Below are 57671 nucleotides of genomic sequence, written 5' to 3'. Positions count from 1 at the left end.
TGAAACACTTCAATTATAGTATTGGCTTCGGCTTCAGCCTCTTCCTGGGCTACTGCATGGTGCAGGTTCATATCAAAGGGCTGATTTAATGCTTCAATTTCTTCAACCCCGTTTCGCTTTAACAGCTCCTTGAGCTGCTTTAATACCAGCTCAATTCCCTGAAAAAGACCAGTCTCCTGCTCCTCTGAAGCAGCCTCAAGGGCCCTTTCCAGGTTATCCATTGTTCCTAGCAATTCTTCAGCCAATTTTTCATTAGCGTACAAATAGATTTCACTTTTTTCCTTTTCTATTCGCTTTTTGTAATTGGCGAAATCTGCTTGCAGACGCTGCATCTGATTTATGTAGTCCTGCAACGCTGCTTCCTTTTCTTCTATTTGCTTCTTTAATTTCGCTATTTCGTCTACCTCCTCGGTGGCCTCTGCCGCTTCTTCTGTCTCTTCCTGTACTGCTTCCAGATTACTGTCAGCTGTTTCCTCCAACTGTTCATCCAAAATTTCCTCTTGATTTTGCTTTTCCAATCATGACACCGCCTTTTCTCGTAATCTTTAAAAAGAGAGAGTGCAAAACACCCCTGGTGTTTCGCACTATAGACCTTAATATCTATTTTTAAGCAGTTGATTAATGTAGGCACTGATTTGATCCATTACACTAATCACATGGGAATAATCCATTCGAGTTGGTCCAATTACGCTAAGCCACCCCATGGTATTTCCATCTAATTTGATGGTAGCCGTTACAAGACTGCAGTCCTTTGCTTCCTGAAGGGAATTTTCACTTCCGATGGAAATGGTCAGGCCCTCCTTTTCAGAGGTACTGATCAGATTTGTAATTAGATCCCGCTCCTCCAGCATGGATAAAAAGGATTTAGCCCTTAAAATATCACTGAATTCAGGAAAGTTGAAGATGTTGGTTGTACCGTTCAAAAATAGCCCAAAATCATCAATTTCCTCCAGGGTTTTAAAGAGCTCAGGGACGATTATATCAATGATGCTGCTGAAATGATTAGCCTCCTGCTTCATCTCTCTTTCTAATTTCTGCTCAATATCCCGAAAGCTCAAGCCTACCAGCTTTTCATTCAGGATGACAGAAACCTTCTGCATAATTTCATAATCCATTCCGCCATGAATCTTGATCAAGGGCTTTTTAATAACCCCTGTATCGGTGACAATCACACTAATCATGTTCTCATCGTCAATAGGAACCAATTGTATGTGCTTTAGCTTGCTTCCCTTTATTTGAGGTGCCATGGCAATGGTGGTATAGTTAGTTAATTGAGACAATATTCTTGAGCTGTATTGGAGCAGATCCTCAAGTTCACCAAAGCTCTTTAACAGATTGCTTTTAATATAGTCCCGTTGAAAGGCCGCAATTTTCTTCATTTCCAGCAGATAGTCCACATAGAAACGATAGGCCTTATCTGAAGGAATTCTGCCGGCAGAAGTATGGGGCTGGGTTAAATAGCCTAAATCTTCCAAATCAGCCATTTCATTTCTAATGGTCGCAGGGCTTACTCCCAGATTATATCGTTTGGTTAAGGTTCTGGAACCAACGGGCTCTGCCGTTTGAATATAATCCTGAACTATGGCCTGTAAAATTTTTAGCTTTCTTTCATTCAATCTCATATGACCACCTCGATTATTAGCACTCTTTATCATTGAGTGCTAACGCTATCTGCTTTTAAAATATCATTTCAATTTATTTTTGTCAAGACCCCCTTTCACATTTTTTAAATTTGGTCTAATCCAACAGCAGCTTTTGAAATACTTGATTTGAAAGGTCTATTCCCTTGGCAGTTAAATAAAGCCGCTTGGAATTAATTTCAATTAGCCCCTGATCTTTCAAGGCCTTCAGGGTATCTCCATAGAGTGTAATTGGTGAAATGCCAAACCGCCTTTGAAAGGCCTCAATCGAAATCCCCTCCATCATCCTCAGGCCTAAAAACATGGTTTCGCTGATTTCATCTTTAAAGGAAATATCAATGCTTTCAATAACCGGGCGCCTTCCTTCCTTTATATATTTCAAATAACCCTCTATTTCTAGCGCATTACTAAACCTTTTTCCATTTAAATAAGAATGGGACCCTGCTCCTAGTCCAAGGTAAGGTTGGTTGCGCCAATAGATTTGATTGTGGAGACAACGATGACTTGGCCTGGCAAAGTTTGAAATTTCATAGTGTTCATAGCCTGCTTCCTTTAAATATTGAATCGCCCCATGATACATGTCTAGCTCCAGCTCCTCGTCAAGGGGGGCTAGCCTTCCTGAATGCTGCCAATCTGCAAAGGGGGTGCCCTCTTCCCAAATTAAGCTATAGGCCGAAATATGGGGTATTTCCAGCTTAACCATGGCTTCAAGGCTTTCCCGCCACTCCTGTGATTGCTGATTGGGCAAGGCAAACATCAGGTCAACATTAATATTGCTGAAGCCTATTTCCCTGGCCAGGGTCAGGTTTTTTAAAAAGTCTTTGTAATTATGAATTCGCCCCAAGGCCCTTAACAGATGATCCTGACAGGCCTGCAAACCAAAGCTCAGGCGGTTTACGCCACATTCATGGTAAATCTTCAGTTTCGAGGCAGTAAGGGTGCCTGGGTTCACCTCGATGGTGATTTCTGCTTCCCCAGCCACTGTTAATTTGTTTTTAGTAGTTTCCAAAAACAGCGCAATCAAATCACCTGATACCAGGGAAGGGGTTCCACCGCCAATAAAAACAGATTGAACCTCATAGTCCCTTAAGGATCCGACATATAGACCCAGTTCCTGGGTCAATGCCGACATGTAGGCTTCGATCAATTGTTCCTTACCGCTGAAGGAATTAAAATCACAGTAATAGCATTTTCTCTGGCAGAAGGGGATATGTATATATAAGCCCAATGGCTTCATAGGAACAACCTCCATTAAAAATAAGACCAGCAACTCGGTCGAAGGACAGAATTGCCAGTCTTATATACTTATTAATCATCCAGCTTTAGAACAGACATAAAGGCTTTTTGAGGCACTTCGACGTTTCCGACCTGTCTCATTCGTTTCTTTCCTTCTTTTTGCTTTTCAAGCAGCTTTTTCTTTCGGGTAATATCGCCGCCGTAACACTTTGCCAGTACATCCTTTCTCAGGGCCTTGATGGTCTCACGGGCTATGATTTTTTGACCAATGGCGGCCTGTAATGGAATAGGGAACTGGTGTCGAGGAATTTCATCCTTCAGCTTTTCGCACATGGCCTTGCCTCGGCTGTAGGCCTTTGTTTCGTGAACAATAAAGGACAAGGCATCAATTTGCTCTCCATTGATTAGTATATCCAGCTTGACCAGCTTAGACGGGCGATAACCGATGAATTCATAATCCAGGGAGCCGTATCCCTTGGTTTTAGATTTAAGGGCATCAAAAAAGTCGTAGATCACCTCATTAAGGGGCAGCTCATAATGGAGTGTAACCCTGGTTTTGTCAATATATTCCATATTCTTCATTTCGCCACGACGATCCTGGCACAGCTCCATAACGGTGCCCACATACTCGGTGGGAACCATAATATTAGACTTTACAATGGGCTCCTCCATGATATGAATCTCCTGGGCCTTGGGTAGATTGGCAGGGTTTTGAATCATTTCAACTTCACCATTGGTTTTCGTTACCTGATAAATAACACTGGGGGCGGTGGTGACCAAATCCAAGTCAAATTCCCGCTCCAATCGCTCTTGAATGATCTCCATGTGCAAAAGGCCCAGAAAGCCGCATCGAAAGCCAAAGCCCAAGGCTACCGAGGTTTCCGGCTCGAAAACTAGGGCAGCATCATTTACCTGGAGCTTTTCCAAGGCATCCCTTACATCTTCATATTTTTCTCCCTCGGCAGGATAAATACCGCAGTAAACCATGGGGGTTACCTTTCGATAACCAGGCAGGGGGGCTGGTGTGGGCCGATCGGCCTCCGTAATGGTGTCTCCCACTCTACAATGGCGAACATCCTTAATACTGGCCACCACATAACCAACATCCCCAGCCTTTAATTCTTCCATTGGAATGGCCCCGGGGGAATAAACCCCTACTTCAGTAACCTCAAATTGCTTTTCCGTTGCCATCATCTTTATTTTAGTGCCTCTTCTGACGGCTCCTTCCACAATACGTACATAGGCTATAACACCCTTGTAATTATCATAGTAGGAGTCAAATATTAGCGCCTTTAGGGGAGCCTCCTCGTCACCACTGGGGGCAGGCACCTTTTGAACAATGGCCTCCAGCACATCATTGATATTGATCCCCTCCTTGGCGGAAATCAAGGGGGCGTCACTGGCATCCAGGCCAATAATATCTTCTATCTCTGTTTTAATTTCATCGGGCCTTGCACTGGGCAAGTCGATTTTATTGATAACAGGTACAATCTCTAAATCCTGTTCCAGGGCCAAATATACATTGGCCAGGGTCTGGGCTTCAATTCCCTGGGCAGCATCAACAACTAAAATGGCTCCTTCACAGGCAGCCAGGCTTCTTGATACCTCGTAGGTAAAATCCACGTGACCAGGAGTATCAATTAAGTTCAGATAATAGGTTTCTCCATCCCGGGCCTTATAGGCCAGCTTAATGGTCTGAAGCTTGATGGTAATACCCCTTTCCCGCTCCAAATCCATATTATCCAATAACTGCTCTTGCATTTCTCGATGACTTACCAATCCTGTATACTCGATGAGTCTATCAGCCAAGGTAGATTTTCCATGATCTATGTGGGCAATGATAGAAAAATTTCGTATCTTTTTTTGTCTATCACTTGGCATAAGGCGTATCCTCCTTTAATCTAGCGTAACTTCATCAATTATAACATAAACTTGAAAAAGGTGGTAGATATTTTCTGCGCCTTTTCCCAGTATCTGTTCCCTTGACTGATTCTAGTATTAGTCGTTGTGCTGATGGTATTTTAAACTATGCCATTCAAAACGTTTTTATTAATATGGCGGTCAATGGTAGTAGTATAGACATTTTCAAGTAAAAACAATCCTTAACCTACTGATTTATTTAGGTCTTAAATAAAACCAGTATCAAAATTCCTTGTAAGATAGTAAGCTAAGCATAGCATTAAAAAAAAGACCTCGAAACTTCGAATTGTTGAAATACTAATTTAGGGCTACAAAAGGTCAGCCGTTTAGGATTTGATAATTAGAAAATCCATAAACATGCCGACCTTTCACAGAACAAACAATAGTTTTTAAGAATCAGCTTGATAAAAAATTGCTTCTAATTAATATCAATTTTTCTTCTTCTGGTTTCGCCCTTGGTTAATTTAGGCAGGGTTATGGTTAAGATACCATCTTGAAAATTTGCATTAATTTTGTCCTCATCAACATTATCGACATAAAAGCTGCGCTTGAATTCGCCGTAGTGCCGTTCCCTTCTAACGTAGTTTTCCTTTTGATCCTCTTTTGCTTCTTCTCTTTTGGCACTGATGGTTAGGTAATTGTTATTAAAATCGATATCAATTGCATCTCTGTTGATTCCTGGCAGCTCAGCCTCTATTAAATAGTGGTCCTCTGTTTCCTTTAAATCTACCTTGAAATTTCCATGGAACTGGTTCATTGCGGTAATCAAGTCATCATCAAAAAAGCTCTTGAAGGGTGAGAAAAAATCATCCCTTCTATTTAATTGATTTCTTCTAAAGGGCATCATATCAAACATTTATTCTACCTCCTATGAAATGAATTGTATATGAAGTATTTTTTGAAATATAAATGTAATTTATACTAGCTAATCAGCGGATACAGAAAGATGTTTTTTAGCTAACATCTATCTAATATTATTATATTATTACTGCTTTTAAAGCGTTCTGGCAGGTAAAATGCCTAATACTGGAGAAACCTCGTTTAAACCAATGATATAGATTCTACAAGCTACACCATATAAAAAATCCTCATCTTCTAATTTACATAAAATTCACGAGAAGATGAGGATCTGTTTTTTACAACTGATTTACAATTTAAAATCCATCACAGCGGCCAACAGCTTTTTAGCATATGGATTGTTGGTGCCGGCCAATTCTGTAATCAAACACTTTTCTTCTATTGAACCTTTATACAAAAATAATACTTCATCACATATACTTGCCACTGCCTCAAGGTCATGGGCGATAAATAAATAGCTTAGCTTTAAATCATCCCTCAATTCCTTTAATAAAGCCAGTATTTGGGCCTGCACCGAAACATCCAGAGAGCTGATGGCCTCATCTAATATAATAAATCTTGGGGTAGTTGAAATAGCCCTGGCAATACATGCCCGCTGCAGCTGTCCACCGCTTACCTCATGGGGATATCGATTCAAAAGCCTTGCTGGTAGCCCCACTCTGTCTAACAGATGAACTGCCTTACTTTTGACATTATTCCGGTGATCCTTTAGCATCAAAGGCTCGGTAACGATCTCCTCCAGGGTGAATCTGGGATTCACCGACGAGACATAGTCTTGAAAGACAACGCTTAGCTGACCTGGATTTTTCTTTTTCCACGTTTTAATGGGCTGCCCCTCCAGGGTGATATTCCCCTGATCTGGTTTTTCCAGCCCCATAATCAGTCGGGCCAAGGTACTCTTGCCGCTTCCGCTTTCTCCAATTAAGCCAACACAGGCCCCTTCCTTGATCTCGAAGGTGACATTGGTAAGGATGGGCCGCCGGTTCCTTCCCAAGGGATTACCTTGTCTGGGATAGCTTTTAGACACTTCCTTTACTTTTAGCATTGTTTCCCTTGGCCTCCCCCCTGATTAATCTTTGAAATGGTTCAGAAAGGGCCAATCGGTTTTTAACAAGATACTGCGTGTATTGATCTACGGCTTCTCTAAAAATCTGACTTGTCTCTCCATAGGCTACGACGGTCCCTTCCTTCATAACCAGTACCCGTTGAGCGATTCGCTGCACAACCCCCAGATCATGGGAAACGAATATAATAGCCGTACCCGCTGCATGCTGTAATTTTTCCAGCTGATCTACTACATCCCGTTGATTAATGGCATCCAGGGCAGTGGTGGGCTCATCAGCTATGATCACATCGGGCTTCATTGCCAAGGATATGGCAATCATACACCTTTGAAGCATACCGCCGGAAAGCTGGTGAGGATATTTTTCATAGACATTTGGAGCATCGTCAATACCCATTTTTACCATGGCATCAAGCCCCATTTCCATGGCATCCCTTTTAGATACCCTTAACTTTTCCATCAGGGTTTCCCGAATTTGAAAGCCGATGGTGTATATGGGATCAAAGGCTGTCATTGGGTCTTGTAAAACCATGGAGATATTCTTTCCCCGGACTTTTTCCATCGTGTTGGCACCATTAATATCCTCCCCATGGAGTAAAATTCTTCCCTTAACCTGAAGCCAGGGATGGGTTAAATTCAATATGGCCCTACAGGTCATGGATTTACCACTGCCGCTTTCCCCCACAATTCCAAGACAGGAATTAGGCTCCAAGGAAAAGTTGACATTTTGAATGATTTTTTCACTATTACGGACATCAACTACAGACAGGTTTTCTATCTTTAACAGGCTCATTCTTATCCCCCTTCCCGTCCATATGCTTAGGGTCCATTATGTCCCGAATTCTATCACCGACAAAGTTAAAGGCAGCCACCACAACTAAGATGGCAATACCCGGGGGAAGCATTTTAACAGGATGAGTTGTCATGATGTTCTTGGCCTCGCTCAGCATCATTCCCCACTCTGGTGTAGGCGGCTGTACCCCCAACCCCAGGAAGGACAGTGCAGAAATACTTAATATTACCGTACCAGTATCCAGAGAGGCTAACACCACAATTTCGCTGAAGGCACCAGGAAGAAGATGCCTTTTCATAATATGAATAGGGCTTAAGTCAACTACTTTGGCAAAATGAACGTAGCTCTTATCCATAAATTGTATGACTATAGAACGGATCATTCGAGTATACCAGGCCCATTTAGCAATAATATTGGCCATAACGATATTTCCAAGACCAGGCCCCAACATTCCCACAATGGCTAATATCATCACTTCGCTGGGAAAGGACAGCAGCACATCACATAGCCGCATGATGATTTCATCGACCCAGCCCCTGCAATAGCCTGCTACAAACCCTACGATGGTTCCTATGGAAATGGTAGCCAGCATTGTCCAGATGGCCACCCATACGGTTGTCCGTATACCATAGATTAAACGGGATAAAACACACCTTCCCAGCTGGTCAGTACCCAAGGGGTATTGAAGGCTCATACCTGACAGTTTTTCTTGAATATTGGTTTTTAAAGGGTCATTAGGTGCAATGATGGGGGCTAACAATCCCAGAATAATAATTGCCATAAGAAGGATTCCGCAGACGATTGTCACCCCATCGGATCTGAATTTTTTCCAAGCAAGCATACTATGTTGTCCTCCTTATTCTTGGGTCCATCAGGCTATTGATAATATCCACCAAGAGATTACATACTACAAACAATATGGCCGTCATCAAAATGTATGCTTGTATAATAGGGTAATCCCGGTTAAATATGGCCGTTACACATAATCGGCCAATACCTGGCCATGCAAAAATATTTTCCACCACTACGGTTCCTGCAATCAGCTTGGGAATAGACATTCCCAGGGCAGTTATGGCAGATTGAATAGAATTTTTAAAAATATGCCTGTAGGCGGTTGATTTTTTTAGCCCCCTTGCATGAATATACAGTACATAATTTTCATTTTTGTTTTGTACCATGTTATTTCGAATCAACCGGGTGTAGGTAGAAATATAGCTGAGGGAAAGGGTGACTGCTGGTAATATCACCGATCTAAGGCCATCCAGGCCGCTGGTTGGGAACATGTCCAGCTTTACAGCAAAGAACCACATCAGTAATAATCCTACCCAAAAATTAGGCATCGCCGCCCCAATAAAAATCAATCCCCTTATGATTTTATCTGCTATAGAATTCTCATAGATGGCACATAGTACCCCTGTAACAATACTAACGATTAGAATCATCAACAGGGCCATCCCTGCCAAAGACAGGGTAGCCGGCAATGCCCTCAGGATTTCTTCACTTACCGGCTTATTGTTAATATAGCTATTTCCAAAATCCAGTCGAAGGATATTTCTCAGCCATATGATATATCGTTGACCAAAGGGCTTATTTAGTCCCAGTTCCTCCCGCATGGAGGCCACCGCTTCATCGGTGGGTACAATTTCATTGACCCTGAGGGCCACCTCTGCCGGGTCACTGGTATTTAGATTTATCAATATGAATGAAATAAAGGTGATTCCAATTAGTATTGGAATGATCAGTAATATGCGTCTAATTATATCGTTCTTCATGCTCTACTCCTCAAAATACATCCTTTCAAAGGGTATTTCATATTGAGATACATTAAAGCCCACACCTTTTAACGAGGATACATGAACAGCCTTTGTTCTTGAATAGGTTAATGGTATATAAACACAGGCATCATGAATATAGCCAATGATTTCTGCATACATTACCTGGCGTATATTTTCGTCAGGCTCTACCATCACCTGCCCAATCATCTCATCCAGCCATTCCTTTCTTTCAAGTCCTACCTGGGCCTGATAATCACCATGGGCCGGTATTCTCCAGGAGGATAGATAAGATTGAGGGTCGTAGGGTACCCCCCAGGATAGTGAATATTGAAGATCGAAGTCTCCTGATTTTTGACGATCCAGGAAGGCTTGCTTTTCCTCTCCTACAATTTTTAAGCTGACACCGATATCCTTCATGTTATCCTGTATCAATTCACTGATGGTACGTTCCTGGCTGTTGTCTGAATTATAATAGATAGAGAGCTCCATTTTACGGCCATCCTTATACCGATAGCCGTCGTCCTCCAGCTTCCAGCCCGCCTCCTCCAAAAGCTTCGATGCCTGCTCAATATCATAGATCCGTTTTTTTAAATTTAAGTTACTATAGGGTACAGTGGGGGACAACAGGGTATCTGCCACCGTTTCTGATCCATTGAGTATACCATCGGCAATGGCTGCCTTATCCACCCCATACTGTAGGGCCTCTCTCACCTTAATGTCCCCTGTGATCTCTCTATTGGAATTTAACAAAATTGCCCTTGAGGCGATGGGGCTGCTCATTAGTGTTTCATACTGCTCCTGTCCTTCCAGGGCCTTAAAGGAATCTAAATCAATCATGTCTCCATCGGCCCCAAACAACAGATCAACTTCTCCCTTTTGAAGGGCCAGGAGTATGGTCTGATGATCCGGCATTACCTGCCATTTTATTGAGTCAAGCCGGGCCTGTTCTCCCCAATAGGATTCATTAGCCGTAAATACTGCATATTGATTTTCTTTATGCTCCTTCAATATCCAGGGTCCTGTTCCAATATAGCCTTGCACCCCTGATTTTGTATTGCCATCTATAAAGCAGCTGGGGGATATAAATCGAAAGGGTCTTGTTAAGCCCAACTCACTTAAAGCTGGATAATAGGCATTTTTAAGTACCAGGTTAATCGTATAGTCATCTACAATTTCAACATAGTCTATTTGATTTACCAATTCCAGCCACGCATGCCTTTCATCGTTAGCCATAACAGCATCAATATTCATTTTAACTGCCAGGGCATTAAAATCCTCTCCATCGGTAAACTTTACGTCTTCTCTTAATTTAAATGTATAGACCCTTCCATCCTCTGATATTTCCCAATCCTTAGCCAGCCAGGGCTTAATTCCCTCCTCCGTATTAATAACCAAAGATTCAAAGACCATGTTTTGGGCTGCCATCTCTCCTGAGTAAAGATGGGGATTAATGTCCCTAATATCCTTCGTACTGGCATAGACCAGTTGAGTTTTTTCCTGATTACCGGCGTCCCCCTTTGCTTCTATTTTTGACTGTCTACAGGCAATCTGTGAAAATCCCAAAAGTAAAATCAATAAAGCCACCACAAGCCTTTTATGCCTCATCTGTTTTTTCTCCCCTCAATTTAGTTTCAGTAAACAAAAACAAAAAAATCTCCTCATCTTAAGAAAGGAGATCATTAGCAAAAAATAGCCATTTTAAACATACCCCCTATACTCCGTAGAGTTATGATATTTAGCAGCAGGCAGGTCTTCTGACTCTAGGATCATCACAGTGTAAAGCCTTCCCGTGTCAACAGTGGCATCCTTTTACACTACTTCTCTATTACAGCGGCGGGACCGTACAGGAATTTCACCTGTTTCCCTTTTAATTGAAGGTTCAGCCTTAAGCTGTCCTTCAAACCTACTACTATATTATTTAGATTTAGGACAATCTAATTATATATTGCCAATGATTTCCTGTCAATATTGATTATAGCTTACTTTTCTGCCCCAATCATAAACATAGGGGTTGACCCATAGTTGACCCTTTCCTCTTCATCCCAAACCCTTTCCCCAATTTGAGTATCTATCCATATTTTTTTAAAGCCTATTTTTAGCATCTCCCTTGTATCCCATTGAGGCCTGTATTCCCGGCTTAAGGGAAGGCTTTTTGCTATGGCCTCCATGGCCTTTGTATCGGTATGGATATAATGATCCTTGAAGCCCTTCTCCCTTGCCTTCTTTCTATCCTCCTCATAGGCCCTTCTCTTCTCATGATCGTGCACATGTAAATACCAGTTGGCATCGAAGTTTAATAATCGGCCGCAACAGGCCAGCACCCGGTGCCACTCCCTGTAGGCCTCATGGGGTCTTTCTAAATTCCAGGTCAAATTCCGAGAGATAATAAGATCAAAGGTATTATCCTCAAACTCCAAATTATGGGCATCCATCCGTTTAAAATCGATATGCTGATGATATCTACCTGCATTATTAACGGCTCTTTGAAGCATTCCTTCTGTATAATCAACTGCTGTCACCTCATGACCGCAATCGGCCATAATGATTGCTAAAAACCCTGGCCCTGTTCCTATATCCAATACCTTTAACTTTTTTCCTGGCTTCTTTGGTGCATATTCATTAATTAAATCAATCCAGGCCTGACGCTTGAAGCTGTTCAGCTCCTCAAGATTGGTCTGACAATACCCGTCAGCCCTTACATTCCAATATTGTTCTACCGCTTCTAAAAGCACTCCCATGCCATGTCATTCCTCCAATTATGAATAATTGATTTAGCAAAAAATAAAAAAACACGAAAAGCTAATCAATACCTTCTGTATTGAATAAAACCTTCGTGGTTCCATTTAAAAAATATTAAACTAATATAATATACATCAATTATAATATACATCAATTAAAAATCAGCATCTTTCAGAGTGAACAAACATAAATCGACATTTTAGATTTTATCATTTTATTTTAAATCTGTCAACATAATGCCAGTTTAACTGGTATGTAGCAAATAATTCAAGCGGTGTATCGTATAAGCCTTCAACTATCCTTCAAGCATCTTTCTAATAACACCTAAGGATCTTTTCTTCTGATTTCATATTATAGACGTCCAGTTTTCTTGGATGTCGCTTGACAATTCCAATATAGATTTAAATTAACTACAGCCTACAGCAATCACCGCAATGATGTAAATGATAAAGTCCCCCACATTTTACTGTGGGGGCACTTTATCATTTACAGGTAAGGGCAACTTGCTGCTGAATGAGAATAAGAATGACTATATTCTCTATAACTTGTTCCACAATTATTACAAATGTAGCGATCATATACATCTACATAGCAAGTGTTCCCACGCCTTGTATGATTTTCCTGTATATAATCTCTCCAAATAGGATTACTACAGCATGTGACCACTTGTGGTTCTACTATTGCATTTTCATTTTTAACGTAATTCTCAATAATCGTATCTTTTGCAATTTCTGACACTAGCTCTTCTGTAAATTCAGCAGTATCATAGTGTAATTTAAATAAGACTTCACCCTCGGAATAAATTACCATGGCACTGTCCTTTTCAGTGTGCAAATCTCTTTCATCTTCACTGCTAAACATTACCCAATTATCGCCGAAATTCATTGGAGCTTCTGCAAAAACTTGTATCCCAGATAAAGTCAAAATCACAGTCAACATTAGAATAAAATAAAATACATCTTTTAATTTCATTAAATAACCTCCTATTTTTGAATTGTTTTTTCTGAAAAATATTATGTTAGTTACTTAAGGCTTTTAATATCTCTAGTTTTAAACTTAGTGACTTGAAATAGGTTTACTATATGAAAGCCTTATAACACTAGGTAACGTGATATTTGCATAGCCTGTCCACTTTATTTCTTTAATTAATTGAGATAAATTAGCAAACAGCTCATAGTTTAAAAAAATACAGGCCAAGCATAAGATCGCTAACCTTATCTCATCGTGGAGTTATCGACATTCTACTCACATTACCTTGAAATGAAAAAAGCGGCATTTATTATACGGACTAAAATGCTTTATTTGAAATAGCATTTGAATCAATAAAAATGCCGCCTATCTTTTAACTTTCATTGGAACCACATCCTTTCTACATTTAGTAAGGTTAATAAATTAACTGCCTTCACTTAACAAAATGTTTAAAAAGAGATTTTCCTACACGAATCTTATAAAAGTTATATTTTATTTTGTATTAATTCGTTGCACAATAATTGTGATATATTTAGTAATTTCCTCAATAGGCATCTTAACTATATTGCAAACTATTTTCTGTGAAGAAATAACAACTTACAATTATACCTTATAATACCATGGGATATTTATCCAGTCAACCCTTATATTCACTTTTTTAATATTATCAAATTTTACTTGTGCTCTAGTAGACGAATCCCGCTAATCTAGTAATGGATGTTCACAGAAATATCATTTTGATTATTTATAGCATTTACCAATGACTAATACTAAAAAAGCTACTAAGCAGCATCGCTTAGTAGCTTTTCATATCGAAAAGTGTGGTATCAAAAAATTTTTAATTATTATATCATAGTACGGTAATTCTTTGTCCTATCCTATTTGCCGTTAACCGTTGGTAGAAATTTTGTCCTTAAGTCTTTCAACCATAGTCATGATCCTTTCCTTCCATTTGACAGTAAAGGTCTCGACTGTTTCCATCACCATTTCCTGATCGATGTAATATTCCTGACCAATCAACTGAAAAACATGATAAGGCCCTTCCCGGTAATATCCTAAAACCCCCACCGCATCATATCGGGCCATCATTTCCCGATGGGCCTCATCAACAGCCACCAGCCCCACTATTAATATCAACATAATCAGTGTAATGGTTAAATATACTCTTTGTCTTCTCTTTTTAATTTGTTTTTTTGCCTCTACTCGACCCATTTACATCACCATTGGTATTGTAAACATTTTAGGCCGGTTTTAGTCAAAACTGATACATTTTTTATTCAATGATATATTGCAGCGCCTCACCAATGACCTTAGCTAAATAATAGGCTGTTTTTCGTGCTTCTTCTATGGTATTGGCATTACTGCCAACCTCCAGCAAAGCATAATGATCCACCAGGAATTGATTGAACCTGCCATAGGGCTTCACCAGGATTTCTTTACTGAAGCCGGGGTATCGTTGATCGCTGACGGTTTTCAATAGCCTTGCAAAGGCTTCTACTTCATTGCGATTAGGGGTTTCAGAGCCAATGACTGGCTGAAATTTTGTGGTTGTTTCGTTGTTAATGAATGCCTGATTATTACGAATTAAATTGTCTCGATTGGGAGTGGTTTCCACCTGGTCATAGCCATCCCGGTGAACATCAAATATCACCTTAATTGAAGGATGTTTCTTCAAAATTTCCTGAGCAGTGCTTAGTGATCGGCTGTAGGACCCATTGTAGGAGGGATAATCATGATAGGTAGTATCATGAATTACCCGATAGCCCTGGCTTTCCAGCTCCTTTGCCAGGATTTCACCTATGGCAATGACGGAATATTCCTTTCTAAGGGTGTGAAAGTTTCCCTCAGAGGCAGGCTGATAGGATTCGGTACCATGGGTATGATAAATCAATATTTGAGGCTGGTCCTTTTCTAAGGTAACTTTAGCTGGAAGGGCATTATCATCCAGTACCAGGGTTCCATTCTGACTTAAGCTATCGATAATATCATTCTCATCGGGAATATAAATTCCTTCTCCTGCCTCTCCCAGATCATCGGGATCTGCATCGGGCAGCTCCTCTTCAGTGTGGTCTTTGCTGATATTGTCCTGGGTGAGATCAATTATAGGAGCCTCCGGCCCTTCTTCCTCTAGGGAAATCCCTGCGCTGGCAAGGACCGTTCCCTTATCATAAAGGGCCAGGGCTGGAAACTGGGACTTAATAAAGGTGTAGGGATTCCTTAAATCAACAAAGAAAACCTCTTTGACAAAGGATTGATAATAATTTTTTATACTGCCCACCAGACCTTCTAAAGGGCCTTCAGCCCCTGGGGCTGGAAGCACCTGATGAACTACCCTTTTCAAAAACTGTTGATAGACCTCAGGTTGTCCAAGGATAAGCTGTCTTGTTTCTATTGTTGTCGTTTCTCGATTACTTGAGGCCAATATATTATGGTTAAATATCATTTTTCCCAGCATTAAAAAGATGGCTAATATTAAAATCATAATGATGACATTTCGATAATCATTAAAAACCCTGCGTTTTTTAGTGAACAAATTAAGCACCCGCCTTCATAAGTTTCTATAGATACATATGAAGGGGGTGCCATTTTTATGACAACCGTTTCTTGATTCTTTAATGAATATAACGATTAACATCCTTTAAATCGATGCCGGGATGCAGGGCGATATTCAAAGCATTGGCAATAATCTGAGACAGGTTTGTAATCACCTCGTCAATATCCTTGGGAGTTACCATGACATTGGCATTATAGGGCTCTAAAATTTCCCTGATTAGAGAATACTTTTCTTCTCCCTTCAGACCCTTCAACATTTGATAAAAATCGCTTCCCTTGCTGGCCTGACGAGTAAAGGCCTCTATGACCATATCAATTGTATCACTGGTCAGGGTGGCCGCATCAACTACAGTGGGTACCCCAATGGCAATCACCGGTACACCCAGGGTTTCTTGATCAAGGGCCTTTCGCTTGCTGCCAATTCCTGAACCTGGACTAATGCCAGTATTGGAAATCTGAATCGTGGTATTGACCCGTTCCATCTTTCTAGAAGCCAGGGCATCCACCGCCACCACCAGATCAGGCTTAATTTTTTCCACAATCCCCTGAATGGTTTCACTGGTTTCCACCCCGGTTGTCCCCATTACACCGGGAGAAATGGCACTGACTTCTGCCAAATCCTGATCACTCTTCTTATTATACATTTGAAAAAGATGCCTGGTCACATAAACCTTAGAAACCACCTTTGGGCCGAGGGCATCGGGGGTTACATTCCAGTTTCCTAGGCCCACAATCAAGGCCCGAAGCTGTTTACGATTTCCTGCCAGGGCTTTAATTTCCCTGGCCAACACCTGGCTGACCTCGTCCTTTAAATCAGCATCAGATCTCCTTAAGCCCATACACTCCAATGTCACATAGCTCCCCTTTGGCTTTCCCATTACTTGGGCAGCTTCATCATTTAATACTTCAACCCTGGTAATTTTAATGTCCTTTAGCTCCTCCTGCTGTACCGATACACCTGAAATTTCCTGCTGCTTATTCTCTTGATATAGCTCTCTGGCCTCCATGGCCAGGTCTGTTCTAACTTGAAACATACCTTTCACCCTCTTTAATATGTATTTACTTTATTATGGGACAATTGACCCAAAAATATTTAGCTTGATTGGGGGTTATATTTATTTTTTTCTATTTTGGTATACTGAAAGTAAATAATGGTTATAACAGAAACTAAGAATGAAAATAAGCTTGACATTTTAATATTGTACAAAAAGAATATTTTTTATTGCAATTTAGTGCTATTTCTGATAAAATTACTGTGTTAGTGACCACGTAAGGGGGTGAACAGATTGGCAAATATCAAATCAGCTAAAAAGAGAATTAAAGTCATCGCTAAGAAAACGGCAAGAAACAGAATGGTGAAGTCTCAACTTAAGACTGCAATCAAAAGGTTTGAAGAAGCGATTTCAGGCGGTAATTTTGATGAAGCAAAGGCTAAATTAAGATTTGTTGAGAAGAAGTTACACCAAGCTGCTGCTAAGGGTGTAGTTCATAAGGCTAAGGCATCTAGAAAAGTATCTAGATTAGCTAAAAGACTTAACAAAGCAATCTAATTTTCCTACTTAAAACCGTGTCTTAGTGAATCAAATAAAATGAAACAAGCGTACAAACAGTACGCTTTTTTGCTTTTTTGATATGCCTTTAGCGGCACATCTCAGTTAAAAGTAATTCCATTGCTACTCGGTCATTGATTTTTCCTGATTTTATACGATAGTCCATTTCCAGAAACAGATTTAACAGCTCCCTAAGCCTTTTAATCGTATAATTTTTGCTCTGGGCTGCGCACTTGGAGGCAGTATAGGGGTGTATTCCAATTTTAGCAGCAACCATCTTGGGGGAGTATCCCTCGTCTAAAAGCAGTTTAGTGGCTAAAATATGTTTAATCTGATTACTTAAGGTACTCATCAGCCGAATTAACACTTCGCCCTCGGCCAATAGATCATCGAGTCTGGTCATAGCCTCTGAAAGATTTTTTTTACCCAGGGAATCCAGCAGCTTAAAGATATCGTTTTGAAACTTAAATATTGAAATTTGGTCAATATGAGCTGCCTCAATTTTATCTGCCGTACCCATGAAGGCAATAATCTTTTTGATTTCATTGGTAATATCCATTAAGGTTTGACTGGCATTCTTACCAAAGTAGTCTAATTGACTGATAAAGTAGCTTAGCTCCCGGGGTTCAATTTTCTTTCCTTGAAGCTTTACAAAATCCAAAATCCACTTATTTAATTCTGCCTCCTTTAATCGGTCGAGCTTAATAAGGTAACCTGCCTTTCCCAGGGCCTTTACCAGCTTTTTTCGATTGTCGATAGCTGAATGGCCATAAAAAACCAGGCAGGTTGAATCAGGTATTTTTGAAAAATAGGCAGCCAATTGTTCCTCCTCGGTCTCTGACAATACCCGTTTCTTTCCTTGAAAGGCATCAAAATCTTTAATGATGATTAATTTTCTCTCGGCCATAAAGGGCAGGGTTTCACAAGCATCAATTAATTTCTCCAGGGTTAAGTCCTTTCCGTCCAGTTGAAAGAAATTTAAGCTTTCAAACTCTCTGGCGATCAAGGCATTTTTAATCTTCTCCACAATTTCTTCTATTAAATACTGTTCTTCTCCGTACAACAGATAAAGTTTGTCAATTTGTTTGGCTTCTATGGCCTGTAATAGCTGTTGATAGCTCATTGTTTTGCAACTCCTCTTTCCATCCGTATCCTCTGGATTGGGGTAAGATAATATAGATAACTGCTAAAATCAAATAATATAATACCAGGTAAACAATAGAAATCTCCTCAATAGTAATACTGCTAAACCTTAAACTTCCCAACCATTGAACCATACCATTGATGTAGGTCAAAAGCAGGTGAATTAACCGGTTCACCCACAATCCCAGGGGCTTAACCAAAATACCTAGGGTAACAGAGCCCAGGGCTAGGGTCAAGATCAGCCCTAAAAGCGGTACAATCAGTAAATTGGCCAAAGGAGATATGATCGATATTTGTTGAAAATGATACAATATAATTGGTACAGTACCCAGCTGGGCAGCCAGGGTAACCGCCATTAAGCCCCCGATGGCCTTGGGCAGCCCCTTTAAGGCCTTTGCCATAATGGGATAAAACAATAGAATACTCAGGGTCGCTCCAAAGGAAAGCTGGAAGGAAACCGTACCGAGGGCATAGGGGTTTGAAACAACTGAAATAAAACCGATCAGCATAAGGCTATTGACGGAATCATATCTTCTATGCAAAAAATAGGCCATGACATAGAGCATATACATCATTCCTGCCCTTACAATGGAAATGGGTAGACCAACCATAAATCCATAAAATGTAATCAATATCAGGGTAATCAAAAGCCTTGGATTTCTACCTATCGAAAGAAAGGTCAACAGCCTCTCTAATATCATCACCAATATGCCTATATGCAGCCCCGAAACTGCTATAATATGGGCCGTTCCACTTTTGGAAAAATTCGACAACATTGCTTCGTCTAAGTATCCTTGGTTTCCAAGCAAAATACTTTTCAATAAATTACCCTGGGCCTCCCCCAGGCTAATGGTGATGTAATCTTCAATACTAGAACGTATTCTACCGCTGAACAATTTCAAAGAAGACCTTGAAGGCAGCTCTGCTTTTAATTGATCAGGTGATGAAATTCTAATAATATGGAATATCCCCCTACTTCGTAAATAAGCATCATAGCCGGTAAAGGGCCCCTCGGTCAATGTCGAAACCAGCCTCACGCCTCGGCCTTCCAATAAGTATCCAGGTTTAAGGTCTTGAATGGGTACAGATTTAGGTATTTGCAGCTTAGAGCGCTGGTTAACCCCGTATTCTCGACCATCCTTTTGGACCTTTAAAATCTTTACATCGGCTTCCCAATACCAGTTTCTTTCCCTGGGGGATGAAAGAACCCTCATCGTCATCCTGGAATAGGGTTGATCGGAAGGGGGCAGCCTGCTGGGGATTTGATCAACATATTGCTGTACGGCGATACCTAATATCAGAGTAATGAAGGCAATTCCAATCCACTTACCTTCTTGAATAAGAAGGGTCAATAGGCTAAGGATTCCATATAAAATCAATAGCTTAAAGGGGCTGATGGAAAGATCAAGAAATCTTTGAAGGATCATCCCTAAAACAAGAAAAATAAACAATATTACAAAGGGTCTTTTCATGACAAATCCCCTCCTTTTTGTTTATTTTTCGATACGATCTATTAAACTCCTTTATTTTCCACCTTCTTTTTTCCTTCATTAAGAAGGCTGCTGGAAATAGCTGTAATCGGTATGGTTAGGATTAACCCAATGGTCCCGGCAAAAGCTCTAATAATTTCTGAAGCAATAATATCTAGATTGATTATTTTTAGTAAACTGGTTTCATAGGCCATAAACACCAATAGCAGCGGTATGGTACTGCCGGTATAGGCCAGAATCAAGGTGTTTGACATGGTTCCCATCATATCTCGTCCCACGTTCATTCCCGAAAGGAATAAGTCCTTGGTTTTAATCAATGGGTTAGCCCGCTTTACCTCTTCCATAGCGGAGGCAATGGAAATACCCACATCCATAACAGCCCCCAGGGAGCCCAGCATAATTCCTGAAAACAGTAGCCCCCTAAAGTCAAAATCGATTCCCTGGGGAATAAACATCAGCATTCCCACTTCCTCACCCGAAAGCCCCGTCAGTTTAACCTTGGAGCCCACATAGAAGGTAATAAATCCCGCTGCCAAAATACCTCCCAGAATTCCCAGTATTGCAGCAATGCTTTTATTATTAATTCCTGAAATCAATAAAATGGTTATAACTGTTGTCAAAAGGGCTACAATAATGGTTAATAGTATGGGACTATACCCTTTTAGCATACCAGGCAGTAATACCTTCACGATTAACACAATGGTTAAGGTTAAGGAGATCAAGGTTTTAAGGCCTGCCTTTCTGCCTATCAATAGCAATAAAGCGACAAATATTGCCACTACAACATATACGTAAGTATCACGGACATATTCCGTTATATGTATTTCATAGGTTGTTTCTCCTGCTTCAATGTACTCATCTATTATTAGCAAAACCTTGTCTCCGGCCTTTACTGGTATGTCATAGGCATAGCTGTCTGTCAAGGTATGTTCAATGGTTACAACCTCTCCCTTAAATTCACCTGAAAGGATTTTTAAGGTAACTTGATAGGTTTCTAAAAAGCTCTGATCTTCCTGGGGTGTGGCCTCTACCTTCAAGACTTTCCCACGCTCCACATAGCTTTCCATATCTTCCGATGCATTGACAGCACCAATGTTCAGCAACACTGACAAAGTAAGAATTAATACAATCAGTTTTTTCATTGGGATCCCCCCTTCTACTGTTGCTATTATAACCGAAGGAATTGTTTACGTCAATGGTGAGAAAAGGAGCCTAAATATGGCTCCTTCTTTACAGTTACTTTTTAATGAAGATGATGGGGCGTTGGCCGAGGATCAGTATGATCATTTCCCTCATAGGTTAACAGTGTACTGATGCTAATCATGTGATTTTGCTTATCATGGTTAATTTCAATATTCTGAGGTCTTCCATCATCCTGATAGTAGTTTAAAAATACGTCTACAATATGGCTTGCGGCATCCTCATTCACATCTTCGTAAATTTGCAAATATTCCTTTTCTGGAATTTCCAAGGTTACATGATAGCCTGCTTCCTTTTTTATTCGCCTTTCCTGTATACCATTTATCAAGCTAAACCCACCTTTCTCAGCATGCCAGCTTCTTAGTTAGTATTGCCAGAAGCAGCCTAAATTATCTGCCGAGCATCATTAAACAAAATAGGTTTTTTCCTCAGCCACCTCAATCATATAGGGAAAGGTTTCTCTGGCCTCGTTATAGAGCTGCAGTGTATTGGTGCCAGGATACAAATGGGATAGAAGTAATCTTTTTACCTGTGCATCATGGGCAACCTTTCCCGCTTGTCTGGCCGAAAGATGAGGTGCGGCTTCGGTCCAGTCTCGATCAGTTAATCCTGCATCGCACAAAAATAAATCACTGCCCCTTGCAAAGTCCAGCAGGCCATCGAAATATTTGGTATCACCAGAATAAACCAATTTTTTACCACCCTTTTCAAAGGACATTCCATAACATTCAATAGGATGATCAGTTTTGATAAATCGAATTTTAATCCCTTTAATGTCAAGTAATAAATCACTTTGTATTGTCTGTATATGATAGGCTTGATTATACTGAATCCTTTCAAATTCATCCTGGGGGCTGGCAGGTATATAAAGGGGCACAGCCTGACCTAATTTTCCCTTGCTCTGATCAAAAAATATCTTATACCTTAATACCAGTAAATCAGCCATATGATCTGGGTGTAAATGGCTGATAATAATGGCATCCAGGCGATTTAAATCGCTTAAATGGGTAAATAGCTTCGACAACACACCATTGCCGCAGTCAATCAAGATTTTAGTATCTACATCCTCTAGCAGATAGCCTGAGCAAGCTCCCCTGGCCCGGGGATAGGGGCCATAACAGCCCAAAATTGTCAGTTTCATACTGTAACGCTCCTTAATCTTACAATATTATCGCTTTTTTTCTTTAAATACATCATGAATCTTGATAATTTTATTCACCTGCTTTAAATAATGAATGGCTTCCAACACCGGCTCATAATAGGGCATGATCTTTTTAGCTCGATACAAGTGCCATTTGGCCTTTTCAAAGTTTTCAAGCTTCATGTAAATTAATCCGATTTGATAATGGCCATACCCGTTTTCTGGTGCCCCCTCCAGCAACAGCTTTCCATATTGCAGGGCTTCATTTACGTTTTCCAGCTTATAAAAATAAATTTGGCTCAAGCTCAACAAAACATAAGAATCGTTAGGTACGTGTTCCAACACTTTTTTGTAATAGCTAACGGATTCTTCATAATGTTCAAGCTCATAGGAGGCGGCGGCTATACCGTTATACAAATCCGCCATAAATTCCCAATCCTGGTTCTTTAAAAGTCTAAGGGATCTTTTATAGCAATCCACCGCTTCTTCATTTCGCTCAATCTCATATAATAGGTCACCCAACAGTTTCCAATAATAAGGACTATCAGGCTGCTTTCTCATTATTTTTCTCATATATTCCACAGCATATTCATAATTCCCCAGATTACTCAGGGCCAATACTAAATTACTGATTAAATACTTATTGTTTGGGTTTTTTTTCAAGGCCTCCTTACATACTGAGATGGCCTCTTCTTCCATTTCGTTCATAATGAAAAAACTGCTCATATTTAAATAAGGCTCAACGGAATCAGGCTGCAGCATCAAATGAACCTTTAAGCACTTGATGGCCTTTCCAATATTACCTGTCTCTTCATAATAGTAGGCCAACTCCTCAAATTGGTAAAAGCGCCTATATTTTTTCAAGAAGAAGGGGTTGTACTTAAGCATAACTAAAAGTCCATAGTATGCTGTGTCGTATCGCTTTGCCCCCATATGAACCCTGACTTCCTTGTAAAAAATACTCCAGGCCTCCTCTTGATAAGGTTCATCTAGTAATCGGTATTTTTTAAGCCAGCCCTCCTCCAGCTCCCTAACCTTAAGGGGTTCCTTAGGAAAAAAGACTATTTCTTCCAATTGGTCTTCCTCAATAAAATGATAGATGTCATTTTTTAATTGCTTTCCTGTTGAACTATTTTGTAAAGTAAGATTTACCCAGAAGCCGGGAATTCCTTTATGGCTGGATTTTAGCCTTAAAGAAGCTAAACCGGGGGCTGGATTTTCAAGTTTTTTAAGATTACCACGCATTGCATCTATGTTTAACCGCTTTGTAATAAAATCTATCTGTTCAGCTTTATTGGAGAAAAAAATATTCATATTCATTTTCCTCCTCCTCTCTTTTCAAAACTACAGCTTCTTCTTATTCTACTATATCTCAGGGGTTTTGTTAACATAAAAAATAGGTTTTCATTCCATAATTTAATTATACAAAAAAATAATGCCGTTATCAAAAACTTAACGGCAAAATTGTATTTTATGCAAAGGGAATAATGCTATAGGCGATACCTTCAGGGTCCCTCAGCTTGACAGCTAGTCGATTGAGTCCCTTTAAATGTTGAATATACAAGATCTCATGATTGTTTTTAAATATACAAATGCTTTTATCGTCGACCATTTGATAAATACAATTGTCCTTAACATAGATGAGCTTCTCGTCCAACAGGGCAAAGCTAACCGGCTTTATTTCGTTAAAGTCCTTCAATTGAAAGACCATGACATCGTCAAAGGTCTGTATTTTATCACCGTTTAATGATTTAATCGTAAAATGAAGCTGCTCTTCATCACCACAAGCTGAATAGGCAATATACTGCCCATTCATTGCCACCCCTTGTAAATTCCCTTCATCCTGCAAATGGGTAATGGTCTTCTGATTTACGTTCAATACTCGAATATCAGTGGGGCCCTCAACACCGGTAAGGTAAGTTAAATAATGGCTATCCGTTGACCAGGTAGGTGTGCCCATCATATAACCTGTATTTTGCATTTCATCCCAAATGGTTATTTTACCAGACCTCCGATTAAAAATACCAATTTTGTCTGACAAAATCATTGACTGGCCTCCCCATTGTAAACGATCTACGGGTTTTTCATTCTCTCGGTAGAGAAAGGCAATATTAGCTTCATCATGGCTCCATTGGGGATAGATGCCGTAGATCAGCTCATGAATCAGTCTGCCGCTGTCGGCTCCATAGCTGACAAATCCCCGTGGTATTCCCTCTGACCCCATCGTAAAGGTGATATAACCGCCCTGGGGTGAAAATTTAACTGAATCCTTGAGGGGCTGCATTAACTCTTCTGTTTGAAGGTTGCCGATAACCGTCAGCCTTTCTTTATCAACGAAATACAGCCTAACTTCTTTATTTTTAAAATCCACAAAGGCCAGCCTTGATCCATCTTCCTTTAATACAAAATTATCGATATCTTCAGCCGCTATTCCCCCACAGACCTTCTTTTTTTCTCCTTCTGCCTGGTAATAAAGGGTATAATACTGACCCTCCTTCACCCATATAAAGCTCCCCTTTACTGCAGGGATTATCAGGTCTGAATCAACCAGTTCCTTGATTGGTGACCATGTCATATCTTCTAAATTCAATTGATAGAGCTTTTCATCTCCTATGATTTTCAGCATACTTTGATTTTCAAATAGTTTTGATGTCTCCAGAATTTCAGTTCCCCTGATAGAATATTCTTCACCTGTTAGCTCAATTTCTACAGGGCTATTTCCCACTAAATTCATGGCATAGGTCCCTTGACGATCCAGCAATTGATCCTCTAAATTTAATTTGTCTTTATTGCTCTGACAGCCACCCAAGAGCAATATACCAAATATCAAAAGCGCTAATCCTTTTCTTAAGGTCATAATTTCCCTCCGTTTGCTTTTGTGATATATGTCTTATCTTTTCCAATAATGACCAGTTTTTATTCAATCCATATCATTATACTATTTTAACTGCTCGATTAAAACGTTTTTCTCTAGCCCCTTTTCTTTTTGGTTCCAGTGGATTATGATAAATAAAGCAGAATAAACATAAAAGGAGACATACCATGAAACGTTATCAAGTTAGCCGACTGATGATTCTACTATTTACTTTGCTACTGCTTTTATCAGGCTGCCAAGGGGAACAGCAGGGGAATCCCCCCCTTTCTATTCACCTATTAGATGTTGGACAGGGAGACAGTACCTTAATCGTCACCCCTGACCATAAGACGATTTTAATTGATGGCGGCGAAGCAGAGGCCGCTCCCTATATCAGTAATTATCTAAATAAGTTAAAAATCGAAAGAATAGACTATTTAATTGCCACTCACCCCCATTCAGACCATATCGGGGGCCTGGCGGAAATTATCAATTCCTTTGAAATTGGCGAATTAATTATGCCTCAGGTATTACATACTACCAAAACCTTCGAAAAAATGTTATTGGCTGCTGAGGAAAAAAATCTTACTATTACAGCGGCCAAAGGCGATCAATCGTATCAGCTAAATGATGAAATCAGTCTTCAGATTCTTGGCCCCCTAAAGGATTACGGAGATAACCTAAATAATTGGAGCGTTGTTGCCAGAGTTCAATATAATCAAAAAGCCTTTTTATTTATGGGGGATGCCGAAACGCCCGTAGAAGATGACCTAGTAAATTATTATGAGCCTTCAGCATTGGCCAGCCACTTTTTAAGGGTGGGTCATCATGGAAGTGACACCTCTAGCAGTAAAGCCTTTCTTGAGGTGGTACAACCAGAAATTTCTGCCATTTCTGTGGGCAAAGAAAATCCCTATGGGCACCCCCATAGGGAAATTATCGAAAGGCTTAGTAATACAGCCATGTATCGTACTGATCAACAGGGAACCATTGTCCTTTATTGTGATGGTACAAAAATCTGGTCCCACCAAAAACCAATTGAAAAGGGTCTAGAGTAAAGCTTAACTCTTAAAGAAAAAATAAGTAATTTTCAAAAACATTTTTAGTCCAGGGCTCCCCCATATATCGCTTGGTAGATATGTAACCGTAGTCTTCGTGATAAAACCTGGCAGAAAACTTCTTGATCCACTGAAGCTGTTGATCTATTTCAGCAGTATCAGTGGATTTTTCCTGCTTAATAAGGCCCCCATACCAGATTGAAAGGAGTTTGGCAATGGCTTCATAGGCCTTATCAATATCGGTGGTCCTGATTAAACCATTGAACTGATTATGATAAACATCATCCCCTAAAAATCCCTGGGGCTTAAAGGCTTTAATTAATAGCTGACTATGGTGCTGATCCTCCTCAAGGAGCTGGTGGATTCCTTCCAGCTTCTCGAAATATTCTGGCCGATTAAAGGGATAATGTACCAGGGCCAGCACCCGTTTGGGTGCAATAATTACCTGATATAAAAACAATGGGTAACAGTATTCAGCCGAGGGATACCCAATGCCAAAATCGTAATGATATAAATGCAGCCCCTTAATTGCCATGGCCGAAAGCTGCTGAATTTTCGGCCCCCTGTACAGGCTTAAGGTTCCTTTGGAAAAAAGTCTTTTTTTACTGTTAATTTCCTTCGGTAAGGCCTCAACAGCCAGTGAAGGATTATACTCCTCTAAATAGTGGGTAAAGGGGTGTAAAGGCAATGGAATCATCATATTATTTTTTCCTCCCTTTCATAAAGGAATTGATTTGGTTCCGTTCCTCTTCGGTAAGCTGGTACATATCATAAACCAGGCTGTCAATTTTATTTCGCTGTTCTTCATAATGGCTTCCAGCAGCGACTTGATGTTCAATGTCCTTTGCCAGCTCCTCAAGGGCCCCAAGGAATCCAGGCTTAAAGACACTGGGAATGGGAATGGCCTTCAAGGGCGTGCTATAAAGCTCAAGGGATTCCCCCTTACGCTTTCCGCAGAAAAATAACCAGTAGTAGATTAAGGCTGAATTCAACAGTGCCGTCATGGCGTAATAAGAAATTTCTGTCGTTTTTTGCGTTAAATAATATACATCAGCACTGGCATACCAGGGCTTTGACACATAGGCGAAGCTGTTTTCATAAGCACGCTGGGGAACTACAATTTTATCCTGCTCAAAAAGTACTTGATTTCGAGGCCATTGCAGGGCGTACCATTTTCTTCGCCCCAGCCTGACCTCCCGCCTTTTTTCCAGCAGTCCCTTGAATTGCTTCAAATGCTGGTAGATTACAGCATGACTGGAATCATTCAGCTCCTGTTGATCATCTATATACAAAATAAATTGGCTCTTTTTATTGAGGGTATGGTACTGCTTAATATCGCTATTCTTATAAAAGGGCTTTAACAGGCTGGAGTCTGTTATACCGAGGTATTCAGCCTCTTCCTCAGATAAAACAAAAATGCCTCGGCCCTCCTGTCCCCTCATTCTCAGTTCTTCTGCGTTCTTAACCGAAAGTCGGTCTGCACCGCTGACAATTCCTTGATTAACCCGAAAAAGCACCTCTAGCCGGCGGGGATTATACTTTAGTATTTTATACAGGATTTTCGACGAATCCGTACCTGCTTGAATCATGATCTGACCCCGGTCATCAAAAATTGATTCCTGCCGGATGTTATTTACTTCTACCTCTGGTAGAGGGCTGTGGTTTATCAAGACATGACTAATGATTTTTTCATCGATGTTGCCGGTACGCTTAAAGGTAATCAAGGTAAGGGGCTTCGGAAGCCCAGCGACGTTCCCTCTTTTATGGCCTATCAAAATCAAATTATGCTGACCCTGGGCCCCTTTAAATAGCTTTAACTCATTAAAATTCACCATTAAATAAAGATTTAGCTCATTTTTTATAAAATTTCTAAGCTGTTGGGCTCCATCGGCAGTCACAAAGTAATTGGTGGTAATAAACCCCAAAGCTCCCCCCGGCCTTAATAGTTCCCACCCTCGATAAAGGAAAAAATAGAAATAATCCATTTTAGCCTCATAATATTTTTGCCCAAAGGGGGTTTTCTTTATGGCCTCAAAAATAGCTTTATTTCCCCTTTCACCAATATAGGGCGGGTTTCCGATTACCATATCGAATCGTCCCTCCAGATGCCTTAAATCATCGCCTACCAGGGAATCGCCATGAAAAATATGTAGGGTAAGCTTCGATCTTAGGGGCCTATTTAAGAGTATATCTAATTTCATGAGCAAGAGAAGTCTGCAAAGCATGACAGTATCTAGCTGGATATCAACACCATATAAATTTTTATTGATTATTTCCCTTAACAGGGTTTCTTCTTTGATATTTTCCTTCAGCTGATTCTTCAGTTCCTTGCTTAAAGCAAAAAGAATATCAAGGCCTTCCCTCAAAAAAACCCCAGCGCCGCAGGCAATATCAGCAATACGAATATTGCTGACTAAGCTGTCAAGCTGTATTAATTTTTCTTTTTCTTCAGGCTGCCCCTTTTTCTGAAACAGCTTCTCTATCTTCATATCTTCTATGCCAGCCTGCTGAATCAAACAATTCAAGCTATTAATGATAATGGCTCTGACAATTATACGGGACGTATAATAGGTTCCGGTACGATTCCGATGGCTTTTATGAAGCAATTCTTCATAATAGGCCTCCATCTCCTTTAAATCCAACTGGATTTTTCCCTCCTGGGGAAGAAAACTAAAGTTTTTTAAAACGGCTTCCGCAAGCCTAACATAGTGACGAAAGGAAATTTTTTCGTAGGTTGTGTACTTTTCCTGAAACCCAGGATTAATTTGAAGCAGAATTAAAAACCGTTCTCTGCCGTAGCCAGGATTATTTTCATGATGATAAAAGTATAGATTAAAATAAACCCACAGAAGAACATCTGCCTCTTTAAGCTTTGCTTCAAGGCTTATTTCCTTAATCAATCCTTCTGCATAGTCTTTAAATTGCCTGATCATATAGTTTTTTCCTATCCTTTTTCCATTTATTATATCAAATTCTACACAGGTATAAAACTCGAAAAAAAAGGAAGACAACTGTCTTCACCTAGTATCAATCACATTTTTGGGCATTTATATGATTGAATTCAATATAATTATGTGTGTTGGTTAATTAAAGTATTCTACAAAATTGTACAAATTCCTTTTTATTTTTCATAAATTCATTCTTAATATATCGCATTTAGTAAAAATGTTTTTTCTTTTTTAGATATAATTTATAGAACAGGGTATAAATGTAAAACAGGGGGTGTTTTGATGAAGCCAATCAATTCAGTAAAAAAAGATCGGGTCAATCGAATGTATGTTGAACGAAAAACCGTAGTAAACCGTATTGCTACCGTTGACCCCGTAGACCCAATTAAACCCGTCCATAATGAATCTTCCCACATCAATGAAAACTTTTTACTCTTGGCCGGGGCCTTCTATGACAGCTTTTCACAGCTAAGGGGACAATTTAAAAAATTCTATCTACGTCAGCAGGAGCTTGAAAAACTTTTGAGGAGGCTTCCCGACGAAGGGGATGAATCGGAAAGCATCCTTCGTTTAATGGAAGAACTGGTTGAAAGGTACAATTGTGCCCTTCAATCCCTTAAGCAGCTGGAGCATATGCTAACAAATGAAACCCAAAGCCAGGAACTCTACCAGGTGCTGTCAGATTATCAGCTTCAGCTTGAAGGAATAGGGATTACCCTTTTACCAGATCAATCTCTAAGCTTTAATGCCTCAATATTTAAAAATAACCACAGCATTACCCCTGATTCCCTGTCATTTTTATTTGATTATCAACAGGGGCTGGTAAAAAAGCTCTATCATCTTTTTAAGCATATTAAGGCCACAACCCTAAAGTTGCTTCCCACCTATGGTGAAGATTCTGTTCAGCCAATGGCCGGAATGCTCTTAGATCAAAAATACTAAGGATATTTAAATAATGTCATCGATTGTCAGCTCTTCATCCTTAACATGATGTAGAAATTTACCCAGCTTTTCTGTCAGCCGTTCCTTTGCCAGCTCTAAATCCTCGGGACTCGTACACTCCACCTCCAGCCGATTATTTTCATAGACCAGGGTAGCCAGGGTATATTGACCCTCCTTTAATAGATAGACATGGTCTTCTTCAGGCTGAAGGTAAGCCATTGAGGTTATTGCCTCATTAAATTGCTTTGGATTTAAAACAATATAGGTACCTTGATAGAGGGTACAGTCCCCCTCTTGATTTTCATAGGATAACAATCTGTTAATTATATCCAAAAGCTCCAGCGGATATTTTTTAAAATATTCCTGATAGCTTAAGTAAGGGTGCCGAGCCTTGGCCCGATCATAAGCTTCAATAATTTGTCCTACCAGCATGGTTTTAAACTGATAGGGTAATAAAATAATGCTGCTGCTAAAGACCTCATCGGTTCCCATTTCCCCCACCCTAATCAGCATCAGTTCATTTCCCTCGGGGGATTCTACTAAGTTTTCCTTGGGAATGCTATGGCGATCCTCTGTGAATAAATTTTTAATGTGTACTTCTTGATCACTCATTTTTGTTACCTCATACAGACCTAAATAACTATTGTCGGCCCTTTGAAGGCCATTGATCTCGTCTCTATTTAATTGGTCCGACTGTTCTTCTAAAAATAGCTTAACAAAGCTCTTTGACTTTTCCGGCCGATAGTCAAAGACCAGCCAATCCTGAAACTGATGCTGTAGTTGGCTGTTTTTTTCTAAAAAATTCCTTTCTAGCTCTTTCAGCAGCTTCCCGTCGTATCGTTGATAAATAAAGGGAATGAGCCTTTCTATCATCAATTGATTCATTTTCATATTTACAAATCCTCCTAACAAATTCATAATGGTACCTATTGTTGAATGAAATTTAATCTAATTACTTAAAATAAACAGTAAAATATAATATAGTGCCCACAATCAAGGTTAATGCTCCATTTTGAAAATTGTCTGTGTTGTAAAAAGACCAGCAACAAGGTATGATAGAACGTAATGAAAACCAGACACAACATTGAGGAGGATTATCTTGGCAAAGGTTATTTCATTAAATCAGTATATCCAACAACGACAACAAAAAAATTCTTTCCAGCCTTCACCAAGGCCCATATGGTTCTCAGACATTAGCCAGGCGATTTCTACCATAGCCTTTAAGGATCAGGAGCTTATTTACCGTAACATACGCTATCATTATTATAATTTATTTTTAGCCCATGTTAATCAAGGGGGCATTCAAGATAACAGCTACTGCTTCCAGCATTACTTAAAGGAACATCTAAACTTAAATGAACCCTTTCAAATCACCCATGGTGTCGATTTTTCCGGCGCCAGAATCAACCGTCTTTCCCAGAATGATTGGGAAAATATTGCCGATATGATCGTTCGCATCAGTCTGAGCCATTATCTCAATGACCTGACCATTAATAGTGATATTGAAAAATTAGCCCATCAATACAGCTGGGACCAGGTAATGGTAGATACTCAATAATCATTAAGAGACCTTAAGTAAAAATCGCTTAAGGTTTTTTATTTATCAAAACTAGATTTTTAATAGCAATTTCAGGTTCCTTTAAGACCCCTTCAAGTTTTTCCTTCAATATCAACACCTCTTGGGGCATATTTCTACGGTTAAACCTTTCCTTTTTCATAAAGTCATGGATTAAATTCATTAAAAAAGCCACATCGCTATTTTGGTACGTATCGCTTTCTAAAATAATTGGCATAAATTTTCGAAGCTCTGCCTTGGTGGGTATATCCTTGAATCGACCAAATTTGCTAATTTCTTCATTGATGTTAATGGTAAACTGGATCATCATTCCCTCATCATTGATTTTATTCAAATAGGCCACCAGATTTCCAAAAAGAAATTTAAAACAATGATATTGCTTGGTATCCATAGGTACCGTATATATTAAATTTACATGATAGGCTAAACCATTGTGGGCAATAACCGGCTTCATATTGTCAATTCTCCCTTCTATCTTTTTTCTCTTCATGGGAATTTTCAATATATATATCATCCCATTAAAATCTTTATCTTTCAAGAGGTTTTATTTAAGTTTATTTAGATTCCTCGATACATATAATTTTAGTGGGGTGATACAATGAAAGATCAAATGCGTTCAATACTTATTTTTTTGGTGATTCTTCTTGTTTTCTCAATGGTTACTATCTTTTTTTCTACGGAGGCCACAGTAAAAACCTTTCAGCGATATGCATCTCCCAATTTGAAAATATCTCTAAATTTATTAAATCAATATCTATCGGCTGATGAAGGCGAAAAACAAAGGGCAGAATTAGAAATCATTCAGACAACATTAAAGAACTTAAATTATGATTCCTGGCAAAGCTATTTGGAATACATTGAATTAAAGCATTATATAGAAATTATCAAACCCAATTCTGCCCCTCAATTGATTGTGATATTAAACCTATCAAAGGATGCCTCTGTCTTGGCCCTTTATCAACTGGTGGGCGACAGCTACGTTTTCGATGATAAAATTGAGGGATTAATCTATGTCAAAGATTTGAATTTTATTTCCCTTGATGAGGAAGCCCACCATGCCATGGTGATCGAACAAACCCTCGACGAGCGACTGGGCGGATTCTTTATTGAAAGATTTATTGAAATCTACTATTTTATTGAGGACAGCTTTAAAAAGGTTTGGTCTAAAACCCTTTATTATGAAGAAATCTATCAGGATAGCTGGATAAATGCCCAGGGAGAAGAGGGACTGTGGTTTCGTGTGGTGGAGGAAACGACATTGGATTATGTGAATCAAACCCCCTTTAAAATCAACAGTATTTCTACCCAGTCAAGGTATCAGGCCCAATCTAAAAGGTTCCCTGAACCTGAACAATTTACCCTGACCCAGTCAAACTCATACCAGCAGTCCTATCAGTGGAGCAGCCTATACGAAACCTTTATAATTGGAGAGGTAAACCAAACGGTCTTTTTAACCCGGGCAGCCCTGCTTGAAGATTTAGAATGGTCTGTTGAAAAGCTCTACGGTGTAGATAACTTAAACTACCGGTTGATGACACCCAAAGGAGAAATATTTTATCTATCGAAAAATAAATTTAAAGGAATATTACAAATTTTACTGGAAGAGTGATATAATCGAAGCAAAAGACATGATGAGGTGAAAAGATGACAACCAAGAAGCTTTATTTAAACAATTCTTACTTACGGGAATTTACCAGTTCCATTTTATCCGTTTCACCCCATACCAAAGACCCGAACTATTACCTGGTTCAACTAGATCAAACTGCCTTTTACCCCGAGGGGGGTGGCCAGCCTTCCGACACCGGCTATATTGGCAATAGTCAGGTAAGCTATGTCTTTGAAGAAAATGATATCCTATATCATGTTGTTGATCAGCCTCCTTCTGCCCATGAAAATGTTCCCTGTCGTATAGACTGGCAAAGACGCCATGATCATATGCAGCAGCATCTGGGCCAGCACCTGCTTTCAGCAGTCTTCGAAGATGAGCTTAAAGCTGCCACCGTTGGCTTTCACTTAGGGCAAGAGCTGGTTACAATTGATTTAGATTTAGCAGACCTGTCCCTGGATCAAGCTAAACGCATTGAAAATACGGCCAATAAACTCATAACCCAAAATCTTGCCGTCAGGCTTCACTATCCAGATTTTCAGGAAGTAAAGAAATTACCCCTTAGAAAAGTCCCTTCGGTAACTGAAAACATTAGAATTGTGGAAATTGATTCCTACGATTTCTCCCCCTGCGGCGGTACCCATCCCCAAAGCACTGGTGAAGTCGGCCTGATTAAAATCAGACGCTGGGAAAGGCTTCGGGAGGGTTTAAGGATAGAATTTTTTTGTGGTCAAAGAGCCCTGAGGGATTACCAGTGGAAGCATGATCAAATTAATTCGTTGGCAGGGCTTTTTTCCATCAGAGATGATGAGGTACAGGCTACAGTTGAACGGCTGTCAGCAGACAACAAAGCACTTTCTAAAGCCTTTCAGCAGCAAAAGCGACGGCTTTTGGAGTATCGGGCCCAAGAACTTTATCACGATGCAGAAGCATATCAAAACCATTTCATTGTTTCTAAAATCTTTTTAAAGGAGGATATTAAGGAGCTCCAAACCATGGCCTCCATCTTAAATCAAATGCCCCGGGCGGTAATTTTACTGGCAACAGTCAATGAGCGGGCTCAGATTATCTTTACCCGAAGTAAAGAGCTGAAGCTTGATATGAATCAATTATTTAAAGAGGTCATTCCCTTGATTGACGGCAAGGGCGGCGGAAATGCCATAACAGCCCAGGGAGGCGGCAACCTCATCTCTAATCTTGAAGGATTAATGGAGGCTGCGGTCTTTAAGCTGAAAAAGGAATATATTAAAGGTTAAAAGTGATCCTGCTTTATCATACTGTGTCACTTAAATGATAGGAAAAGGCCTGAGCCAAATTCTCCAAGGTAAGGCGAAGAAGGAAGCTATATCTTGGAGAATTTGGCCAGGGTCAACTGCTGCTAACAGGCACCAGTTCTTTGGTATTGGCAAATTCCACCCACATAGGTTTGGTTCACCACCGTATTCCTTAATTGAGTGACAGTAGCTGTACTGAGATCCTGTTTTCCCACAAGAATAAAATCGGCCAAATAGCCGGGGGCGATTTTCCCCTTTATTTCTTCCTCAAAGGTGCAATAGCTGGCACCAATGGTATAAAGACCAATGGCCTCCTCCAAGGTCAGTGCCTCATCGGGGTACCAACCCCCTTTAGGCTTTCCTTCATGGTCGGTTCTGGCAACGGCACCGAAAACACCCCAAAATGGATTCATCGGTTCAATGGGGCAATCAGAGCCGCCGGCTACCCTTACCCCCTGATTCAGCATGCTTTTCCAACCATAGCTTTCCTTAGCACGCTTCTTTCCAATCCTCGATTCAATCATTTTTAAATCTGTTGTTAAAAATCCTGGCTGTATATCGGCCACCACTCCCAAGTCCTTCATTCTCTTGATTATATCATGATTGATTATTTGGCAGTGTATCAGCCGAGGCCGCATTCTTTTTATGCTTAGATGGGTGAGGGAATCGTATACCTTCAGCAATTGATCCATCGCCCCATCGCCAATGGCGTGAACTGCAGGCTGTAATCGATTTTGAAGGGCCAGTGCAATCATTTCCTTGAGGGTTTGGGTTTCGTAAATAAGCATACCACGATTTTCAGGGTCTCCTTCATAGGGTTCCAGAAGAGCAGCGGTTCTACCGCCCAATGAACCATCTGCCAATATTTTGATGGGGCCAAATTTCAGCATTGAACTCCCCTTTCCAGTATAGATTCCCTGGCGAATAAGCTCCATTAGGGCCTCTTTAGTGGGGGCAAGCATCTGAAGATTAATTCTGATTTTCAGCTTTCCTTCCCTTTCTAATTCCTGATAGGCCAGCACCACAAGGTCATGATTGGCTGCCTGGGCAAAATCATCGGTTTGAATTGAAGTTAAGCCATATTTCAGGGCATCCTCCTGGGCCGATTGGATAATGCTTTTTAGCTGACCGACCTGATCAATGGCAGGGATTTTAGAATAGGCCATATAAATAGCATTTTCCCTAAGGATTCCCGTGGGCCGTGTACCATTTCTATCGCGATCAATTTTTCCCCCCTCCGGGTTAAGGGTTTGACTATGAATACCAGCCCTTTCCAAGCCCTTGCTGTTTAATGCCGCCACGTGATAACAGGCCCTTGATAAAAATATAGGATAATCCTGACTAATTTTATCTAAAAAATCTGCTGTGGGCAGCGTTGGCTCATTAAATGACTCCTCGTTCCAGCCATGGCCTACAATCCAATCTCCAAAATAGCCCCCTTCTGTAGAAGCCTGGGCTTTAAGTGTTTCCTCCAGCTCCTGAAGGGATCGGCAATGGCTCAGATCTACCTTCCTTTTTGAAAGTCCATAGTTAATTAAATGCATATGACTGTCGTTAAAGCCTGGCAATACCCATTGACCGTTTAAATCAACTATCTCATCATTCCCTTGCCTATCCTTTAATATTTCATTTGTTGTACCTACTTTTAGAAACCTGTCCCCTTCCACAGTAAAGGCCTCGGCCCTTTTACCCTCAACCATTGTCATAATATTTCCATTAATAAAATGCTTTCTCACTTTTCTGCCTCCCTTCCCTTACCTTTAAGATAGCATATGCATAGAACCCGTAACAGTACTTTTTCTATTAATTTTCTATTCAGAGTGTCAATACATAATTAGCCCCAATAGTTACAATACTAAAATGAAAGTGTACAGGGGATGTAGGTATGAAACGCCATAAAAAAAACCTTCCTAATCAAGAGGTTGAAATAAATATAACCAGAGACGAAATCAACAGCCGTAATCTGAGTAAAGACCTTAAAGATAATTATCTATTGCTCAGGGCTATTTTCAGAGATAGCAATGATATTATCTTCCGCAGGCTTAGTATCTTTTCTAAAGGCCCTTCGGAGGATGCATTCTTGATTTTTACCGACGGATTAGTGGATTCTGAAAATATTTATGAAAGCATTATCGAACCCCTTAACCATTATCGGGAACAGTACAGTAATACAGTCCATTATCAAGGCCTTGCGTTAAAAAACGTAAAAAGTATCATAACCAACAGCGAAATAGAAGAGGTTGAAATGGTCAAGGAGGTTGTTAACGGTGTTTTATCAGGAGATACCGTTCTAATCATTGAAGGCTCCAAAAAGGCTCTTATGTTAAATACCAAGGGCTGGGATAAAAGAAACATTGAAGAACCAACGGTAGAACGGGTTGTAAGGGGCTCTAGGGAAGGTTTTACCGAAAGTATTCGATCAAACACCGGACTCATTCGGAGAAAGCTGAAGGACCCGGCTCTGAAAATCTATGAATTAAAGGTAGGAAACCGCAGCCAGACCTTTGTTTCAATTTTTTATATTGATGATATCGTAAATAAAGAGGTTTTAAATAAAATCATCCATAAAATAACAAATATTAAAATAGATGGAATCTTTGAAAGCGGCTATATTGAACAGCAATTGGAAAAAAGCCCCTATTCACCCTTTCCACAGATGCAGATTACAGAAAGGCCCGATAAGGTCTGTGCCAATTTACTGGAGGGAAGGATTGTCGTTATGGTCGATGGGGCTCCCCAGGCATTAATAATGCCAATTTCCTTTATCAGCCTGTTCCAGTCTCCCGAAGACTATAATGAACGGATTTTATTTGGGAATTTAACACGATTTCTTCGATTTATTGGTTTTTTCATAGCCACTTCCTTTCCATCCATTTATGTGGCCTTAATATCGTTTCATCAGGAAATGCTGCCCACCGGCTTGATTTTAGACCTGTCTAGGAGTAGAGCCCAGGTGCCCTTCCCACCGGTGGTAGAGGCAATTTTAATGGAGGTTACCGTTGATCTGCTTCGGGAGGCCAGTGCCCGACTGCCCGGAACCATCGGACAAACCATTGGTATTGTAGGGGCCATTGTCATTGGAGATGCCGCCGTTAAAGCTAATTTAGCCAGCCCTGCCATGGTGATTGTCGTTGCCATTACCGCCATTGGCAGCTATGTGCTGCCCCACTACAGTACCTCCTTTTCCCTTAGGGCCGTTAGATTCCCTATGATTTTCATGGCAGCCAGCTTTGGCGCCTTTGGCATCATCATTAGCTGGACATGGATTGTGATTCATCTATGCCGACTTGATTCCTTTGGCTATCCTTATCTTTCTCCTATGGCTCCACTTAACAGGGGAATTTTTAAGGACGGCATCTTAAGAAATACCTTAAGGCGCCTACGTACCCGCCCCAGTACCACAAACAAAAAAAATATTTTTCGTTGGTAAAGGAGCCCTGTTATGTATCAAACCCATAAAAACGGAGAAATTACAGCAGTTCAAGCTTATATTATCATTATCAGCATAATGATTGGTAGCGGGATCTTAGGTCTGGCCAGGCTTGTTGCAGAGAAGTCCCAGCAGGATGCCTGGATATCGGTTTTAATAAACAGCTTTCTCATCAGTGCTGTTGTGGGTATTATTATTTATACCTTTAGTCATTACCCTCAATTTAACTTTGTTGAACTATGCAGTTATTTATTTACAAAGCCTATAGGCTATTTTATTGGCTTTGTCTATGGCATTTATGTGATTTTGGCCACCAGCTCTGTCATCCGCTTTTTATCAGAGATGATCTATACCTGGTTCTTGCCCAATACCCCCATCTATGTGATCGCCTTCATCATATTGATTACCACCATTTATATGACGGCCGGAGGGCTGACGATACTGGCCCGGTTCAACGAAGTGATTTTTTTCCTATTGATTCCCTTTGCCCTTTTAGTACTGGTTGGCCTGCCGGAGCTTCGCATCATAAATCTTAGGCCCATAGGGGGAAGTGGTATCAAAAGCATTATTGAAGGAATCATTCCTTCCCTTTATGCCTTTAGCGGCTATGAGGTGATCATGATTTATTATTCCTATATTTCTGACAAGCACAAACCAATTCAAAGAAATTCAATGCTGGCGGTATTAATTGTAGGGGCCTTTTATACCATTAGCGTTGCTGCACAAATTGCCTTGTTTGGTCATCAGGAGATCATGTGGATTTTGTACCCGGCCATTAATTATTTAGGAGCAGTGGAATTTCCATTGATTGAAAGAATGGAGCTGTTTTTTCCATATTTTGGTCCTTCACAGTGCTAGGTACCGCAGGACTCCAGCTTTATTCTGGCTGCATCGTTTTTCAAAACATCTTCAAAAACAAAAAAAGTAATTTATATATCTATTTTATGGCACCAGTCATTTTCATTATCGCTCTCGTGCCCCAAAATACTCCTCAAGTGGCCGAGTTCGGAGATAAGGTGGGAAGATTGAATATTTTTTTCGGTTTACTGCTACCATCACTAATATTTTTGACATCTCTAATAAAAAGGAGGTTCACTGCTGATGAAAAGTAGAAAAATATTACTTTTCGCAGTTCTTGGGATATTGACGATATCTCTTACAGGCTGCTGGGATTCTAGGGATTTAGAGGAGCTATTGGTGGTTTATGGCCTTGGTATCGACATCAGCGAACGAAATCCTGAAAAATTGATAGTGACTATGGGCTTTCCCACCATATTAGCCGAGGCCCCAGAAAAAAAATACGAAATATCAGTGGAGGTAAACTCCATTGGTGAAGCAAAAAGATATCTTCAAAATCAGGTTTATCGCCAAATTACCTATGGTTCTATTCAAGTCATCGTCATTAGCGAAGAAGTAGCCAAACAAGGAATATTGAAACATCTGGATACCCTTTTACGGGAGCCCCTGTTTCCCGGCACCACTCGGCTGGCAGTAGTGAATGACAGGGCTGATGCTTTGTTAAGGCTTAAGCCCCCTGTATCGCTGCTGGTCAGCACCTATTTATATGAATCAATAAAGCAAAGTCATTTAGCTAGTAATGTACCCTTTACCACCCTTAGAAATTTTAATTATATGCACCACACCAGCGGCATTGAACCCGTTCTGCCCTATATAGCCTATAACAAAGATACCGATACATTGAAGGTGGACAGTACGACCCTATTTCGTGACGATAAAATGATCTACCAGCTTTCTGATAATGAAAGTAAAGCATTAATGTTTTTGAAGGGAGAAATACTCAATGGCTTCTATACGGTAAAGCATCAAGAAAACACTGACGAGTACATTACCATTCGAGTTAACGGCGGCAATAGTAAAATAAATACTGAAATAATCAATGATCGACTTAAAATTACCCACGAAATCACCATTAACGGTTCACTGGTAGAATACACCCCCAAGGAGATTGTTTTTGATAATGCCCGTTTACAGGAGGTTGAAAGACATGTTGCAAAAAATATCCATGCCGATTTGGAGGATACGATTAAAGTATTACAGGATTTAGAGAATGATAATGTAGGCTATGGCCTATATGTCCGTGCCAATCACCCTGATTTCTTTGAAAGTGAAAATTGGCATAGACAATTTTCCTATGCCGACATTGAGCTACAAACCGATGTAAAGCTTCAAACCGTTGGTATTTCCCACTAAAAAAAGAGTCTTAGACATCATAAAAGGAGCCTTAAGCAGGAATCTTTTTATGAATATTGTCCAGACCCTTTTTCTTATTTCTAGCCTTGTGGCTTAACGACCACCAGTAGCATCTTGAATTTTTCTACTGCATCCAAGGCATGGGGAACATTGGCCGGCATGACCACTACCTCCCCGGCCTTAACATTCAGCCTTTCCTCGCCTATGGTAATTTCCGCCGTGCCATCCAGAACCTGTACCAGGGCATCGCCGGTGGAGGCATGGGAGCTAATAGCCTCTCCCCTATCAAAGGCAAAAAGAGTAATGCTCAAATCGTCCCGTTGAGAAATGGTACGGCTCACCACCTGAGCCTCCTGATACTCAATTAATTCCGTTAGGGAAACCGCCTGGGATACAGGCATATTTTTGATTAATGCTTCCTTTGTCATCATAAAACCTCCTATTTTAATTGATCTTAATTCAATTCTACCGTAATAAGAAAAGCAGTACCGTGATTTGAATCACATATTGGTAGTTTTTACATAATTCCGCTTATCTATGAAAATAGATGTCTGAAAACTCAATGTTAATTTTTTCAATTCTTTTTTCGTAAAGATCTGTAAATTCATCAACTCTTACTTGATGCTCTGCTAAAAGCTTGATTGGCAGCTTCACAATAAATTCTGTTCCCTTTCCATATTGGCTGTTAGCCTTCACTGTTCCGCCATGGAGCTCCACCAATGATTTGACCAGGGAAAGTCCAATGCCACTACCCTCATTCTTTCTAACTAAAGACCCATCCAATTGGCTGAAGCGGTCAAAAATAATATCCACCTTATCAGGAGGAATTCCGATTCCTGTATCCTTTACCGAGAGAATTGCCATATTTTCTTGTCTTTGAAGAGATACGGTGATTTTTCCCTCAGGTTTGGTGAACTTAATGGCATTCGATAGTAAATTTAGTATAATTCTTTCTATTTTATCAGGGTCACAGGCTGTGTACAATTCCTCTTGATCTGTTAAAAATTCAAAGGTAATCCCCTTATTTTCTATGTACTCCTTGACCGAGACAGAAATGACCTCAGCCACCTTGACAATATCATTATTTTCTAAATTTATTTCAAAATACCCACTATCGATCTTGTTAATATCAATCAGGTTATTGACTAACCTTAGCAAACGATAACAATTTTGCTGCATCATATTAATCTTTTTATTGATCTTAAGCTCTAAGGGGGAAAGGGAGTCATCCTTTAAATAGAGCCCAATTAATTGTAGGGTGCCCAATATCACATTTAAAGGGGTTTTGAATTCATGGGCAATATTGGAGAGCAGCTCTGTCCTTAAGCGATCATATTCCAAGGTTTCAGCCAAAAACCGTTCCTTCTCCTCTATATGCCTTTTTAATTCCTCATTCTTTTTTCGTTCAGTAATATCATGCAGCGTGCAAATAATACCGCAGTTTTCACAATAGGGAATACCCAACGCCAATATTTCCACATTTAACATACCATCAAAGATAGTACGAAGCCTGGTCTCAAACAATACCCTTTCAGATCTCCCCTGTTTCTTAAGTAACTTACTGATCGGCTTCTGATCCTCGGGAAATATAAAATCTAAAAAAGACCTGCCTATTAAATCCTGGGGCCCGTTGGCACCAACCAATTTAATGGCAGCATAATTGGCATAGATAATTTTTTCACCGTGGAGAACAATAGCACCATTTGGTAAGGCCTCCATCAGACGCTGGTAAAGGGCCTCGCTTTGCAGCAGTTTAATTTCCATCTCTCGATTTAAGCCCGATAAATTCCGCCCCATCACCAGAACCGACCTAAGCTCATTATTCTCACCGATTTCAGGATATATATCAAAAACAAATTGACTGCTTTCCCTATGTATTTCGAAAAATTGGTGTTCTCCTTTTTCAACAGCTCTTTTTAAAGCTTGAAGAAAAGCATCTTTAAATTTTGTGGTTACCTTCAGCTCTGAAATTCTTTTGCCAATTACATCCTGCTTATTTAATTTAAAAAACGTCTCTGCTGCCCCATTAACATACTCAAATTGAAAGATTGGGTTTAAGCAGGCCACAAAATCCCTTGTATTTTCTGCCAGTAAAGTAAACTTCCCCTGCCGTTTCTCGATATATTCTTTTTCTTTAGTTTTGTCAATAGTATGTACAAGACAGGTAACATAGTCGGGTTCATGACTGAATATTGAAATGTTAACCCATTCCTTTAAGCTATTACTGTAGGCTTCAATATTTAGGTTTTTTCCAGTTTTAATTACTCTTTGGCAGGTATTCAACCAACTGCTCCAATGGTCATGGAAAACAACCTTGGTTACCCTTGCACCCAATACATCTTTTTTCTGCTTCTGCAGCATATTCAGTAAAGCATCATTCGCTTCTAATATAAGGCAATCATGTACTCGATCTGATTCATCATACAATACCCTCAAATGTACATATCCTGTTCCCAAGCCTCCATATAACAAGGTTTTATTTGCAATTTCCATTTCAGCTTTATAGACACTCAAATTGATCCCTCCCGGTTCTTGAAAGATTTTATGTTAAAGATAGTTAATTTTTCCTTGGCTTCCCTTCAACAGATTTATAACCAATTATTATAAACAATAATCTATAATTCCATGATTTGTTACAAATTCCCTTCATTTTATTCTAAAAAGAAAACATTAATCTAAAGATATCCTTTTTTAAACACAAGGTTGAAGTCAAAAAAGCAAAGGACCCGGGGCGTATTTCGAATTTCAAATTTCCCAGGGTCAATGCCTGATACAAAATTTACTTCATGTTAATTATTTTTTTCTTCAGCCACTCTACCAATTGATCGATCTCTTGAAATCGAACATTGGGAGAATAGAAGGCTTCTATATAATCATGGTTCATTTTTGTCTTTTTTAATTGCTCGAATACCTGATTAAGAAGCTCTTGGACATATTTTTGGGCTGTTTGAATTTCCTCATGATATTGCTTCAATATGGTATCTTCTAAGTAATCATCCATATCAATTACCCGTTTCGCTGTGCTGGAGCCATGCCCCGTTACAGCCAGACCAATTTCAGGCACAGTAATGGTTTCTATCCATTTAGGGTCCATCGGATGATGATAAAATTCAACCATAAGACCCTTTTCTAAAAATTTTTCGGCAATCTTATTAAGGATCCTTGTTTTTTGAACCAGGGAGCTACCAAGGAGTACAAAGCGCTTTTCAATGGAAGCCAGATAGGTTTCTGCATAGTGTATATGTCCATGGAAGGTATAGGCACTGCCAAAAAGGTGTCTTTCCTTGGGCACAGAGTTTCGCTTTTTGTGGCCCCTCACTATTTTACTGATAAATTCTTCTATTTCCGTTGCCGCCATTCTTGAATTCGCTGCTTCTTGGTAAATCCACTCCAGATCATCCTGTATAAGCCTTGCTGCCTTTAAATATTTGTACACACGCTTATAGATTTTTCCGTTTGCATCGATGGCCTTAATAATTTCCTGTCTATCCTTAACCAATGCCTCCTGATTCCAATATTGGCCTAAGTGAAGGATTTCTTCTACAGCTCCCGGGTACTTAGGGTCAATCACATGGGGGGCTGTACCATCAATAAAAGCCACCCCTAAAGCATTAATTACAATGGCATCTAAGCTCTCAGGATCAGCCGAACAGTGATGAAACTCTACATCGTATCCCCTATCCACCATAAAGCTGCCAATATTTTTCATCAGCTGAGACTTCCCTACCCCTGGGCCTCCCTTTAGTAAATAGACCCGACTGGCCTCCTTTAGGTCAATTACATATTGATAATAAGAGTAAAAGCCCTCTGCCGTATTGCCACCGGGGAATAATCGTTTAATGCTTCCCTTCTTCATTGCCTCTCCTCCTCTTAACTAATCAATTCATTCTATCCTATTCCTCCTGGGCTAAAGGTGTGTTTATTTATATACAAGAATTTAATATACCTAATTTCTGCCTTGGTGGCGGTAGCAGTTTATTTTGCCCGCAACAACCTGTTATTATTATTTAAGCTGTTAAATTACTATACTTATATTTCATTGTTGAATTTTGTTATTATACCTGCATTTGTCTTTATTGGTATTTTTCTTAAATGGGCTAAGGGCTGTCGGTAAAAACCTATAAAGATAATCAAAGCGAAGCCTCTTTTTCTATACAATAAAAAAAACCCCCTAATTCAGCATCATAGGTCACTACCAAACATATCATGGATAGCCTGGCCAACCCATTGATCTATGAATTTAGGGATTTAAGTACTGTGCTTTTTACTGCGATCATTTTTTAGATAATTTTTATAAATTCATCCACCAGCAGGGGATCAAATTGTGTACCACGATGTCTTTTTAATTCGGTTATTCCCTCTCCCTTTGTTAACTTCTTACGGTATTCTCTCTCTGAAGTCATGGCATCATAGGAATCGGCTATGGTTACGATTCGCGTTAATAACGGAATTTCTGTTCCTGCTAAACCATCGGGGTACCCCTTACCGTCATACCGTTCATGGTGATTTCTAATGATCGGCAGGGCAGGCTGTAAAAAACTTAAGCTGCTAATCATGGCGCTTCCCTTTACAGAGTGACTTTTAATCATGCTATATTCCTGGTGAGTCAACATGCCCTTCTTTAGTAAAATATCATTGGGTATCGCTAATTTACCTATATCATGAAGTATACTGCCATACTTTAGAATATCCAGCTCTGCTTTTGTCAGATTTAGGTGATGACCAAGCCTTAAGCTATATTTCATAACCCGTTCACTATGCCCCTTTGTGTAGGGGTCCTTTATATTCATCGCCATAACCAAGGAAATTATCATTTCAAAATAGGTTTTCCTTTCCCTTTCCATAAGCTGTTCATTATCCACTATTACTGCATCCATTTTAGTATCCTCTGCTAAAAAGTTAACAAACCCTGCTATCCTTTTTTCTTCTAAGGCGGGTAAATACAACAGCTTTTCAATACCTGCTTCTTTACTTAATTGATTATTAAAAGCCCCTGAGCTATGTTTAAAATCATAACTATGAATAATCCTTAGCTCCTGATTATTTATTATTTGCCGATAGCATGGCTCCCCTTGACTAATTATAACTGGCAAAGCTTTCTCCCCTTTAAGGTTCCTTAACCCATTTATCTTAAAGGAATTATTTACAAGAAATATGGCTGTTTGATCAACACTTAAGAATTCATCCGTACTGAAAATCATCTCATTTAAGAGTTGATTGAACCCTTTGGACTGAAATAGCCTTTCTAAACTGTAATTCCAGTCTTCATAGGAGGCCTGTAGTTCTTCATCCCGATACGAGACTACACCAATAGTTTTATCATGTTGATTGGTTATTTCAATCTTATTACCTCGATTATCTGTCATTTTCAGGGTGTTATCCCCTTTGTCTGCTTTCATTTTGCTGACCAAGCCTGTAACAACCTCGGCAAGATTGCCGATAATTTTATTAAGGTCTAATAATAAAGTAATGATTATGCTCAATAATATGGTATAAAATGAAATTAAAAAAGAGATCAATACTCGATTACTAAAATATAAAAATATTAAAAAGCAAATCAGTAGCAGAAACGTATTGGTTAATAATATTTTTGATTTTATCTTCAATCCCATACCGTACCCCTTACCCTGCATTTTATTATCGAGTCATGGGTTCACCAATAAAAAAAGCGCCTAGTTCATTTTCCCTAGGTGCTATATGTTAAATTTACAAAAAAATATAAATTTTACAGCAACCTGGCAATCATGGAAGTTAACCCTCTTTAGACCCATAGCTTTGCGTCCTTACCTTTCGATAAGTTTGCCAAATTTTATTTAATTTCATAAAAATATACTACATATATAATATATAGTAAATTAGTTCAAATGTATAGGTTTTTTTGTATACTTTTGTTATTTATTTAAACATTCAGTCGTTTTATGTCTAATTAATAGTCAAAAAAAGAGACTTATTTTAAGTCTCGCAACAATAAATTCTATTTATATGGCTGCAATTCTATAGAATCTACCCAAATTGGATTTCTAAAGCCTACGATCTCTAACTTAATTTCTTCCATGCTTACCTTTGGTAACTCCAAATAAACCAGCTTCCAATCATCTTGAACTGTAACAGATTGAGAAAATTCTTCACGGTGCTGTAAATTTCCTTGATTATAAACCATAAGCCGGAGCTTTAAGTTTTCCTCCTGACTGGTTTTAATCAGCATTGAAAGCGTTTCATATTCCTTTGCGTAGAAATTTCTCAGCGTAAAGGTCGGTGAAAGATTCTGATCATTTACAAGCTTGAAGGAGTAGGGTCCCTCATTAAACAGATTAACATCCTTTATAATATTATTTTGCCCCTGGGTGGACAGCGTAAAATATTCGTTATTCTGCGTAATGTTGGCCTCCCTTCCATCCTCCTCTGTATCAAATTTTACCTCCAGTGCCTCAATATGGGGTTCACTCCATTCCCCATTGTTTTGTTGATCCATAATTTTTAAGCTTATGGTATAGGTCCCCTCTTGATTAAAGGATAATTTAGGCTCTCTGTTATCTGAAGTTTGAATGACCTTTCCTTCATAACTGATTTCCCATAGATAGGCCTCGATTGTTTCTTCTCCGGAACCACTGCTTTCATTAACAAGTATCCAATAGGGAGGTTCTTCCTCAATTCGAAAATAAGCCCTGACCTGGCCACCTACAGGGGTATATTCATCTCCCTGAAGGGTCCGTTCAGGCAACCACTTGATGAGACTTGATACACCATAGGCCCCCACCGTTAGCAATAAAAGGATTGCAGCAACTACTGGCCACCGGAAGGTTTTTTTCTCAGGCCGGGGCTGCTCATCTATTTCCCGGTAGGCCTTCATCGGAACTTCTTCAGTCAAGTTATTATCAATACCTTCCATACAATAATGATAAATATAGAGCTTGCGAAAGGTTGCCAGGGCTTCTTTAAGGCTTATATCAGGCTTAGCCTTTAAATCCTCTATAAAAAATTGTACTTCTGCCAAAAGAAGCTCTTCCTGCCTTAATTGACGATATTCAAAGAAAATAATTTTACTTAATACAGAAGAAAGCTTTTCTCCTATGTTAAAGCTACCTGCCAGGTTATAGCCCTCTTCAACGACGATCAGTTCATCAACCGCAAGATTTTCATCCTTGACCACCAGCTGTGCTTCATCAATTAATATATTTTTAAGGGGCAAAGCCAGGAAATCATATTTTGAAATGGCATTTAAATATTGGAAGGCTAAGTCCATACGTTGTTTGATGGGAACGTAATTTTCTTCTAAATAAACCAGCAACGGTTCAGCATCCAATACTCGAGTGGCAATAATCAGCTCTTCCCCTCGCCTTTCTAAATGAATTAAATTCGCCATCGCTGAAGCCAATTCTTCTGTCTCCATTAGATGAATTAACTCCTGATCTTTAACAACATTTAGTACCACAGCATGACTGTCAATTTCTTTTTCTGTTGCAATGTAAATATCTTGATGGGCTGTTGTTTTAAAGCTCTCTAATATATTAAATTTTTCATGATAAAAATTGGGCATCCTGAATCATCCTTACTTTTGTCAAAATTAAAAGCCATATTCGTCAAAATACGACAAAACTATATAGTTATATCGTATGATTTTTGCTTTAATTGATAAATGAGTCCATTGTATCATTTATTCCACATAGGATGCACAATTCCTTCTTCTAAAACATCAATTGTTGGAGAAAGTCTTTTAATTCGATCCATTATCTGATGACGCTCCTGTCCCTTGTCTAAATACCTGACAATTCCAAAATCTATTTTACCAGGCCAAACCTTAACTTCTTCGATTTGATTGTTCGACAAGGAAAGCTCTAAAGCCATTATATGATTGGCCTCCGGGCGTCTGCTATTGGTGAATAAGAAGTTGCCCAGCGAAAAAGCAGTAAGCTCCCTTTTATCTGACCACTTCAATTCTTGAATCACATGGGGGTGACACCCTATAATGATGTTAGCTCCTGCCTCCCTTAACCCTTTTTCCAGGTTGATTTGATCTTCATTGGGCTCTTCTGCCAATTCTTCTCCCCAATGAAGAAATACAATCACGTAGTCTACCTGCCCACTATAAGCCTTAATATGGCTTATTAGGGGTTCAAAGCTATAGGCTGTAGCCATTCCAGGTCGATTGGCATCAGCTCGCCATTCTGCCACGGGAATAACCCTTGACGCAGCAAAAATAGCGATGGATAGATCATTTTTCTCTAAAATATAGGGTCGGAAGGCCTCTTCCTCATTGTTGCCAATCCCTATATAATTATAGCCGGTACTATTTAAGTGGGCCAAGGTTTCATGCAGCGGACCATCCATACCATGATTATTAGCCAGGCTAAAAACAAGCTTTTCTTTTAAGGGTTCAAAAATCCTTAGCATGGCTGGGTCTGTTTGAAAGGAAAAGGTCTTTTCCATTAGTTCTCCACTGGTGCCGACGGCTGTTTCTAAATTGGCCACAATAAAATCCTTATCCTTTAAAATTGGCATAAATTCAGATAATGGATAATCAATTCCCCTTTGATTTATGACCTCTGCCACCCTGCCTGTCATCATGGAATCGCCTAAAAACATTATTTTTACTGTATCTGAAGCCTCTGGGGGCAAAATATTATCTGCCGGCGCTTCTTCCACGGGCTCTGGCCCATAGGGGTCTTGATGATAATTGGGGGCAGGAATCATTCTGCAGCTGATCAGTAGTGCCGCTATGCTCATAATCATTATTAAGGTGATTAATTGTTTCATTGCTTTATTCCTCTTCAATTCTTATTTTTGTTACTCATAAATTGTACGTTTATCGTTTAACCCTTCAGGCTATAAAAAACGACAATCCAATTATATCAATAAATTGATAAGCCAGTCTATTCCATATTAACCCTGCCCTTGGTGGTTCAAATAAATGATAGCAATAACCCTTAAGATTAGCCCTGTCTTTTATTATATCAACCATATAATATGATTACAATTTAAGCTAATTTTTGATTCCGCCCATGAACAAGCCAGGTAGCCTTTGTAGGAAAAAAACAAACGGCCGTAGCAATTATCCCCGGCTGACTTATCATATGGAACAGGCATTTTTAGAAGGGTTCAAATTGGGTGCACAATTAATGCCGGAGGTTTTGGAGGTGGGAAAAGATGCCTGCTTTTGATATGGCAAAGCGGATTCGAGGGCAGTATTTGGATCAAAACTCTCCACCCCTTGAGGATTCGCTGGCAAGAATACAGGCGTTTACACTGTCACAGGATATTGCCGACGAATGTGTACTGCACGATTTGATGTATGTCTAAAAGATAGCCGCCCCGCTGATTTACAGTCATCAGGGCGGCTTTACTTATGGAAAATCGAGCGGTATAACTTCCGTAAATCAAATTAGTTACATTCAATCCTCAAATATGGGTTCAATATGCTCTCTAATAAGTTCTATTCTGTCCTTAGCATCCGGTATAAAAAGAGAAGCGATGGAAATCACCATTTTTTGCTTCGTATTGATGTAAATTACATTCCCACCGTCTCCCAAGGCGGCGTAAATATGTTCTTTATCATCAATAACCCACCATAGGTAGCCATAAGACAACGTTTCCCAGTGGCTATGCCCCTTGGTGCTTTCATCTATCCACTCAGGCGGTACGATTTGTTTGCCCTGCCATATGCCGCCATCTAAATATAGCTGCCCCATTTTCGCCATATCTGCGGGTGTTAGAAAGAGTCCCCAGCTTGCCGTATTAATTCCCTGTGGGTCTACTACCCAGCCACGAGTGTTCTTATCACTCATAACGGCGAAATGCTCTTCTTGATTATGCAATACAATATTTTGAGGAACATTGATTTTCAACAGCGAGAATAAATTTTCCGTAGCAAAGTTAAGTATTGATTGTCCCGTAGCTTTTGCCAGAATGCCAGACAAAATATGGGTACCACCGATAGCAGAATAATTGAAATCTCCGATTGGTTTGTCCCCACCTAATAAATCAAGTGCATCCTGAATCGGGTTTTGGCTTGTGAAGAACTTTTCATACGGCTCCGTATCGTATTTATAAGGGGCGGTCATAGTCAGCATATCTTTGATCGTGATACGCTTTATCGTTTCTTCACCCTTGGCTATCGTATAATCAGGGAAAAAGTCTAATACTTTCTGGTTGACACTTTTAATATTCCCCCTATGAATGGCAATACCAAGCAGTGCTGAAAAAACACTCTTCGTTACCGAATACACATGGGTAGCATGATTGGCTGTATACCCGTTAAAGTATTTTTCATATACCTCTTCACCGTTTTTGCGCATAACTATGCCAGTAATATTGTTATAATTATTGTTAATTATCTTTTCAAGCATTTTAATTTTCTCATGATTCATATGTTATAATTTCCTCCTTTGCTTTATGAAGGATATCCTCAAATAAAGCATAATGCCATTAAAAATTGATTGCAAGAACTTTTTTTACTTTTTATTTTACTGGACAATTCCTTGAAATCGAGCTATCATAGATTGACGGTAATTAAATATCGTCACATATAGGGAGACTGAAGAAAACAGTAGAACAGCTTCAAGCTGCACTTGACCGAAAAATAGAATATACCAAAAAACTCAACAAGAAAATTGACCTCATGAGAGAACAGCTAAAAGAGCGTATTACCATACAGGAGCATGAAAAGATGCAAGAGCCTATCGCCATATCGGGGCCGCATTTTCGCGTATCGTCGCCCGGTGATCAGATTGATTTGATACATCCGTCAACGGGTAAAAAGCACACCCTGATCGTGCAGGAATACGAACGGCAGGAGTTGTCCGCCGAGCATTTCAACAACCCCAATCACGAGTTTCCAACACACTACATCATAATGAGTTATACGATTTCTCCTGATTTTCCTGACCGATCTTTTATGATAACAGATTGCGCACGGGGCGACCGACCCCGGCAAAAATACGCCGACCCAAAGGCACCGCAGGCAACCGATGATGTTTGCATCGGTATCATCGGCAGGGCGGATGGCCCAACTGCTATTGTTCTCGATGGCGGTAATCAGGGCAAGCTCCGGGTTGCCTGCTCCGCGCTGCATTTTGAACCGGTGGAGAATGTGGAATGGCGCATTGTGTTTTATGAAACCACACGCAAAGATATTACGGTGGAACTGGTCTAAAGTCCAGTCTCAATGATTTAATCATCAAAATAAAAGACTTAGTAGCAGGCCGATTTTGCAAGACAGAAATCGGCCTGCTCTGTCGTTACATACCAAGTATCATCCAGAGTATCCTTGTAAAAGGATGGCGCGTTTAGGCGATAGTTTACACATGTGGTAAAATAAATTCTTGTAAGCGGCAAATATTGTATCGTTTTTGCTGTCTATATAAATAAGGGTACTTTATTTTATAGAGAGGAGGGGCGCAATGGAAGATCATGAAATCATCACGCTTTATTGGAACCGGGATGAAACGGCGGTTCAAGAAACAGCGGACAAGTATGGTGGATTTTGCTACCGCCTTGCCATGAACATTCTTTCGGTTTGTGAGGATGCCGAGGAGTGCGTCAGCGACACCTACCATAAGGCATGGAATACCATCCCACCAGAAAGGCCCTTGGCGTTTCGTGCATGGCTGGGCAGGATTGTGCGCAATCTTTCCATCAATCGATGGAATCATAATCGGGCACAAAAGCGTTATGCTGGTGTGGAAGTGCTTCTTTCCGAACTCTCTGATTGTATTCCCGACACCGAAACCACTGAGGAAATACTGGAGGCGCAGGCACTTTCCGGATACATAAGCGACTGGTTGGACAGCCTTCCCTCCACTGAGCGCATCCTCTTTGTGCGCCGATACTGGAACGGCGAGGAGCTGGGGCGGCTAGCCATGGCCAGCGGCATTACGCCAAACAAACTGGCGGGACGGATGTTCCGCCTGCGCAAAAGCCTTCAGTCTTATTTAGTGGAGAAAGGGGTGACAATATGAGCCGAGAGCGCGAAAGAAAACTGTTTGATGCCATTACTGGGATTCGAGATGACCTTATCGATCAGGCACAGGACGCAAAGTTAAAAGCCGCCCGTCCTAAATGGAAGGCCTGGGCGGTGATAGCCGCTTGCATTGTTTTCGTGGTGGGTGTCGGCGGTGCCGCGCTTTGGCAGAACTTTTTGCCTTTGGGCGGCAACGCGGGAAGCGGGGGTAGCGGCCACGCAGAGGGCAGCTCTGCATTCATGTCCTATGCGGGTCCGGTGTTTCCCCTTACGATGGTTGAGGCGGATGATGAAATCAGCGCCAGCCGCCATATTGCTTATGATTTCTCTCTTGCCAGCGAGGATTCGCTGCGTGTATGGGGCGCACAGGTACAGGACAGATATATTCTCTCTAATCATTCGGAACACGAGCGCAGTGTAAGCCTCCTTTACCCTTTCGCCGGCAGTTTCAATGAGCTTGCAGAACAAATCCCCACCATTACGCTGGATGACGAGCCGGTTTCTCCGACGCTGCATCCGGGTGGATATTCGGGCAGCTTCACAGGCGCAGACGACCCTGAGGGTAGCTCGAACATTCTGCATCTCGATTCGTGGGAGGGGTACAAAGCGCTTTTGGAAAGCGGCGGCTATCAAGCGAACGCTTTGGCGGATTACCCAAGCCTCGATCAGCAGGTGACGGTGTACAGCTTCACAGATTTTGAAGCACCGCTTGATGAGTTTGACGCCGCATCCCAGGCAATCACCTTTACAATCAATCCCGAGAAAACCACGATTTTGCTCTATGGCTTCAACGGCGTTGAATATGGTGAGGATGGGCAGCGACGGTTCAGCTACTTTGTACCGAATGAAACTCGCAGAGAGAGTTCCGAAAAATATATTATCGTGCTTGGCGACGATATCGGAGAATACGCCTTGCAGGGTTATAAAAACGGGGCCATCGAAAAGGGCAATGAGCTGGACGGCGTTTCGGTAAACGTCACACGGACTGAGCGGATTTTATCCGATGTGTTCCGTGATATTGTGAAGAGCTTCCTTTCCGTGTATGGCGATGGTAAAGGGCTTGCCGTGTCCGACGAGATGTTTCTTGGTGCAGTGTCTGAGTTTATGCTGGAGTACGGACTGCTCTCCGCCTCTGTTCGTGACCGCTATCATTTGGGAATGCTTGAGGATATAATATCCGAGACCAAAAACCTTGACCGCGTTTTTTATCTGGAATTTCCTGTTACCATCCCTGCCGGGGAGTCTGTTGCTGTTAAAGCAAACCAGCACAAAAAACCGAGCTTTGACTTTGCTTGCACAGGCTCTAAAAATGTAGGCGTTCAGGGCTATGATATGGTTACACGTCTGGGAAGCAATTTGTATTTTGAGGCAGTGACTGCGGAGATAACGAATATAGAGGGTATTGAAATCATCCGCCAGAACTTTGGGTTTGATCCTCTAGCCGGTGTAACAACGGTTACCCTTGATCCTGCCATAGAGCATTACTATTTGGAAATAAAGTAGAAGGCGTTTTTTATGAGAGCAAGACCTTCTAGGGGCAGATTCTTGTGGTTGAGGGATACCATGTGCCGCCTTAACAGATCGCTGGTCCCGCTTCCCATTCCACCATTAGGGTAAGTTAAAAAATGTGATTTATAGATATGAAAAAAGCTACATTTTCATTGGTTCATTACCAACAAAAATGTAGCTTATAACTTGGTGCGGATGGGGGGATTTGAACCCCCACGGGCGTTGCCCACTACCCCCTCAAGATAGCGTGTCTGCCGATTCCACCACATCCGCATGGCTTAATCACACTATAATATTATAATATCAATTTTTCATATTGTCAATTATGTCTTTTAGAACAGAAGCCAGTCATAACTTCGACTGGCTTCCAAATTATATTATTTAGTATTTATAAACCACTCTTCAATGTTATAAAAGTGATTTTGAAGATGGGGCTTCAGTTGCCCCTTAATTTTATCCTTTGCCATAATTGCACCATTTTGAAACATGATACTCAAATAGGGCAGCTCATCAGATATATGCTGTTGAAGCTCCTGATAGCGTTCATATTTGGCTTCTCTGCTAGGAGCACTGAAGGCAGCCTGCAACAGCTCATCCATTTTTTCATCTTGATAGGATATAAAATTGGTGCGATCTCTTTGGGAAGAATGAAAGGCAAAGGACAAATCAGGCACATGGGAAAGCTCCCAGCCCCCTAATACCATGTCAAAATTTCGCTGATCAATGGCAGTGTTAAATTCCTCCCAGCTTAATAATACTACATCTATTTCAATTCCTATGGCGGCTAATTCCTCTTGAATTAAGTAGGCTGTTTTTTCCCGCAGTAAGTTATCGCTATTGGTAATCAGCCTAAAGCGAAGGGCCTCTCCCTGTTCATTGATCCGTGCTGTCGAGGCTTCCCCCTGAACAAAGCCCGATTCCTCTAATAAAGCCCTGGCTCCCTCCAGGTCGTAACCATATTGCAGACTTTCCTCGTTATAGAGCCATGAATGAGGATTAATGGGCACGTCGGTTACGGTTCCATGATTTAAGTAAATGTTCTTTACAATTTTATGTCTGTCTATTCCATAGGCAATGGCTTTTCTTACAGCATTCTCCTGCAAAAGCTTATTTTTAAAATTAAAGCCTAAAAACTCCAGGTTATTACTGACATATTCATACACTTCAATATTTTTATTATCAGCAAACCTACCCCAGTCAATTGAAAGGGGTTGAGCAAAATCAATATCACCATTATCAAACAAAGAAATTTGTGCCTCACGATCAGGTACAATGACCACTTCAATTGATTCAATATAGGGCTTTTGATTCCAATATTGTTCATTTCTGACCAATTTAAGCTCCTTCATCCGTACATGGCCCTCCAATTGATAGGGCCCTGTTCCGATAATCGGGAAATTCTCATCCGCCAGCTTAGATCGATTGGCTCCCTCAAAGAGATGCTTTGGTAGAATGGGAAATGACATTACCTCTAGGCCATTGCTAAAGGGCCGGGTAAAGGTGACCCTTATGACACCTTCACTTACTTCCCTCATATCTGAAATATGCTGTAGGCTCATTCGGTAAATGGATGTGTTTTGAATCTGCTGAAGGTTTCCCTTAATTACCTGATATGTAAATATTACATCCTCTGCCGTAAAGGCTTCTCCATCATGCCATTTAACATTATTTCTTAATACAAAATCAATACTCTGTCCATCCTCTGAGATGCTCCAGTTCTGGGCCAGGCCAGGCTCAACATTCATTTCTGGATCAAAGGCCACCAGGCCTTCATAAATTAGTTTGTGGACCTGCTTGAGGCTTCGCTCATTATTAAAAAGAGGATTAATTGTATTAAATCTGGTTACTGACAGTTTAAAGCTGCCCCCTGGTGCTGGTTCATAACTCTCATGAACAGTTACCTCCGGTAGGGTTTCATCCCCCTGGGATAACTCTCCAGAGCAAGCACTCAGCAGCATAATCAAGATCATTAAAAAAATGATCGATTTCTTTCTGTTCAATTTTTGTCCCCCCTTGTAAGGTCAACATTTCATTTTTAATTCACTAAAAATACGTTCTAATAATCAGCTTGATAAAACCCATCAGGCCTTCACGATAAATCACCTGATATCTTTCGTAATCTCGAGTTACCTTTTGTAAATAGTTCCTGGTTTCAGGGAAGGGAATGTAGTCAAGGCCAACACCATCATAGCTGTATTCTGGATTAGCAAGCCATTTGGCAACATTACCATTCCCTGCATTATAGGCTGATACCATCAACTCAAGCTTACCATTAAATTGATCCTTTAATATACTTAAATACCAGCATCCAATTTTTATATTAAGGTCCGGCTCGTACAGCCGTTCTTCACGATAATCGGCTATTTCAAGTTTTTCAGCAGCCCACTGGCCGGTAATGGGTGCAATCTGCATCAATCCTCTGGCCTCTCTTTTTGATATAGCCTCGGGATTAAATTTACTTTCATTTCTTATAATCGCAGCCACAAGGTATGGATCAACCTCGTAGACCGTTGCATATTTTTCCACTAGCTCACGATAGTGAAATGGATATACTATATTGAGCACCCATCTGCCGCTGGTAATAATGCCATATACCAATACTATCAAAAAAAGTAAAATTCGAATCCGTCTACCCATTTTAATAATCAATTACTATCCCTCCGAAAGGTCATTCCCTAGCTATCTCGTGCCATATTTTCTTCACTTGTTCTTTTAACGTCTCTACATTACCGGAGTTATCTATTATCCTATCTGCAAATTGCTTTTTTTCTTCAAGGGACATTTGAGAGGAAATTCGATTTTCTGCCCCCTCAATTGTCAAGTCCTCCCGCTCAATCAGCCGCTTTAGCTGGGTGTCATGGGGCACTGCCACAAGCCAAACCTCATTAACCAGGTTTACAAGGCCCATTTCAATCAGCAACGCTGCATCTACTATTATAACAGGATTTACCGAATTTTGCTTATGCCAATTTATTTCAATTTTAATTTTTTCAACAATCCTTGGATGGGTAATTTCATTGAGTTTATCCAGGGCTTCCTCATGGTTAAACACATATTCTCCTAATTTCTTTCGATTAAGCTCTCCATTGGGAAGAAAATATGCTTCACCAAAGTAAGCCCTGATCTCCTCCAGGGCAGTGGATCCAACACCAACAATACTTCTGGCAATATCATCTGCATCTATAATCACTGCTCCAAGCTCTGATAATAGGCTTGATACAGTACTTTTTCCACTGGCAATGCCGCCTGTTAAACCAATTACCTTTTTCATGGCCGTGCATCTCCTTACTTTGCTTCATACCAGTTATCACCAAAGGATAAATCTACCTTAAGGGCTGCCTTCAAGTCTACAGCCTTTTCCATGGCGCTCCTAACAATTTCAGCAACCTCATCCCTTTCCTTATTAGGCACCTCAACGATCAACTCATCGTGAACCTGTAAAATCAATTTTGCAGTATAATTGTTTTTCTTTAACTGTCGATAAACCTCTACCATAGCAATTTTAATAATATCTGCTGCACTTCCCTGGATAGGGGTATTCATAGCCATTCTTTCGCCAAAGCTTCGTATATTAAAATTACTGGATTGCAGCTCAGGCAAATATCTTCTGCGTTGAAGCATCGTCAATACATAACCCTTCTCTTTGGCCGATACAACAATCTCCTTCATATATTTTTTAACCGAAGAATATTTCTCTAAATAGCTGTCTATATACCTTTTTGCCTCCACCCGGGATATTTTTAAGTTCTCACCCAGGCCAAAGTCGCTGATTCCATATACAATACCAAAGTTTACAGCCTTTGCACTGCTTCTCATGGCGGAGGTGACGGAATCCATGGGTACATCAAATATTTCAGATGCGGTACGGGTATGAATATCCTGATTTTTCTCGAAGGCATCCAGCAGATTTTCGTCTTCTGAAATATGGGCCAGCACTCTTAATTCAATTTGTGAATAATCTGCATCAATAAATTGATAACCTTCCTCTGCAATAAATACCTTTCTTAATTGTCGGCCCATTTCAAGTCTTACAGGAATATTTTGAAGGTTAGGCTCTGTACTGGATATTCTCCCGGTGGTGGTGACTGTCTGATTAAAGCTGGAATGAATTCGCCCGGTCACAGGATTAATGATATTTAATAGACCATCTACATAGGTACTCTTCAGCTTCATCACCTGTCGATACTCTAATATTTTGGGAATAATTTCGTGGCGCTCCTGCAGCTTTTCTAAGACT

Annotated in this window: 51 protein-coding genes, 1 tRNA gene and 2 riboswitches (2 of these 54 cut by a window edge); of the genes, 13 read left to right on the top strand and 39 right to left on the bottom strand. The window is 40.2% G+C overall.

What is annotated here, in order from left to right:
- From grpE to gpr, 15 genes are all read right to left on the bottom strand, one after another.
- On the bottom strand, window positions 1-518 hold the 5' portion of the coding sequence (grpE, locus tag ACYQ1I_RS00510; RefSeq protein WP_459761615.1) for a nucleotide exchange factor GrpE. The gene continues 61 nt to the left of window position 1, outside the view; only the first 518 of its 579 coding nucleotides appear in the window; the start codon lies at window positions 516-518; its stop codon lies beyond the left edge, outside the window.
- Window positions 519-593: 75 nt separating this feature from the next.
- Window positions 594-1655, bottom strand: coding sequence for a heat-inducible transcriptional repressor HrcA (gene hrcA, locus ACYQ1I_RS00505; RefSeq protein WP_459761614.1), 1062 nt, complete (start codon window positions 1653-1655; stop codon window positions 594-596).
- An 82-nt stretch (window positions 1656-1737) separates the two neighbouring features.
- On the bottom strand, window positions 1738-2877 hold the full coding sequence (gene hemW, locus ACYQ1I_RS00500; RefSeq protein ID WP_459761613.1) for a radical SAM family heme chaperone HemW: 1140 nt from the start codon (window positions 2875-2877) through the stop codon (window positions 1738-1740).
- Window positions 2878-2948: 71 nt separating this feature from the next.
- On the bottom strand, window positions 2949-4757 hold the full coding sequence (gene lepA, locus ACYQ1I_RS00495) for a translation elongation factor 4 (protein WP_459761612.1): 1809 nt from the start codon (window positions 4755-4757) through the stop codon (window positions 2949-2951).
- A gap of 457 nt (window positions 4758-5214) precedes the next feature.
- Window positions 5215-5652 carry a heat shock protein Hsp18 gene (gene hsp18 / locus ACYQ1I_RS00490; protein ID WP_459761611.1) on the bottom strand — a complete coding sequence of 146 codons (438 nt, stop codon included), beginning with the start codon at window positions 5650-5652 and terminating at the stop codon, window positions 5215-5217.
- 291 nt (window positions 5653-5943) lie between these two features.
- Entirely contained in the window at window positions 5944-6699 is a 756-nt protein-coding gene (locus ACYQ1I_RS00485) for an ABC transporter ATP-binding protein (RefSeq protein ID WP_459761610.1), read from the bottom strand.
- Window positions 6674-7510: an ABC transporter ATP-binding protein gene (locus ACYQ1I_RS00480; RefSeq protein WP_459761609.1), complete on the bottom strand. Its 837-nt coding sequence runs from the start codon at window positions 7508-7510 to the stop codon at window positions 6674-6676. Before ACYQ1I_RS00480 ends, ACYQ1I_RS00485 begins: the two co-directional genes overlap by 26 nt.
- Window positions 7473-8351 (bottom strand): nickel/cobalt ABC transporter permease, encoded by an 879-nt coding sequence (opp1C, locus tag ACYQ1I_RS00475; protein ID WP_459761608.1) that lies wholly within the window; start codon window positions 8349-8351, stop codon window positions 7473-7475. The genes ACYQ1I_RS00480 and opp1C overlap by 38 nt, the downstream gene beginning before the upstream one ends.
- A gap of 1 nt (window position 8352) precedes the next feature.
- Window positions 8353-9282 carry a nickel/cobalt ABC transporter permease gene (gene opp1B, locus ACYQ1I_RS00470; RefSeq protein WP_459761607.1) on the bottom strand — a complete coding sequence of 310 codons (930 nt, stop codon included), beginning with the start codon at window positions 9280-9282 and terminating at the stop codon, window positions 8353-8355.
- A gap of 3 nt (window positions 9283-9285) precedes the next feature.
- Window positions 9286-10890 carry a nickel ABC transporter substrate-binding protein gene (gene nikA / locus ACYQ1I_RS00465; RefSeq protein WP_459761606.1) on the bottom strand — a complete coding sequence of 535 codons (1605 nt, stop codon included), beginning with the start codon at window positions 10888-10890 and terminating at the stop codon, window positions 9286-9288.
- 122 nt (window positions 10891-11012) lie between these two features.
- Window positions 11013-11207: riboswitch (cobalamin riboswitch) on the bottom strand.
- Window positions 11208-11264: 57 nt separating this feature from the next.
- Complete coding sequence (locus ACYQ1I_RS00460) at window positions 11265-12023, bottom strand: class I SAM-dependent methyltransferase (RefSeq protein ID WP_459761605.1); 759 nt, start codon at window positions 12021-12023, stop codon at window positions 11265-11267.
- A 487-nt stretch (window positions 12024-12510) separates the two neighbouring features.
- Window positions 12511-12996, bottom strand: coding sequence for a hypothetical protein (locus ACYQ1I_RS00455; protein ID WP_459761604.1), 486 nt, complete (start codon window positions 12994-12996; stop codon window positions 12511-12513).
- 885 nt (window positions 12997-13881) lie between these two features.
- Entirely contained in the window at window positions 13882-14205 is a 324-nt protein-coding gene (locus ACYQ1I_RS00450) for a hypothetical protein (protein WP_459761603.1), read from the bottom strand.
- A 61-nt stretch (window positions 14206-14266) separates the two neighbouring features.
- On the bottom strand, window positions 14267-15526 hold the full coding sequence (gene spoIIP / locus ACYQ1I_RS00445) for a stage II sporulation protein P (protein ID WP_459761602.1): 1260 nt from the start codon (window positions 15524-15526) through the stop codon (window positions 14267-14269).
- Window positions 15527-15605: 79 nt separating this feature from the next.
- On the bottom strand, window positions 15606-16580 hold the full coding sequence (gene gpr / locus ACYQ1I_RS00440; protein WP_459761601.1) for a GPR endopeptidase: 975 nt from the start codon (window positions 16578-16580) through the stop codon (window positions 15606-15608).
- A gap of 252 nt (window positions 16581-16832) precedes the next feature.
- Between gpr and rpsT the strand changes: the two genes are divergently transcribed.
- Complete coding sequence (rpsT, locus tag ACYQ1I_RS00435; RefSeq protein ID WP_459761600.1) at window positions 16833-17096, top strand: 30S ribosomal protein S20; 264 nt, start codon at window positions 16833-16835, stop codon at window positions 17094-17096.
- Between the two features lie 88 nt (window positions 17097-17184).
- Here the strand turns inward: rpsT and holA are convergent, their stop codons facing one another.
- The 7 genes from holA to ACYQ1I_RS00400 form a co-directional block, all read right to left on the bottom strand.
- Window positions 17185-18219, bottom strand: coding sequence for a DNA polymerase III subunit delta (gene holA / locus ACYQ1I_RS00430; RefSeq protein ID WP_459761599.1), 1035 nt, complete (start codon window positions 18217-18219; stop codon window positions 17185-17187).
- Window positions 18173-19711 carry a ComEC/Rec2 family competence protein gene (locus ACYQ1I_RS00425; RefSeq protein ID WP_459761598.1) on the bottom strand — a complete coding sequence of 513 codons (1539 nt, stop codon included), beginning with the start codon at window positions 19709-19711 and terminating at the stop codon, window positions 18173-18175. The genes holA and ACYQ1I_RS00425 overlap by 47 nt, the downstream gene beginning before the upstream one ends.
- 41 nt (window positions 19712-19752) lie before the next feature.
- Window positions 19753-20871, bottom strand: a complete 1119-nt coding sequence (locus tag ACYQ1I_RS00420; RefSeq protein WP_459761597.1) for a YibE/F family protein — start codon at window positions 20869-20871, stop codon at window positions 19753-19755.
- 101 nt (window positions 20872-20972) lie between these two features.
- Complete coding sequence (locus tag ACYQ1I_RS00415) at window positions 20973-21257, bottom strand: hypothetical protein (protein ID WP_459761596.1); 285 nt, start codon at window positions 21255-21257, stop codon at window positions 20973-20975.
- A gap of 78 nt (window positions 21258-21335) precedes the next feature.
- Window positions 21336-22070, bottom strand: a complete 735-nt coding sequence (locus ACYQ1I_RS00410) for an MBL fold metallo-hydrolase (protein ID WP_459761595.1) — start codon at window positions 22068-22070, stop codon at window positions 21336-21338.
- Window positions 22071-22097: 27 nt separating this feature from the next.
- Entirely contained in the window at window positions 22098-23390 is a 1293-nt protein-coding gene (locus ACYQ1I_RS00405) for a tetratricopeptide repeat protein (RefSeq protein WP_459761594.1), read from the bottom strand.
- A 151-nt stretch (window positions 23391-23541) separates the two neighbouring features.
- On the bottom strand, window positions 23542-24927 hold the full coding sequence (locus ACYQ1I_RS00400; protein WP_459761593.1) for a TolB family protein: 1386 nt from the start codon (window positions 24925-24927) through the stop codon (window positions 23542-23544).
- Between the two features lie 185 nt (window positions 24928-25112).
- Between ACYQ1I_RS00400 and ACYQ1I_RS00395 the strand changes: the two genes are divergently transcribed.
- Window positions 25113-25982, top strand: coding sequence for a ComEC/Rec2 family competence protein (locus tag ACYQ1I_RS00395; RefSeq protein WP_459761592.1), 870 nt, complete (start codon window positions 25113-25115; stop codon window positions 25980-25982).
- A gap of 10 nt (window positions 25983-25992) precedes the next feature.
- Here ACYQ1I_RS00395 and ACYQ1I_RS00390 read toward each other — a convergent pair whose 3' ends face one another.
- Together ACYQ1I_RS00390 and ACYQ1I_RS00385 are read right to left on the bottom strand one after the other, a co-directional pair.
- Window positions 25993-26682: a hypothetical protein gene (locus ACYQ1I_RS00390; protein ID WP_459761591.1), complete on the bottom strand. Its 690-nt coding sequence runs from the start codon at window positions 26680-26682 to the stop codon at window positions 25993-25995.
- 1 nt (window position 26683) lies between these two features.
- A complete protein-coding gene (locus ACYQ1I_RS00385) occupies window positions 26684-28915 on the bottom strand; it encodes an Eco57I restriction-modification methylase domain-containing protein (RefSeq protein WP_459761590.1) in 2232 nt (743 codons plus the stop codon).
- A gap of 297 nt (window positions 28916-29212) precedes the next feature.
- On the opposite strand from ACYQ1I_RS00385, the gene ACYQ1I_RS00380 reads away from it, so the two are divergent.
- Complete coding sequence (locus ACYQ1I_RS00380; protein WP_459761589.1) at window positions 29213-29872, top strand: hypothetical protein; 660 nt, start codon at window positions 29213-29215, stop codon at window positions 29870-29872.
- A gap of 6 nt (window positions 29873-29878) precedes the next feature.
- Here ACYQ1I_RS00380 and ACYQ1I_RS00375 read toward each other — a convergent pair whose 3' ends face one another.
- Window positions 29879-30763 carry a DUF7986 domain-containing protein gene (locus tag ACYQ1I_RS00375; RefSeq protein ID WP_459761588.1) on the bottom strand — a complete coding sequence of 295 codons (885 nt, stop codon included), beginning with the start codon at window positions 30761-30763 and terminating at the stop codon, window positions 29879-29881.
- Between the two features lie 208 nt (window positions 30764-30971).
- On the opposite strand from ACYQ1I_RS00375, the gene ACYQ1I_RS00370 reads away from it, so the two are divergent.
- Window positions 30972-31430 carry a hypothetical protein gene (locus ACYQ1I_RS00370; protein ID WP_459761587.1) on the top strand — a complete coding sequence of 153 codons (459 nt, stop codon included), beginning with the start codon at window positions 30972-30974 and terminating at the stop codon, window positions 31428-31430.
- A 28-nt stretch (window positions 31431-31458) separates the two neighbouring features.
- On the opposite strand, the gene ACYQ1I_RS00365 is transcribed toward ACYQ1I_RS00370, so the two are convergent.
- Complete coding sequence (locus ACYQ1I_RS00365) at window positions 31459-31938, bottom strand: hypothetical protein (RefSeq protein WP_459761586.1); 480 nt, start codon at window positions 31936-31938, stop codon at window positions 31459-31461.
- A gap of 108 nt (window positions 31939-32046) precedes the next feature.
- Here ACYQ1I_RS00365 and ACYQ1I_RS00360 point away from each other — a divergent pair, with 108 nt between their 5' ends.
- Window positions 32047-33057: a hypothetical protein gene (locus ACYQ1I_RS00360; RefSeq protein WP_459761585.1), complete on the top strand. Its 1011-nt coding sequence runs from the start codon at window positions 32047-32049 to the stop codon at window positions 33055-33057.
- A 35-nt stretch (window positions 33058-33092) separates the two neighbouring features.
- Complete coding sequence (locus tag ACYQ1I_RS00355; RefSeq protein ID WP_459761584.1) at window positions 33093-34310, top strand: alanyl-tRNA editing protein; 1218 nt, start codon at window positions 33093-33095, stop codon at window positions 34308-34310.
- Window positions 34311-34432: 122 nt separating this feature from the next.
- On the opposite strand, the gene ACYQ1I_RS00350 is transcribed toward ACYQ1I_RS00355, so the two are convergent.
- On the bottom strand, window positions 34433-36064 hold the full coding sequence (locus ACYQ1I_RS00350; RefSeq protein ID WP_459761583.1) for an amidohydrolase: 1632 nt from the start codon (window positions 36062-36064) through the stop codon (window positions 34433-34435).
- Between the two features lie 149 nt (window positions 36065-36213).
- Here ACYQ1I_RS00350 and ACYQ1I_RS00345 point away from each other — a divergent pair, with 149 nt between their 5' ends.
- The 3 genes from ACYQ1I_RS00345 to ACYQ1I_RS00335 all read left to right on the top strand — a co-directional run bounded on the left by ACYQ1I_RS00345 (window position 36214) and on the right by ACYQ1I_RS00335 (window position 39969).
- Window positions 36214-37758: a spore germination protein gene (locus ACYQ1I_RS00345; RefSeq protein ID WP_459761582.1), complete on the top strand. Its 1545-nt coding sequence runs from the start codon at window positions 36214-36216 to the stop codon at window positions 37756-37758.
- Between the two features lie 12 nt (window positions 37759-37770).
- Window positions 37771-38616, top strand: a complete 846-nt coding sequence (locus ACYQ1I_RS00340; RefSeq protein ID WP_459761581.1) for a GerAB/ArcD/ProY family transporter — start codon at window positions 37771-37773, stop codon at window positions 38614-38616.
- A gap of 243 nt (window positions 38617-38859) precedes the next feature.
- Window positions 38860-39969: a Ger(x)C family spore germination protein gene (locus tag ACYQ1I_RS00335; protein ID WP_459761580.1), complete on the top strand. Its 1110-nt coding sequence runs from the start codon at window positions 38860-38862 to the stop codon at window positions 39967-39969.
- 80 nt (window positions 39970-40049) lie between these two features.
- On the opposite strand, the gene ACYQ1I_RS00330 is transcribed toward ACYQ1I_RS00335, so the two are convergent.
- The 6 genes from ACYQ1I_RS00330 to ACYQ1I_RS00305 all read right to left on the bottom strand — a co-directional run bounded on the left by ACYQ1I_RS00330 (window position 40050) and on the right by ACYQ1I_RS00305 (window position 48723).
- Window positions 40050-40397, bottom strand: a complete 348-nt coding sequence (locus ACYQ1I_RS00330) for a cupin domain-containing protein (RefSeq protein WP_459761579.1) — start codon at window positions 40395-40397, stop codon at window positions 40050-40052.
- A 103-nt stretch (window positions 40398-40500) separates the two neighbouring features.
- On the bottom strand, window positions 40501-42483 hold the full coding sequence (locus tag ACYQ1I_RS00325) for an ATP-binding protein (protein ID WP_459761578.1): 1983 nt from the start codon (window positions 42481-42483) through the stop codon (window positions 40501-40503).
- 265 nt (window positions 42484-42748) lie between these two features.
- Window positions 42749-43825, bottom strand: a complete 1077-nt coding sequence (locus ACYQ1I_RS00320) for an ATPase (protein WP_459761577.1) — start codon at window positions 43823-43825, stop codon at window positions 42749-42751.
- 424 nt (window positions 43826-44249) lie between these two features.
- On the bottom strand, window positions 44250-45452 hold the full coding sequence (locus tag ACYQ1I_RS00315) for an HD-GYP domain-containing protein (protein WP_459761576.1): 1203 nt from the start codon (window positions 45450-45452) through the stop codon (window positions 44250-44252).
- A 243-nt stretch (window positions 45453-45695) separates the two neighbouring features.
- Window positions 45696-45783, bottom strand: a riboswitch (cyclic di-GMP riboswitch).
- 160 nt (window positions 45784-45943) lie between these two features.
- Complete coding sequence (locus ACYQ1I_RS00310) at window positions 45944-47506, bottom strand: PKD domain-containing protein (protein WP_459761575.1); 1563 nt, start codon at window positions 47504-47506, stop codon at window positions 45944-45946.
- Between the two features lie 113 nt (window positions 47507-47619).
- Complete coding sequence (locus ACYQ1I_RS00305; RefSeq protein WP_459761574.1) at window positions 47620-48723, bottom strand: CapA family protein; 1104 nt, start codon at window positions 48721-48723, stop codon at window positions 47620-47622.
- A 390-nt stretch (window positions 48724-49113) separates the two neighbouring features.
- Here ACYQ1I_RS00305 and ACYQ1I_RS00300 point away from each other — a divergent pair, with 390 nt between their 5' ends.
- Window positions 49114-49266 (top strand): hypothetical protein, encoded by a 153-nt coding sequence (locus ACYQ1I_RS00300; RefSeq protein WP_459761573.1) that lies wholly within the window; start codon window positions 49114-49116, stop codon window positions 49264-49266.
- A 92-nt stretch (window positions 49267-49358) separates the two neighbouring features.
- Here the strand turns inward: ACYQ1I_RS00300 and ACYQ1I_RS00295 are convergent, their stop codons facing one another.
- Entirely contained in the window at window positions 49359-50333 is a 975-nt protein-coding gene (locus ACYQ1I_RS00295) for a serine hydrolase domain-containing protein (RefSeq protein WP_459761572.1), read from the bottom strand.
- Window positions 50334-50584: 251 nt separating this feature from the next.
- Here ACYQ1I_RS00295 and ACYQ1I_RS00290 point away from each other — a divergent pair, with 251 nt between their 5' ends.
- From ACYQ1I_RS00290 to ACYQ1I_RS00280, 3 genes are all read left to right on the top strand, one after another.
- On the top strand, window positions 50585-51118 hold the full coding sequence (locus ACYQ1I_RS00290) for a hypothetical protein (RefSeq protein ID WP_459761571.1): 534 nt from the start codon (window positions 50585-50587) through the stop codon (window positions 51116-51118).
- Window positions 51119-51365: 247 nt separating this feature from the next.
- The gene (locus tag ACYQ1I_RS00285; RefSeq protein ID WP_459761570.1) at window positions 51366-51923 is read left to right on the top strand and encodes an RNA polymerase sigma factor; all 558 of its coding nucleotides are present in this window, start codon (window positions 51366-51368) and stop codon (window positions 51921-51923) included.
- Window positions 51920-53428, top strand: a complete 1509-nt coding sequence (locus ACYQ1I_RS00280) for a hypothetical protein (RefSeq protein ID WP_459761569.1) — start codon at window positions 51920-51922, stop codon at window positions 53426-53428. The genes ACYQ1I_RS00285 and ACYQ1I_RS00280 overlap by 4 nt, the downstream gene beginning before the upstream one ends.
- A gap of 193 nt (window positions 53429-53621) precedes the next feature.
- On the opposite strand, the gene ACYQ1I_RS00275 is transcribed toward ACYQ1I_RS00280, so the two are convergent.
- The 5 genes from ACYQ1I_RS00275 to polA form a co-directional block, all read right to left on the bottom strand.
- Window positions 53622-53707, bottom strand: a tRNA-Leu gene (locus ACYQ1I_RS00275).
- Window positions 53708-53811: 104 nt separating this feature from the next.
- Window positions 53812-55434, bottom strand: coding sequence for a peptide ABC transporter substrate-binding protein (locus ACYQ1I_RS00270; RefSeq protein WP_459761568.1), 1623 nt, complete (start codon window positions 55432-55434; stop codon window positions 53812-53814).
- Between the two features lie 43 nt (window positions 55435-55477).
- A complete protein-coding gene (locus ACYQ1I_RS00265) occupies window positions 55478-56083 on the bottom strand; it encodes a lytic transglycosylase domain-containing protein (protein ID WP_459761567.1) in 606 nt (201 codons plus the stop codon).
- A gap of 19 nt (window positions 56084-56102) precedes the next feature.
- On the bottom strand, window positions 56103-56705 hold the full coding sequence (gene coaE / locus ACYQ1I_RS00260; RefSeq protein WP_459761566.1) for a dephospho-CoA kinase: 603 nt from the start codon (window positions 56703-56705) through the stop codon (window positions 56103-56105).
- 14 nt (window positions 56706-56719) lie between these two features.
- Window positions 56720-57671, bottom strand: the end of a protein-coding gene (gene polA, locus ACYQ1I_RS00255; protein WP_459761565.1) for a DNA polymerase I. The gene runs 1718 nt beyond the window's last position; 952 of the gene's 2670 nt are visible here — the last part of the coding sequence; its start codon lies off the right edge, out of view; its stop codon occupies window positions 56720-56722.

This window comes from Alkaliphilus crotonatoxidans, from assembly GCF_054658015.1.
Note: the sequence above shows the minus strand (reverse complement) of the source record. Positions and strands in the feature narration are given on the sequence as shown.

Excerpts from the sequence above, each read along its gene's own strand:
- ACYQ1I_RS00375 (WP_459761588.1), bottom strand. The coding sequence starts at position 30,763 with ATGAAAATGAATCAATTGATGATAGAAAGGCTCATTCCCTTTATTTAT.
- ACYQ1I_RS00320 (WP_459761577.1), bottom strand. The coding sequence starts at position 43,825 with ATGAAGAAGGGAAGCATTAAACGATTATTCCCCGGTGGCAATACGGCA.
- ACYQ1I_RS00285 (WP_459761570.1), top strand. The coding sequence starts at position 51,366 with ATGGAAGATCATGAAATCATCACGCTTTATTGGAACCGGGATGAAACG.
- ACYQ1I_RS00395 (WP_459761592.1), top strand. The coding sequence starts at position 25,113 with ATGAAACGTTATCAAGTTAGCCGACTGATGATTCTACTATTTACTTTG.
- ACYQ1I_RS00400 (WP_459761593.1), bottom strand. The coding sequence starts at position 24,927 with ATGACCTTAAGAAAAGGATTAGCGCTTTTGATATTTGGTATATTGCTC.
- gpr (WP_459761601.1), bottom strand. The coding sequence starts at position 16,580 with ATGTTTCAAGTTAGAACAGACCTGGCCATGGAGGCCAGAGAGCTATAT.
- ACYQ1I_RS00310 (WP_459761575.1), bottom strand. The coding sequence starts at position 47,506 with ATGCCCAATTTTTATCATGAAAAATTTAATATATTAGAGAGCTTTAAA.
- ACYQ1I_RS00355 (WP_459761584.1), top strand. The coding sequence starts at position 33,093 with ATGACAACCAAGAAGCTTTATTTAAACAATTCTTACTTACGGGAATTT.
- ACYQ1I_RS00485 (WP_459761610.1), bottom strand. The coding sequence starts at position 6,699 with ATGCTAAAAGTAAAGGAAGTGTCTAAAAGCTATCCCAGACAAGGTAAT.
- ACYQ1I_RS00340 (WP_459761581.1), top strand. The coding sequence starts at position 37,771 with ATGTATCAAACCCATAAAAACGGAGAAATTACAGCAGTTCAAGCTTAT.
- lepA (WP_459761612.1), bottom strand. The coding sequence starts at position 4,757 with ATGCCAAGTGATAGACAAAAAAAGATACGAAATTTTTCTATCATTGCC.
- hemW (WP_459761613.1), bottom strand. The coding sequence starts at position 2,877 with ATGAAGCCATTGGGCTTATATATACATATCCCCTTCTGCCAGAGAAAA.
- nikA (WP_459761606.1), bottom strand. The coding sequence starts at position 10,890 with ATGAGGCATAAAAGGCTTGTGGTGGCTTTATTGATTTTACTTTTGGGA.
- ACYQ1I_RS00330 (WP_459761579.1), bottom strand. The coding sequence starts at position 40,397 with ATGACAAAGGAAGCATTAATCAAAAATATGCCTGTATCCCAGGCGGTT.
- ACYQ1I_RS00410 (WP_459761595.1), bottom strand. The coding sequence starts at position 22,070 with ATGAAACTGACAATTTTGGGCTGTTATGGCCCCTATCCCCGGGCCAGG.
- ACYQ1I_RS00360 (WP_459761585.1), top strand. The coding sequence starts at position 32,047 with ATGAAAGATCAAATGCGTTCAATACTTATTTTTTTGGTGATTCTTCTT.
- holA (WP_459761599.1), bottom strand. The coding sequence starts at position 18,219 with ATGAGCTATCAACAGCTATTACAGGCCATAGAAGCCAAACAAATTGAC.
- ACYQ1I_RS00390 (WP_459761591.1), bottom strand. The coding sequence starts at position 26,682 with ATGATGATTCCATTGCCTTTACACCCCTTTACCCACTATTTAGAGGAG.
- ACYQ1I_RS00300 (WP_459761573.1), top strand. The coding sequence starts at position 49,114 with ATGCCTGCTTTTGATATGGCAAAGCGGATTCGAGGGCAGTATTTGGAT.
- opp1C (WP_459761608.1), bottom strand. The coding sequence starts at position 8,351 with ATGCTTGCTTGGAAAAAATTCAGATCCGATGGGGTGACAATCGTCTGC.
- ACYQ1I_RS00450 (WP_459761603.1), bottom strand. The coding sequence starts at position 14,205 with ATGGGTCGAGTAGAGGCAAAAAAACAAATTAAAAAGAGAAGACAAAGA.
- hsp18 (WP_459761611.1), bottom strand. The coding sequence starts at position 5,652 with ATGTTTGATATGATGCCCTTTAGAAGAAATCAATTAAATAGAAGGGAT.
- ACYQ1I_RS00380 (WP_459761589.1), top strand. The coding sequence starts at position 29,213 with ATGAAGCCAATCAATTCAGTAAAAAAAGATCGGGTCAATCGAATGTAT.
- ACYQ1I_RS00295 (WP_459761572.1), bottom strand. The coding sequence starts at position 50,333 with ATGAATCATGAGAAAATTAAAATGCTTGAAAAGATAATTAACAATAAT.
- ACYQ1I_RS00280 (WP_459761569.1), top strand. The coding sequence starts at position 51,920 with ATGAGCCGAGAGCGCGAAAGAAAACTGTTTGATGCCATTACTGGGATT.
- coaE (WP_459761566.1), bottom strand. The coding sequence starts at position 56,705 with ATGAAAAAGGTAATTGGTTTAACAGGCGGCATTGCCAGTGGAAAAAGT.
- ACYQ1I_RS00305 (WP_459761574.1), bottom strand. The coding sequence starts at position 48,723 with ATGAAACAATTAATCACCTTAATAATGATTATGAGCATAGCGGCACTA.
- ACYQ1I_RS00345 (WP_459761582.1), top strand. The coding sequence starts at position 36,214 with ATGAAACGCCATAAAAAAAACCTTCCTAATCAAGAGGTTGAAATAAAT.
- ACYQ1I_RS00460 (WP_459761605.1), bottom strand. The coding sequence starts at position 12,023 with ATGGGAGTGCTTTTAGAAGCGGTAGAACAATATTGGAATGTAAGGGCT.
- ACYQ1I_RS00290 (WP_459761571.1), top strand. The coding sequence starts at position 50,585 with ATGAGAGAACAGCTAAAAGAGCGTATTACCATACAGGAGCATGAAAAG.
- ACYQ1I_RS00365 (WP_459761586.1), bottom strand. The coding sequence starts at position 31,938 with ATGAAGAGAAAAAAGATAGAAGGGAGAATTGACAATATGAAGCCGGTT.
- ACYQ1I_RS00335 (WP_459761580.1), top strand. The coding sequence starts at position 38,860 with ATGAAAAGTAGAAAAATATTACTTTTCGCAGTTCTTGGGATATTGACG.
- ACYQ1I_RS00405 (WP_459761594.1), bottom strand. The coding sequence starts at position 23,390 with ATGAATATGAATATTTTTTTCTCCAATAAAGCTGAACAGATAGATTTT.
- ACYQ1I_RS00480 (WP_459761609.1), bottom strand. The coding sequence starts at position 7,510 with ATGAGCCTGTTAAAGATAGAAAACCTGTCTGTAGTTGATGTCCGTAAT.
- ACYQ1I_RS00455 (WP_459761604.1), bottom strand. The coding sequence starts at position 12,996 with ATGAAATTAAAAGATGTATTTTATTTTATTCTAATGTTGACTGTGATT.
- ACYQ1I_RS00385 (WP_459761590.1), bottom strand. The coding sequence starts at position 28,915 with ATGATCAGGCAATTTAAAGACTATGCAGAAGGATTGATTAAGGAAATA.
- hrcA (WP_459761614.1), bottom strand. The coding sequence starts at position 1,655 with ATGATAAAGAGTGCTAATAATCGAGGTGGTCATATGAGATTGAATGAA.
- opp1B (WP_459761607.1), bottom strand. The coding sequence starts at position 9,282 with ATGAAGAACGATATAATTAGACGCATATTACTGATCATTCCAATACTA.
- ACYQ1I_RS00425 (WP_459761598.1), bottom strand. The coding sequence starts at position 19,711 with ATGAAAAGACCCTTTGTAATATTGTTTATTTTTCTTGTTTTAGGGATG.
- ACYQ1I_RS00420 (WP_459761597.1), bottom strand. The coding sequence starts at position 20,871 with ATGAAAAAACTGATTGTATTAATTCTTACTTTGTCAGTGTTGCTGAAC.